Raw genomic sequence first — 56611 nt, forward strand, 5'->3', positions numbered from 1 at the left:
CCACACCGAATCATATAAAATCGCGTCGGATCAATAGGATGGGTACTTCAACAAATTACCCTGAGGAAGCGGTTGATCTGCAGACCGGTTTCGCCAAGTCCTCGATCGAGAAGGCTGTCTCCGAGAGCAACAAGCTGACCGACGCGACCGTGAAGCTGGCCGAGCAGGCGATTGCGCCGCTGACCGCGCGTATCGCCCTCGCTGTCGAGACGTTCAGCAAAGCCAAGTAAGCTATCGCCACACGCCCGACCAGGCGCGTGCCTGGGTCCGGTTTTGGCCATGACTTGAGAAAAAGACCGGACCCGGACAGGGCCGGTCTTTTTTGCTTTTGGCGGTTGATGCGCGGCGGCCGGCTTCACGCAAAAGCAGGATTTTCTGCCCCGGGCGGAAATTCGCCCTTTCATATCGCGTGGGGCATTCGATATGCTCTTACGATATGCTCTTACTTAAGGTTAAGTCTGCTATAATGAAGTTGGGGTGCTTTGCTGTGGAATCAGCCATAGGCAAAGCGGAGCAGATGTTTCAGGATACCGGATATGAGTGACAACGACAAACGCAAAGGCAGCGAGGGGCCGAATACCGGCGTGGTGGTTAAGCCGCGGCCGAAAACACGCAAGCCCACGATGTATAAGGTGCTGATGCTCAACGACGATTACACGCCGATGGAGTTTGTCGTGCATGTGCTGGAGCGTTTTTTCCAGAAATCGCGCGATCAGGCGACGCAGATCATGCTGCATGTGCATCGCCGGGGTGTGGGCGTGTGCGGTGTGTATACATATGAGGTGGCCGAGACCAAGGTGACGCAGGTGATGGATCTGGCGCGCCAGAACCAGCATCCGCTGCAATGCACGATTGAGAAAGAATGACCCTGTATTTTGGCGCGCAATTACTATGTGTAGTGAAACTGGACCGGGCGGGGTTCGCCGGGTTCAGCAAAAGAATGCCGGCCGGGCGGGCATATCAGACGCCCGGATATAAGAGCGCCGGATATCGGCGTGAAGGAACGGTTTAGATCCATGCTCTCTCGCAATCTTGAACAGACATTGCACCGCGCCCTCTCACTCGCGGCTGACCGCAAGCATGAATACGCGACCCTGGAGCATCTGCTGCTCGGGTTGGTGGAGGATGCCGACGCGTTGACCGTGTTGCGCGCCTGCGGCGTGGATATCGAGAAAATCAAGAAGGACCTGACAGAATTCCTGGACAAGGATCTGGCCGGGCTGGCCACTGACCGCGCGGGCGACCCCAAGCCCACCGCCGGTTTTCAGCGCGTGGTGCAGCGCGCCGCCATTCATGTGCAGTCCTCGGGGCGCGATGAGGTGACGGGGGCGAATGTGCTGGTGGCGCTGTTCTCGGAGCGCGAGAGCCATGCCGTGTATTTTTTACAGCTGCAGGATATGACGCGCCTCGACGCGGTGAACTTCATCTCGCATGGCATTGCCAAATCGCCCGGCAAATCCGCCCCGCGCACGCCGACCGGCGCGCAGGACCAGCCCGAGGGCGAGCGTGAGGAGAAAGCGACGCCAAAACGCGGGCAGGATGCGCTCTCCACCTATTGCGTCAACCTGAACAAGAAGGCGCTGGCGGGTAAGATCGACCCGCTGATCGGGCGCGAGCATGAGATTGAGCGCACGATCCAGATTCTCTGCCGCCGCACCAAGAACAACCCGCTGTATGTGGGCGACCCGGGCGTGGGCAAGACCGCCATCGCCGAGGGCCTGGCCAAACGCATCACCGATGGCGATGTGCCCGAGGTGCTGCTCAACTGCACCATTTACGCGCTGGACATGGGCTCGCTGCTGGCGGGGACACGCTACCGCGGTGACTTTGAGGAGCGGCTGAAGGCTGTGGTCACCGAGATGGAAAGCTCACCGGGGGCGATTTTGTTCATCGATGAGATCCATACGGTGATCGGCGCCGGGGCGACCTCGGGCGGGGCGATGGATGCCTCCAACCTGCTGAAGCCCGCCCTGGCCCAGGGCACGCTGCGCTGCATCGGCTCGACCACCTATAAGGAGTTCCGCAACTATTTCGAGAAGGACCGCGCGCTGGTGCGGCGCTTCCAGAAGATCGACGTGAACGAGCCTTCGGTCGAGGATGCGGTGAAAATCCTGCGCGGGTTGAAGACCGCGTATGAGAAGCACCACAAGGTGCGCTACACCGATGACGCGATTCGCGCCGCGGTGGAGCTTTCGGCCAAATACATCAACGACCGTAAGCTGCCTGACAAGGCGATCGACGTGATCGACGAGGCGGGGGCGGCGCGGATGCTTCAGCCGGAGAACAAGCGCCGCAAGACCGTGACGCTGAAGGATGTCGAGGACATGGTCTCGAAAATCGCGCGGATTCCGGCCAAGTCCGTCTCGGCGGACGACAAGGAGGTGCTGCGCACGCTTGAGCGCGACCTGAAGAACATGGTGTTCGGCCAGAATGCCGCCATCGAGGCGCTTTCCGCCGCGATCAAGCTCTCGCGCGCCGGGTTGCGCGACGCGGAGAAGCCGATCGGCAATTATTTGTTCTCCGGCCCGACCGGCGTGGGCAAGACCGAGGTGGCGCGGCAGCTGGCGGCGACGCTGGGGATCGAGATCACGCGGTTCGATATGTCGGAATACATGGAGCGGCATTCAGTCTCGCGGCTGATCGGCGCGCCGCCGGGCTATGTCGGGTTTGACCAGGGCGGGCTGCTGACCGATGCGATCGACCAGCATCCGCATTGCGTGCTGCTGCTCGACGAGATCGAGAAGGCGCACCCGGATCTGTTTAACATCCTGTTGCAGATCATGGATCATGGGAAGCTGACCGACCATAACGGCAAGAAGATCGACTTCCGCAATGTCATCCTGATCATGACCACCAATGCGGGGGCGGCGGATATGGCGAAGGCCGGCATCGGCTTTGGCCGGGCCGTGCGCCAGGGCGAGGATGAGGATGCGATCAAGCGCATGTTCACCCCCGAATTCCGCAACCGGCTGGATGCGGTGATCCCCTTCGCGCCGCTGACGCCAGAGATCGTCGGCCGCGTTGTGGAGAAATTCGTGATGCAGCTGGAAGCGCAGCTGGCGGACCGCAATGTGACCATCGAGCTGTCCTCCGCCGCCAAGGAGTTTTTGGCCGAGCGGGGCTACGAGCCGCTGTATGGCGCAAGGCCGCTGGCCCGGGTCATCCAGGAGCTGATAAAGAAGCCGCTGGCCGAGGAGCTGCTGTTCGGCAAGCTGGTGAAGGGGGGTGCTGTGAAGGTGACGCTGAAGGACGGGAAGCTGGCCTTCGACGTGGCGGAAGCCGCCCTGCCCGCCCTGCCCAAGCCGGAAGCCGATGGCGACGATCCGGCTGGCGAAAAGCAGCCCGAGGAAGTGCATTAAGCAGCCCCTCCCCCACTCCAACGGCGCCTTCGGGCGCCGTTTTTGTTGGTGCTCTGGTAGGACACGTCATTGAAAATGCCGCGTCCTGCCAGAGTCGTATTTCGCGCGCGCCGCCGGCCAACCCGCGCGCAGTGCCCTGCGTCATGAATGACGCAGGGGACTAGAATGCGATCGTTTGAGGTTCGTTCAACCGAGCGAGCCGAAAGCGTGAATCGCCCTCAGAAAAATGGCTAGAGCCTGATCGCACTTAAAGCGATCAGGCTCTAGCCGCCTCGCCGCCTCCTCGTTACACTCCGTTTATGGTTGATTTCACCCCCTGCCCTTGCGGCTCCGGTCTGCGGCGGGTCCGCTGCTGCGGGCTTGATCTCTCCACGCTGAGCCCGCCCGAGGCGGCCAATGCGCTCGTGCCGATGCTCGCCCAGGCGGAAGCCGCGCTGAAGGCCGGGGATGTGACCGCAGCTGAAAACAATGTCCGCCATATGTTGGAGCTCGCCCCGGGGCGCGAGGATGCGCTGCTGTTTCTTTACCGGCTCTCACGCCAGCAAAACCGCTTGGAGGCGGCCGAGGCGCTGATCCGCCGCGTGGTCGCCATCAACCCCAACAATTTTGGGGCGACCAACGAGCTGACCCTGATGCTGCTCGGCAAGGGCGCGCTGGCGGAGGCGGAAATCCACGCCCGCAACGCCATCCGCATCGCGCCGCGAAACGCGCAGGCGCATAATCTCATGGGGCTGGTGTTGACCGAGGCCAACCGGCCGGTGATTGGGGAATATCACTATCGCCGCGTGCTGGAGCTGGCCGAGGGGGAGGAGCCGATCACGCTCGCCAACCTTGCCTGGAACCTTAAGAACCAGGGGCGAATCGACGAGGCCCGGGCGCTGTATAAGCGTTCCATGGAGCTGAAGCCCGATGTGCTGCAGACAGTGCTGGGTTTTGCCAAAATGGAGGAGGCGGACCGCAAGTTCGGCGCGGCGCTGGAGCTGCTCGACGAGGCTGAGCGCCTGTTGCCCGATAACCCCAGCGTGCAGCTCACCCGCGCCACCGTGCTTGCCCGGCAGAAGAAGACCGAGGCGGCGCTGGCGATTTTGCATGAACCGGAGGAGGACGCCGAGGCGGCGCCGAAACTGCGGCTTGGCCCGGCTGAGCTCTCGGAGAAAGGCCGCCTGCTCGACCAGCTGGGCCGCTATGACGAGGCGTTCGCGGCGTTTGACACCGCGAAGAAGCGCGCGCTGGCATTTGGCGCCCGGCCCTATATGGCGGAGGCGGCCAATGACCTGGCCGCCCGGCTGAAAGGGTTTTTCACCGCACGGCGGTTACAGACATTGCCGGTGGCCGAGGTTCGCCGTGATTTCCCGCAGCCGGTGTTCATCGTCGGCTTTCCGCGCTCGGGCACCACGCTCATCGAGCAGACGCTGACCGTGCATCCGCGCATCTCCGCCGGGGACGAGCTGCCCTATATCAACGATATAACGCAGATTATGCCGCGCCTGCTGGCCAGCCCGCTGAACTACCCGGACGCGCTGGCCGAGCTCTGGATGGGCGACCAGCGCGAGGGCCTGAACGAGCTGCGCGACTACTACCTGAACCGCGCCGCCAAGAGCGGGATATTTAAAGAGGGCGCCGATTTTTTCACCGACAAGATGCCTCTGAATGAGATGCATCTCGGCCTCATCGCGCTGCTGTTTCCGCAATCGCCGATTATCCATGTCATCCGCCACCCGCTGGATGTGCTGCTCTCGGTCTATTCCAACCACCTCACCCACGGGTTTTTCTGCGCGGCGGCGATGGAGAGCATCGCCCAGCACTATAATCTGGTCGCCGAGCTGATCGCGCACTACCGCGAGAATGTGAACATGCGCTACCTGCCGGTGCGCTACGAGGATATGGTGGTGGACCAGGAGGCGAATGTGCGCAAAATCCTGGATTTTGCCGACGTGGATTTCGACCCGCGCTGCCTGAGCTTCGAGCAGAACACCCGCTACGCCCGCACCGCGAGTTACGCGCAGGTGACGGAGAAACTATATGACAGGTCGCGCTACCGCTACCGGCCGTATCTGGCGCATCTGGAGCCTGTGCTGGAGACTCTGGCGCCGGTGATAGAGCGGCTTGGTTATGTCATCGACAAGCCGGAATAAGGAGCAAACATGTTCAAGCAACCTTTCACCGTGGCCATTCTCATTACCCTGGCGGGGAGCATCCCGTTTCTGGCGCTCGGCGCCGTCGTGCTGCTGGACCCGCTGGGATCACAAACCGCGATTGAGGTGTTGATCAGCTATGGCGCGGTCATCCTCTCCTTCACCGGCGCGGTGCATTGGGGCTTTGCCCTGCGTGACACCGCCCACCCGGTGAACGGCGAGCCGCTCAGCCCGGCTGTATTGGGCTCTGAGCGGCAGCTGCTCATTTTCGGCATTGTGCCGGCGGTGATCGGCTGGGTTGCGCTCTCGGTGATGCTTCACTTCCAGGCGCCGGCGCTGGCGTTGTTTCTGCTGCTGGTAGGGTTTTTCGTCACCATCGTGGTGGAGACGATCGGCCGCGGGCGCGGGGTGGTTGCCGCCAATTATCTCACGCTGCGCTGGGTGGTCTCGATTATCGTGCTGCTGGTGCTGCTCACCGTGCTGGCGACGGTGCTGACTGGCATGCGCGTGGGCTGATATGCCCGCCGCGCCGGGGGAATATCTCGCAAACCTGGGCCGAATCGCCTATCCTTCGGCTGTGTAATTAAGGCATTGTCATGGGTATCGACCGGTTTTTCAGTATTATCGCGGGCGAGATCGACCAGTATGCGATCCTGCCCGTGCTCTATCATTTCGGCTGGATGGAGTGGGAGGAGCTGTCCTTCGACTGGGCGCTGGTGTGCGTCTATGGCATGTTCGCGGTGATCGTGACCTATGCCATCTGCTGGCCGCTGGAGCATCTGTTCCCCATTGAACACTGGGACAACAAGAAGGCCGTGGCGGTCGATGTGTTCTACACCTTCGTCTCGCGCGTGGGGGTTATTCCCGTCATCAGCTTCCTGCTGTTCTATCAGGTGCAGACCTGGTTCTCCGGCATGCTGGTGAGTGCTGGGTTTATTCCGCCGACGCTGGAGACGATGTTTCCCGCGCTGTTTGGCCACCCGCTGGTCACGTTTTTATGCTATGCGTTGATCCTTGATCTCGCTGACTACTGGCGCCACCGGCTCTCGCACAGCTTCCGCGCCTGGTATGCGCTGCATGCGCTGCATCATGCGCAACGGCAGATGAGCTTCTGGTCGGATGACCGCAACCATCTGTTTGACGATGTGATCTCCTTCTTCTGGTTCTTCGCCATCGGGCTGGCCATCGGCATTCCGCCGCTGCAATTCCCGCTGCTTATTTTGCTGCTGCGCTTCATCGAGAGCTTCTCCCACGCCAACATCAAAATGTCGTTCGGCCCGCTGGAATACATCCTGGTCTCGCCGCGCTTCCACCGCCTGCACCACGCCCTGCGCGCCGCCGGCCGCGGCTCCTTCAACTACGGCGGGGTGTTCACCATCTGGGATATTATTTTCCGCACCGCTGACTTCTCCCCCCTCTGGCTGCCAACTGGCGATGCGCGCGCGCCCGAGGCGCTGGCGACGGGGGGTTATTTGCAGCAGCAGATCACGGGGGCGAAGATGTTCTTCGCGGCCCTGCTTGGCAGACCAGCCCCAACTTAATACAAGACCCCCATGGAACACAAAATCAAAAAAGTCGTCCTCGCCTACTCCGGCGGGCTGGATACCTCGGTTATTCTGCGCTGGCTGCAGAATACCTATAAATGCGAGGTGGTGACCTTCACCGCCGACCTCGGCCAGGGCGAGGAGCTGGAGCCGGCGCGCGCCAAGGCGGAGCTTTTTGGCATCAAGCAGATATTCATCGAGGATTTGCGCGAGACCTTCGTGAAGGATTTCGTCTTCCCGATGTTTCGCGCCAATGCGGTGTATGAGGGCCAGTATCTGCTCGGCACCTCGATCGCCCGCCCGTTGATCGCGCAGCGCCAGATCGAGATCGCCGAAATGGTCGGCGCCGATGCCGTGGCGCATGGCGCGACCGGCAAGGGCAACGATCAGGTGCGCTTTGAGCTTGGGTATCATGCGCTGAACCCGAACATCCGCGTCATCGCCCCCTGGCGGGAATGGGACCTGACCTCACGCACCAAGCTGCTGGAATATGCGGAGCACAACCAGATCCCCATCACCAAGGACAAGCGCGGCGAGGCGCCGTTCTCGGTGGATGCGAATTTGCTGCACTCCTCCTCGGAGGGGAAAATCCTCGAAGACCCCGCGCTGGAGCCGGAAGAGGTTGTGTATCAGCGCACCATCAGCCCGATGGATGCGCCCGATAAGGCCACCGAAATCACCATCGATTTCTCGCATGGCGACGCGGTGGGCATTAACGGCGAGGCGCTCTCGCCCGCGAACCTGCTCACGCGGTTGAATGAATATGGCAAGGCAAACGGCATCGGCCGGCTGGATCTGGTGGAAAACCGCTTTGTCGGCATGAAGTCGCGCGGGGTTTATGAGACGCCGGGCGGGACAATCTTGTTGCAGGCGCACCGGGCCATCGAGTCCATCACGCTCGACCGCGAGGCGGCGCATTTGAAGGACAGCATCATGCCCCGCTATGCGGAGCTGATCTATAACGGCTTCTGGTTCTCCCCCGAACGCCGGATGTTGCAGGCGTTGATCGACACGTCCCAGGCATCGGTTGCCGGTACGGTGCGGTTGAAGCTTTATAAGGGCAATGTCATCGTCATCGGGCGCGAGAGCCCGCATTCGCTGTATTCGACGCGGATGGTGACCTTTGAGGATGACGCCGGTGCCTATAACCAACAGGACGCCGCCGGGTTCATCAAGCTGAATTCGCTACGTTTGCGGCTGGGTGCGGCGATTGGCCGGCGCGGGGGCAGTTTATAATCAGGCAAACTTTGGCCCGTTGGCGCGAATAGATAGACACGTAGATAGACACGGGGGATCGCGCCGCAGGAACAAAAAAAGAACAAATAGTTAATTTTCTTGTTGCTATTTTGTTCTTATCCTGGCAGCGTCGGCACATAACTTCACTCTGGCATTCCAAGGAAAACACGCTATGGTTGCACCCGCGTCAGGACAAAAGCGCCGATTGACGGCTGTCGAGTCGATATCGGACGCTGGGGACACAGCAATGACCAGGAAGCCGGATATGGAGAAAAACAAGGCCTTGGATGCCGCCATGGCGCAGATTGAGCGCGCTTTTGGCAAGGGCTCGATCATGCGCATGGGCGCGAAAGGCACCGGCGAGGCAATCGACGTGATTTCCTCGGGTTCGCTGGGTCTGGATTTGGCGCTGGGCATCGGCGGGCTGCCGCGCGGGCGCGTAATCGAGATTTACGGGCCGGAAAGCTCGGGCAAAACGACCCTGGCGCTGCACGCCATCGCCGAGGCGCAAAAGCGGGGCGGCACTTGCGCCTTTATCGACGCGGAACATGCGCTGGACCCCACCTATGCGCGCAAGCTTGGTGTGGATGTGGATAATCTGCTGATCTCCCAGCCTGATACGGGTGAACAGGGGCTGGAGATCGCCGATACGCTGGTGCGTTCGGGCTCGATCGACGTTTTGGTGATCGACTCGGTGGCGGCATTGGTGCCGCGCGCCGAGCTTGAGGGCGAAATGGGCGATACCCATGTCGGCCTGCATGCCCGGCTGATGAGCCAGGCGTTACGCAAGATCACCGGATCGGTTTCACGCAGCAACACGATGCTGATCTTCCTCAACCAGATCCGCCTGAAGATCGGCGTGATGTTCGGCAACCCGGAGACAACGACAGGTGGCAACGCGTTGAAGTTCTATGCCTCGATTCGCATGGAAATCCGCCGCACCGGCTCGATCAAGGACCGCGAGGAAGTCACCGGCAACCATACCCGCGTGAAGGTGGTGAAAAACAAACTGGCGCCGCCGTTCCGGCAGGTGGAATTCGACATCATGTTCGGCGAGGGCATCAGCAAAATGGGAGAGCTGGTGGATTTGGGCGTTAAGGCCGGGGTGGTGGAGAAATCCGGCGCCTGGTTCAGCTATGACAGCACGCGAATCGGCCAGGGGCGCGAGAACGCCAAGCAGTTTTTGCGGGAAAACCCGAAAATGGCGGATGCGATCGAGAAAAAAATCCGCGAACAATCCGCCACCATCGCCGAGGCGCTGCTGGTGGCCGACACGGGTGACGGCGACAGCGATACGCCGGATTAGCGCGATCGTTTGAGGTTCACGAGCCGGAAAAATTGCGCGCGCTCAGCAAAAATGCTGGAGCGCGCGCAAGATTAAAGCGGCCTCTGGTTTTCCGCCGTTTCGGGTTCGTCGCCAGCCAGGGCTTCGTCCACTTTGGCGTGAAGTTCCAGGTGCAACTGGTGTAGCTCGGCCATTAATATCTGCATGTCCTTCACGGTTTCCATCACCGCGTCGTGTTGTTCCTTGGCCAGTTTGTCCGATGAGCGCGCGGCCAGGATGGTGCCCACCCCCAGCAGCGGCAGGGCCACAAGCTGCAACACGCCGGAACTGGCGTATTGCACGAAGGGCATTGCGGCCGGCCATTTCAACGGTAACAGCGAAAAAACCAGACAGAACCAAAAAAACCCCATGGTGGCGAAAATCTGGTTCGAGCGGATGGCGATCGTATCGTTGATCTTGGAAATTCTATCCAAGGGCAGTTTTTTCACGACTTCGGGGGATTTCAACGGCTGATCCTTTTATGCTTGGCCGCGACCAAACCATAAAACCGCCGATTCGTCGCGCCGAAAATTTATCGCACCGTAACCGGCACGGGCGTGAAGACCATGGCACGGCGTTCCACCGGCGGGGGCGGGCGGCGGCAGCAGATGATCCAGTAGGGCAGCACCACGAGCAGCGTCCAGAGGAAGTTGAGAGCCAATTGTTCGCGCCCCTCAACGGGGAGCTGGAAGGGAAATGCCGCCAGATCAAGCAGCCAGAGGGTGCGCCACAACAGGCCGGTGACACGGGCGGCCGGCATGAATGCCTGATGCTTTGGCTCGCGGGCCTCATGCGCGCGTATTTGTAGAAAAGTGGCGATGACCATGATGCCGAGGCAAAGCGAATCCTGGTAGAAATCCGTGCTGGGGAATGTGTCAAACCGGTGGACCCAGATCACCCCCACGCCCGCGCCCAGCACCGTGCAAACCCGCGCAACCGCATAAAGCGGGACGGCAAATGCCTGCCCCACCCAATTAACGCCGGGTTGCAAGGCACGGTCTATGATAAAATCATCAACCGCCTTGGCAAAGGTGATAAATTTGCTGGCCAATTTTATGCCTCGTCTCCTGCCCTATTCTTCCGCGTTCAGTGCCCGCCGTAAAGAAAATTTTACCGCTTCCAGTTTTTGCGCGGCCGCGTCCGCCGGTAAATCACGCAGCAGCATCAGCACGGCTGTTTTTACATGGTTACGGCACTGCTCCAGCGCAACACGCACGGCGGCTTCATCGGCGCCGGTGATGTCCATGGTCATGCGCAGGGCGCGGCGGCGCAGTTTTTCGTTGGTGGCGCGCATGTCCACCATATAGGGGCCGAAAACCTTGCCCTGGCGCAGCATCACCGTGGAGGAGAGGGTGTTCAGCGCGATTTTTTGCGTGGTGCCGGCGGAGAGCCGGGTTGAACCCGCGATCACCTCCGGCCCGGAGGTGATCTGCACGGAAAATTCGGCCGCTTCGGCCAGGGGGGAACCCGGGTTGTTGACAATCGCCCCGGTCAGCGCGCCAAGGCCGCGCGCATAACGCACCGCCGCCAGGGTAAAGGGCGTGGCCCCGGAGGCGGCGATGCCGACCAGCGCATCGGCGGCGGTGAAATTATGCGCCCGCAGCGCGGCAACAGCGGCGTCCGTGCCGTCCTCCGCCCCTTCCGCGGCCTGGATGAATGCCTCCACGCCGCCGGCCAGCAGCGGCACGATAACCCCCGGCGGCAGGCCGAAGGTCGGCCCGCATTCCACCGCGTCCAGCAGGCCGAGACGCCCGGAGGTGCCAGCCCCGGCATAAAACAGCCGCCCCCCCGCCTGCAGCCTTGCCGCCACCGCATCGGCCAGCGCGGCCAGAGCGGGGGCCACGGCGTTCAGCGCGGATTGCGCCGCCACCTCCTGCGCCAGAAAAAGCCGGATGATTTCCAGCGTTGGCCGCGCGTCGAGATCCGCCAGCTCCGCCCGCGCCGCCTCGGTGCCGCGCGGCATGGCCCGCGTGGGGGCGGCGGCCCCGGCGGTCCACACCCGTTGCACGGAAAAATCATCGCCCCACCAGATGATGTCCGCCCGCTGGCCCGGCGCGAGCCGCCCACGGTCAGCCAGCCCCATCGCCTCGGCGGGGCGGGAGGTGGCGGCGGCCAGCGCGGTCTCGGGCGCTACGCCGTAAGCGATCAACCGGCGCACGCCCTCATCGAGCGTAATCCCCGCCCCGGCGATGGTGCCATCCGCGCGCAGCCCCACGCCCTGCGGGCCGAGCCGGGCTGGCGCGCCGCCAAATTCACGCACGGCACCGGGCTCCAGCCCGGCGATCACGATCGAGTCGGTCACCGCGATGGCGCGCGGACAGGCGGCAAACGCCAATTTCAGCAGCATCGGGTCCACATGCACGCCATCGGCGATCAGGCAGGGGAACAGCCGCGCGTCGCTCAACGCCACCCCTGGCGGGCCAGGGGCGCGGTGGTGCAGCGGCGGCTGCGCGTTGAACACATGTGTGACCATGCGCGCGCCCGCATCCGCCCCGGCGCTCATCTGCGCCGCCGTGGCATCGGTATGCCCCAGCGAGACCGTTACCCCCGCCGCCGCCAGGCGCTTGATCGCCTCCAGCGCGCCGGGCAGTTCGGGCGCCAAGGTGAGCAGGCGCAACACCGCGCGCATTTGCGGCATCGCCAGCAGCTCATCCAGCGCCGCGACGTCCGGCAGGCGAAGATGTTCCAGCGGATGCGCCCCACGCCGCACGGGCGCCAGAAACGGCCCCTCCAGATGCAGCCCGAGAATCGCCCCATGCCGCGCCATGGCCCCGGCCACGTTAACCGCGGCGGCGCGCAGGGCTGCCAGCGGCGCGGTTATCACCGTCGGCAACACCGAGGTAACGCCACATGCCGCCAGTTTCGTGATGTAGTCATCCCACTGCGCCGGGGTTGCCGTTGCGCAATCCACCCCGAAGGCGCCGTTATTATGCAGGTCGATCAGCCCCGGGGTTAGAAACCCATGCGTGAGGCGAATATCAGCCTCCACCTGACCGGAAAAAATTTTTACGATCTGGCCATCGCGGATTTGCACCGCTCCTGGCCCGCTGAACGCACCAGCTAAAACTATGTTCGGCGCGGAGATGATCATATTTGCCTATAAAAGCTGGTGCCGGGTGAGGGATTTGAACCCCCGGCCTTCGGTTTACAAAACCGCTGCACTACCACTGTGCTAACCCGGCGCGGGGAGAGCCTTACCATAATCCTTCGTTCCTTCCACCCCTTGATCCCGGAGCAAACACCGGTCTATACCCCCCTCCAGCGACGGGGCTATAGCTCAATTGGTAGAGCGCCTGCATGGCATGCAGGAGGTCAGCGGTTCGATTCCGCTTAGCTCCACCACCCCCCTTTCATCCCTCCAACGCGGCGCGTAACACCTGCGCAACCTTTGCGTTGAACGCGGCAAAGCCGTTTTCCGTTTCCATCCGCGCCAAAGCCTTTTCGCGCATCGTGTTCCACAACGCCTCATCGCGATAAAGCCGGGCGATCTGCCGGGCAAACGCCGCCGCGTCATCCACCGGGGCGCTCAACATCTCCTCCCCCCAGCCCAACTGCCCGCGCAACAGCGCCGTGCCCACGCAGGGCAGGCCGTAGGAGGCGGCTTCATATATTTTATAGGGCGTTCCCGCAGCGAATCGCGTGGGGGCGATAAACACCCGCGCCGCGTTGTAGAATGGCGCCAATTCCCCCACCGCGCCGTGCAGTTTTATGCGTTCATGCCGGAAGGGGGAGAGGTCGATCCCCGGTGCGGTGTAGCCCACCACATGCAGCACCGGCGCCTCACCCAGCATGGCGGCCAGGGCGGGGAGAATTTCGCGCAGATACCAGTCCAGCGAATCGAGGTTCGGACTATCCGCCTGGTGAATCCCGGCGACGAAGAGCAGCCCGGCGCGCTGGGCGAAGCCGTTGGGCGTTGGTGCCGGCGCGCGCGCCGTGCCGAGCAGGCTGGCCTGTGGCAGGCCAAGCGCATGCAGCTGCGCCACCTCGGAGGCACTCACCGCCAAAATCTCGCGGCAGACCTCCACCCCGGCGAATTCGGCCTGTAACCCAACGCCATGCCCTGCCCGGTTGCTTGCCACCGCCTCGGTATCCAGCACCAGCGGCACGCGCGCGGGGGCCAGCCCGGCCTTGCGCAGATAAGGCAGCACCCGGGCGAAATTATGGGTGCGCGCGATCCACACCAGATCGTAAAAATTCCGCCGTCCGGCGAGGAATTCCGCCAGCATGGTGAAATCACGGTCATGCAGCACCTCAACCTCCTCCGGCAGATCGCCAAAGAGGCTCATGACATCGTAGGCGGCGCCGTTCAGCGGAAACACATGCACATCAAACCCCGCCGCGCTGATGGCATGCACGACATCGTTGGAGCGCACGAAGCCCGAACCGAGGCGGCGCAGCGGCACTGTATCCTCGATGAAGAGCACGCGCGGCTTGCCGCCCCTGCCCCGCGCCGCCACCAGTGTTTTTTCCGATGGGGCAAGCTGGGTTTTTAAAAATTCCATGTGTTTCTTGCGGAAAATGCGCCGCCCCCGGCGCATCAGCGCCATCGAGGCCTCGGTGGTGGCGGCGCTGCCAAACTCCAGATGATGCACCACGACGGCTGGGTCGTAGACAACCCGGTACCCCGCGCCGATGATGCGCACGCATAAATCCACATCCTCGAAATAGGCCGGGGCGAAGGCCTCATCGAAGCCGCCGAGGGCGCGCACCAGTTCAGTGCGGCAGAGCAAAAATACCGCCGAGCAATAATCGACATCGCGGCAGAAATTCGCCTCGGCGGCCAGCGGCGAGGCATCGCGCATATAGCCGGCCGTGGTGCCCTCGTTCCAGATGATTGAGCCGGCCTCCTGCAACAGGCCGTTGGTGCGGATGATCTTGCCGCCCACCGCGCCGATATCGTCCGCCCCGCCCAGGCGCGCCAGCGCCGCCGCCACCGCGCCATGCGCCAGCTCGGTGTCGTTGTTGAGAAACAGCAAGGCCGGTGCGGTGACATGCGCCAGCGCCGCGTTGCAGCCGCGCAGAAAGCCAACATTGCCCGCCATGCGCAAAACCTTCGCGCCGCGCACATAATCGGCAATCCGCCTGGTATCATCGGTGGAATCATTATCCACCACAATCAGCTCCACCGCCCCGGTAAAATTATTCCGCAGCGAGGCGAGCGAGAGCATTGTCAGCTCAAAGCGGTTGAACACCACCACAACAACACTGAGCACCGGCGGCCCCGCCAGCGTGAAATCAAGCCGGTGCCGTGCGAAAATCGCCAGATTTTGCCGGGCTTTTTTTACAAACAGCTCACGGGTCAAGGCTTCGCTCAGGTGCGGCTGTTCCTCCGGCGGGCAATACGGCAGATTTTCCACAAGCCCCACCAGCCGCAGATGCGCGAAGGCATCGCGCACCTCACCGGCGTTCAGATCGTTGCGCACCTGCTCGTTCATGTCGCGGTAGTAGACCAGATCAATTCCCGCGCGGGGCTGGCGCAGCTCGAAGGCGCCAAATTGCACGAACTGCTGATAGGCGCTGCGATAAAACCCCTGCTCAATAGCCGCCGCGATATCAGGGTGGCGGGTGCGGTAAAACGCCTCGGAGAATTGGGGCACCGGATCAAAATTTTCCGCCGCCTCGCACGTCAGGTAATGGGCGATCGCCGAGCTGAACCGCCCGCGCGCGATCTGCGCCTTCGCGCCCGGATGATGCTCAATGTACCAGGCGGGATCAAAATAGACCGACGGTGCCAGCTCCTCCTCAACCCCGCCGAGCCGGTTCAGGAAATGCACAAAAGCCCCGTGCAGATCCACCTGCGCGCCATCCACCCCGGCCTCGATAGCCCGCGCGCGGTAATATTGCGCGTCGAACAGATAATGCCCCATGCGCCGCTCGCGCTGGCCGGAGCGCAAATAATGGTCGTAACGGCCAAAACACTGGTGCTGGTCAAGGTTTTCCAGCGTCATATCCTCGTACAGATCGGCGTACAGCGCATCGTCAAACAGCCAGTGCGGCGAGACGCCCCGGTGCCCGTGCTGGCAGTAATGGTCAAAGCCGGACTGATAATGCCCGCCGCGCACCAGCACGGCGATGTCCGGGTTGCGGGCGAGGTAGAATGCCTCATCAAAGAGCGGGCTCGGAGAATGCCCCAGCCGCGCCCCCACGCGCAGATAATACAGCAACGCCGCCTCGGGGGGTTTATCCTGGCAGAGCACCCGCGCATCGGCATGGCGGCGCAGATACCACTCCCGGTCAAACACCGCCCAGGCTGGTTTTAGCGCGCAGGCGGGGTCGAGCAGCTGATGGGCGGGAAGCGGCATGAAGTCCTTATGCGTGTATTGTCTCCTTGAGGTTGCAACCTCCGGCAGCAATGTCAAGGACGGGTTAAAACCGCGCCGGGCCAGTAGCCGCCTCGAAGCTTATCGCTTAAACCTGCGGGTTATGACGCCAACCCACCCCCCGGCCCCTTCGGAAAAGACACTCCGGCTTGACGCGCAGGCGCTCTCGGCTTTTCTCGACAGCGCCTTCCCCGCCGCCACAAGGCCCACCTTTGGCGATGTCGTGAGCGTGGCGCCGCGGCATGTCCGCATGGTGCTCAACCCTGGCCCGGAAAGCATCCGCCCGGGCAACATCGTCTCCGGCCCCACGCTCATGGGCTTCGCCGATGTCGCGGCCTTTGCGGTGGTGCTGGCGCATATCGGCCCGGTGGGGATGACCGTGACCAACACGTTGACCATCACGTTTCTGCGGGCCTGCCGGCTGGAGCGCGTCATCGCCGATGCGCGGCTGCTCAAGCTTGGGCGCCGGCTGGCCACGGTGGAGGTGCGGATGTGGCAGGAGGCGGAAGACCGGCCGGTGGCGCATGCCACCATCGGCTATGCCATCCCCTGAGACGAGGTGAGCGAGACGCGGTTAAGATAAGACCCTGAAAATCGCCGCGCAGAGATGCGAGAGCTCATCCGGGCTGATGGTGAAGGCCGGGGTGAGGTAGAGGATATTCCTGAACGGACGAATCCACACACCTTGGGCCACCAGCGCCATGCGCAGCGCCGCCGGGTTGGCGATTTCGGCCAGCTCGACCACGCCGATGGCGCCCAGCACCCGCACATCGACAACCCCCGGCAAGGCGCGGCACGGCGCCAGCTCACGCGCCATCTGCGCTGAAATGGCGGCCACCTGCGCCAGCCTGGGCTCGCGCTCGAACAGATCCAGCGATGCATTGGCCGCCGCGCAGCCCAGCGCATTGGCCATATAGGTTGGCCCGTGCATCAGCGCGGTTGATGGGCTGGCGGAGAGAAACGCCTCGAAGAGCGCATCGGTGGCGATGGTCGCGGCCAGCGGCAGGGTGCCGCCGGTCAGCGCCTTGGAGAGGGTGATGATGTCAGGCGCCACGCCCGCCTGCTCGAAGGCGAACATCGTGCCCGTGCGCCCGAAGCCGGTGAAAATTTCATCGAAGATCAGCGTCAGCCCGTAGGCATCCGCGGCGCGGCGCAAATGGCGCAGGACCTGCGGCGGATGCAGCACCATGCCCCCTGCCCCTTGCACCAGCGGCTCGATGATGATCCCCGCCAGCGTATGCGCGTTGGCTTCCAGGAAGGCGTCAAACGCCGCCGTGCTCGCTTCGTCACGCGGCAGGGGGATGACGGGGTGCTCGGGCAGCAGCCCGGTGAACATGGCGTGCATCCCCTCCTCGGGGTCGCAGATCGCCATCGTGCCAAAGGTGTCGCCGTGGTAGCCGCCGGTGAAGGCCAAAATCTTCGTGCGCCCGCGCTCCCCGCGGTTGAGGCGCGACTGCACCGCGATCTTGATTGCCACCTCCACCGCGACGGAGCCTGAATCGGTGAAGAACACGCGGTTCAACGGCTCGGGCAGCAGCGCGGCCAGGCGGGTGGAGAGCCGGTACGCCGGTTCATGCGCCAGCCCGCCGAACATGACATGCGGCACGCGCGCGAGCTGCGCGGACACCGCCTGCGCGATATGCGGATGGTTATAGCCGTGGCAGGCCGTCCACCAGGAGGCGATGCCGTCGATCAGCACCCGCCCATCCTCCAGATGAATCGCGCTGCCCTCAGTGCGCGCCACCGGTAGCGGCAGCGGCGCCGTCTGCATCTGCGCATAAGGCAGCCAGACGTGCCGCCAGCCTTCTTCCAGCCAGTTACTCATTTTTGGCGCGCGGCCGCCCCGCCAGCCCCACGCGCATTATTCAGGCCGTATCCCCAGCTTGGCGAACAGCGCCTCATCATGGTTCACGGTGGCGTTTTTCGTGGTCAGCAGCTTCTCGCCGTGGAAGATCGAATTCGCCCCGGCCAGGAAGCACAATGCCTGCGCCTCGTCGCTCATGGCCTCGCGGCCGGCCGAGAGCCGCACATAGCTCTTGGGCATGGTGATGCGCGCCGCCGCGACGACACGCACGAAGTCGATCGCGTCGATCGGCGCGGCGTTGGCCAGCGGTGTGCCCTCCACCGCCACCAGCGCGTTGATCGGCACCGATTCCGGCGGCACCGGCAGGTTCGCCAGTGTCGCGATCAGCCCGGCGCGGTCGCTCTCATCCTCGCCCATGCCGACAATCCCGCCGCAGCAGACGTTGATGCCCGCATCGCGCACATTGGCCAGCGTATCCAGCCGGTCCTGATAGGTGCGGGTGGTGATCACCTTGCCGTAATACTCGGGCGAGGTGTCCAGATTGTGATTGTAATAATCGAGCCCGGCGTTTTTCAGCCGCGCGGTCTGCGGCGCGGTGAGCATGCCCAGGGTCACGCAGGTTTCCAGCCCGAGCGCCTTCACGCCCTCGATCATATCGCACACATGATCTAGATCATGGTCCTTCGGGCTGCGCCAGGCGGCCCCCATGCAGAACCGTGCCGCGCCTTTCTCCTTGGCGGCCCGCGCCTCGGCCAGAACAGTCTCCACCGCCATCAGCTTGGAAGCCTTGGTCCCCGTATCCGCCCCCGCCGCCTGCGGGCAATAGCCGCAATCCTCCGGGCAGCCGCCGGTCTTGATGGAGAGCAGGGTGGAGATTTGCACCCGCGCCGGATTAAAATGTTCGCGGTGTACGCTCTGCGCGCGGTACATCAACTCCGGAAAAGGCAACGCCAGCAAGGCGGCGACATCCTCCCGGCTCCAGCGTAGATTTGTGACAATATGGCTGTCGGGCAAAAGCGGTCTCCTAACTGATTGCCTTGGAGGTTAAACCGATGCATCAAAGGAGGAAAGAGTGGAACCATGGTCAGTTATTTTGTCACCTCAACCGGCACCGATATAGGCAAGACCTATGTGACGGCTGGTGTTCTCCGGGCGGCGCGCCGCAGCGGGAAACTGGCCAGCGCGGTCAAGCCCCTGCTGACCGGCTATTCTCCTGACCACGCGGCGGCTTCAGACAGCGCCATTTTGCTCGCCGCGATGGGCAAAGCCGTCTCCCGGCAAAATATCGAGACCATTTCCCCCTGGCGGTTCGCCGCTCCGCTCTCGCCTGACATGGCCGCCGCGCGCGAGGGGCGGCGGGTGGATTTTTCGCTGCTCACCAAATTCTGCCAGGTGGCCATCGGCGCCGCGCCCGGCACCTTGTTGATAGAGGGGGTTGGCGGCGTCGCCGTGCCGCTCGATGAAACCCATCTGGTGTCGGACTGGATTTCCGCCCTGCGCATCCCCGCGATCCTGGTGGCGGGAACCTATCTCGGCACCATTAGCCATACCATTAACGCCGTGGATTTTCTGGCCATGCGGGGGATCACGGCCGCCGCCGTGGTGTTGAGCGAAAGCGAGAACCCCGCCGCCAGCCTGGAAGAAACCGCCGCCACGCTGCGCCGCTTCGTGAAACCGCCGATCCACATGATCCCGCGTAACCTGAACGAGCAGCCGTTCCAGGATCTGGCCGGCAGCCTGCTGGAACTTACCTACGCAGGGCCATCTTGATCGGCCCATGCGGGCGGCCGTGGGTGAACTGGTCCACCACCGGGTCGGTGCTGGTCATTAATTCGTCCGCCAGCCCGCTCCAGCATACGCGGCCTTCATAGAGCATCGCCGCCCGGTCGCCGATCCGCTGCGCGCTTGCCATGTCATGCGTGATCGCAATCGAGGTGCTGCCAAGGCGCTTGACGCAATCCACGATCAGCTCATCGATCACCGCGCCCATGATCGGGTCCAGCCCGGTGGTCGGCTCATCGAAGAACATGATCGCCGGTTCGGAGGCGATGGCGCGCGCCAGCGCCACGCGCTTCTGCATGCCGCCCGAAAGCTCCGAGGGCGAGAGTCCGGCCACGTTATCCGCCAGCCCGACCTGCGCCAGCACCTCAATCGCCTTGTCGCGCGCGGCGGAACGGCGGATCTTGTTCTGCGCCAGCAGGCCGAAAGTGACATTTTCCCAGACCGGCAAACTGTCGAACAATGCGCCGTTTTGGAACAGCATGCCGATCTGCGCGCGCAGCTCGCGTGCCCGGCCGCGCGAGGCTTTCAGCACATCCTCGCCGTCAATCTCGATCACCCCGGAATCGGGCGTCACCAGCCCGATGATGGATTTGATCAACACTGATTTACCCGAACCCGAGCCGCCGATGACGACCATGCCGGTCCCCGGCATCACGTCGAGATCTATCCCATCGAGCACTTTTTTGTCGCCAAAAGCCTTTTTCAGCCCCCGGATGCGGATTTTTGGCTGGGTCATTTAACGAACAACACCTGGGTGAGAATATAATCCAGCGCCAGGATGAGGATCGAGGCGGTAACCACGGCCGATGTCGTGGCGGCACCCACGCCCTGCGCGCCGCCCTTGGAGCGATAGCCGTTGAAGCAGCCCATCAGCGAGATGATGAAGCCGAACACCGCGGCCTTGATGAGGCCGGAGACCACATCCTCCGTCTTCAGGTGAGAAAAGGTGCTGACCAGATATGTTCCAGGCGTGAAGCCCAGCTTCTCGGTGGAGACCAGAAACCCGCCCATCACGCCCAGAATATCGGCGATGCACACCAGCAGCGGCATCGCGATGACCCCCGCCAGCAGGCGGGGCGCCACCAGATATTTCATCGGGTCGGTCGACAAGGTGGACAGCGCGTCGATCTGGTCGGTCACCCGCATGGTGCCAAGCTCGGCCGCCATCGCCGCCCCTGCCCGCCCGGAGACCATAAGCCCCGCCAGCACCGGCCCCAGCTCACGCGTGACCGAGAGCACGACGATACTGGCAATGGCGCTCTCCGCGTTGAACCGCGAAAACCCGGTGTAGGACTGCAACGCAAGCACCATGCCGGTGAACAGCGCGGTGAGCGCCACCACGGGCAGCGAGTAGAAGCCGATTTCCATCAGGCTGCGTACGATCAACCGGGGATAATACGGCGGGCGGAAGATATGCGACACGCCCATGGCCGCGAAAAGCCCCAGCTCGCCGAGGAACTCAACCGTACCCAGCGCCAGCGCGCCGATGGCGGCAACAAAGCTAAGAATAAAATTCATGCGCCGATATACCGCCGCCGGTAGCGGCGCCCCAGGGATGTGAGTATCTCATAGCCATTGGTCCCCGCCTCGCGCGCCAGCGCATCCGGCCCATGCTCCGGCCCAAGCAGGCACAGCATGTCACCAGGGGAAGCGCGCAGGCCGGTCACGTCGAATGTCGTCAGGTCCATCGACACCCGGCCTACCAGGGGCACCGGGGTATCGTCAAAGCGCGCTGTCCCCGTGTTGGAGAGCGCGCGCAGATAACCATCGGCATAGCCAACGCCCACGGTGGCAATCCGGCTTGGGCGTTTGGCCACCCAATCGCCGCCATAGCCAACCGTGCCGCCGGTCTCCACCTCGTGAATTTGCAAAATCGGCGCGCTGAGGCGTACCACGGGGCGCATCGGGTTGGCGGCCTCCGGCGTGGGGTTCAACCCATACAGCCCCGCCCCCGGCCGGGCGAGGTCGGAGGCGAAATCAGCCCCCAGGAACATGCCCGAGGTATTGGCGATGCTGGTTTTCACCCCTGGAAACTGCTGCATCACCCCGGCAAACGCCAGCACCTGGCGGTGGTTCACCGGCGCGCGCGGTATCTCGGAGCTGGTGAGATGCGTGAGCACATACTCCACCCGCAGCCCTTGCAGCAGCGTCTGGTCTTCGCGCAGCGCCGCCAGCTCCTTCGCCGAAAGCCCGAGGCGCGCCATGCCGGTGTCTACCTGCAGGATCACCGGCAGCACCTCGCCGCGCAACGCCGCCTCGGCGCGCCACCAGCCCAGCTCATGCAACGAGCCAAGCACGGGCACGATACCCTGTGCATGGCAGTCACCCGTCTCCTCGGGCCGCAATCCGTTGAGCGCCGCCAGCATCACGCCGGGCAGCAGCGGGCGCAGGGCCACCGCCTCGGCCAGATGCGCCAGGAAAAAATGCCGGCACCCCGCCGCCAGCAGCCTTGGCCCCACCTGCGCCGCGCCCAGCCCATAGGCATCGGCCTTGATAACCCCCGCCGTGGCGCCGGCATGCATCGCCGCCAGCTTGCGCCAGTTCGAGACCACCGCGGCGAGGTCGATTTCCAAGAGGGCGGTCAAAACGCGGGCTTACTCATGCCAGGCTTACTCATGCCAAGCCTACTCATGCACAGTGTCAAGATCGGCGAACCGCGTGAACTCGCCCTCGAAGAACAGGTCAATCTTGCCGGTGGGGCCGTGGCGCTGCTTGGCCAAAATCAGCTCGGCCTTCTGGTACACGTTCTGCATATCCGCCTTCCACTTCTCCATCGCCTCCTGGTATTTGTCCTCACGGTCAAAGGCGACGATCTTCGGCTCCTTCTGCTGCAGATAATACTCATCGCGGTAGATGAACATCACCATGTCCGCATCCTGCTCGATCGAGCCCGACTCGCGCAAATCGGAGAGCTGCGGGCGCTTGTCGTCGCGGCTTTCTACCGCGCGCGAGAGCTGCGAGAGCGCGATCACCGGCACCGCCAGCTCCTTGGCGATGGCTTTAAGCCCCTGCGTGATCTGTGAAATCTCGAGCACCCGGCTCTCTGGCCTGGTGCCCGCCGCCGGGCGCATCAGTTGCAGATAATCGACAATCACCAGCCCCAGCCCATTGGTGCGCTGCAAACGGCGGCAGCGCGTGCGCAGCGCGGAGAGGGTAATCGCCGGGGTGTCATCGATGATGAGCGGAATATCCGAAATTTCCCGGCTCACCTTCACGAAATTATCGAAATCGCGCGAGGAGATTTCACCACGGCGGATTTTATCGGCCGAAACCCGCGCCTCCTCGGCGAGCAGACGCGTCGCCAGCTGGTCGGCGCTCATTTCCAGCGAGAAAATCGCCACGCACTGCTTGGCCATGGCGTTGGGGTTGTCTCTGCGCGCATTGGCCAGCAGCGCCTTGGCCGCGCCGAAGGCGATTTTTGTCACCAGCGCGGTCTTGCCCATGCCGGGCCGCCCCGCCAGGATGATCAGATCGGAGGGATGCATGCCGCCGGTCCGCTTGTTCAGATCGCGCAAGCCGGTATCCAGCCCCGAGACCGAGCCCTGGTTCTGGAACGCCTTGGAGGCAACCTCGATCGCCGCGGCCAGGGCCTCCTTGAAGGTCAGCCCCTTGCCTTCGGAGCCACCCTGCGTCGCCAGATTGAACAGCGTCTGCTCCGCCGCCTCGATCTGCATCGCGCCATCCAGCTCCGGCTCGGAACCAAACGCCCGGTTCACCACCACCTCGCCAATGTCGATCAACTGCCGGCGCAGCCAGGCATCGCGGATGAGGCGCCCATAGTCCCCGGCGTTGATGATGCCCACCATCGCCGAGAGCAGCTGCGCCAGATAGGCGGTGCCGCCCACCTCATCCAGCACGCCGCTATGCTCGAACTCACCGCGCAGGGTCACCGGGTCGGCGATCTGCCCCGCCTCGCAGCGCCGCGCGATCGCCTGGAAAATCCGCCCATGCACCGGATCGGCGAAATGCTCGTGGGTTAAAAATTCGGAGACCCGCTCATAGGCCTTGTTGTTGGCCAGCAGCGCGCCGAGCAGCGCCTGTTCGGCCTGGGTATTGCTGGGGGGCAGCCGCTGGGAGAGCCCCAGCAGGGGAGGATCAATCGAATTCATGATCTACATCATAGCCCGAACTCCAGAGTCGGGGCAGTGGATAGCCCTGTGGATGAATGTGTATAAGACGCAGGACAGGGGGCACACTGATGGTGATTGCAGCGATACGGCGTTTTGACCCGGCCCGCGTCTTCCACCCCGGATCGGTCAGCCTGAGCGGTAGCGAAACCCCGCTCGGCCGGCAGGTTCTGGCCAATCTGCGCGCCGCGGCCTTCACCGGCACCATCGCCACCGAGGCCGATGAGCTGCAAACCGCCGATCTCGCCCTGGTGGCCGACGATGCGGCGGATATCCCCGCCGCCCTGGCGCGCCACGCGGCGGCGGGCGTGCGCGGCGCCATTGTGCTCTCGCAAACACCGGGGCTTCCCGCCATGGCCAGGGCCGCGGGCATCCGCGTGCTGGGGCCGCATTCCTTTGGCCTGATCGTGCCTGGCCTCGGCCTCAACGCCTCGCCCTTCACCCTCATGCCGCCACGCGGGCGCGCCGCCTTCGTCGGCCAGTCCTCCTCCATCGCGCGCACTGTCATTGACTGGGCGGTCCCCAACGGTGTCGGCTTCAGCCATTTCGCCGGCATCGGCGGCAATTCGGATGTCGGTTTCGGGCTGGTGCTGGACTATTTGTCCCGCGACCCCTCAACCACCGCGATCATGCTGGAGGTGGACCGCCTGCGCGACCCGCCGCAGTTTTTCTCCGCCGCGCGCGCGGCGGCGCGGCTGCGCCCGGTGGTCGCCATCGCCCCCGGCGTGCGCCTGCCCGGCGGGCAGCAGGAGGCCAGACGCAATTTCCCCGCGGCATTGGAAGCCGCGCTGGCGCGCGCCGGCGTGCTGCTCACCTTCTCGGTGGCCGAGTTCATCGCCGCGGCGGAGACCCTGACCCGCGTTAAACCGGCGCGCGGCGACGCTCTGGCCATCGTCACCAATTCCGTCGCCATCGGCCGCCTCACCGCTGATGCCGCCACCAGCGCCGGGCTCACCCTGGCCGAACTCAGCCCGCAAACCTCCCAGGTTCTCGCCCTGCGCCTGGGCAAACCGCCGCCGCCGGGGCCGGTATTCTCCGGCAAGGCCCCCATTCGCCTGGCCGAGATCGCCGCCCTGCTCTCCACCGCGCCGGAGGTCGGGGGCATTCTGGTGATCCATGCCCCCTCGGGCAGCGAGGACGACACCGCCATCGAGGCGTTGATCGCCTGCGCCAAGACCATCAACGTGCCGCTGCTCATCGCCGCCCTGGGCGAAGCGCACGGGCTGGAACACCGCCACCGGCTCAGCGCCGCCCGCCTCGCCTGTTTCGACACGCCCGAAGCCGCCATCGCGGGCTTCCGCCACCTGCTGCGCAACCGCCGCAACCGCGCGGCGGCGCGCGAGCTCCCCGGCTCCGCGGTGTTGAAAATCGCCCCTGACAAAGCCGCCGTCGCCATGCGGATCGGCGCCGCGCGCGCGGCTGGCCATGAGGTGATCGTCCAGGACGAAGCCCTGGCCATTACCGCCGCCTATAAAATCCCCGTCATCGCCAGCCGCCACGCCATGACCCCCGATGAGGCCGCTGCCGCCGCCGCCAAGCTGGGCTTCCCCGCCGTGGTCAAGCTCTCCCACCCTGACATCCCCACCAACCAGTTCGCGGGCTCCGTGGTGCTGGACCTGCCCGACGCCACGGCGGTGCATGATGCCGCGCGGGCGATTCTGCTCCGCCTCGCGCAGCAGGGCGCCGATGCCACTCAGGCCGGCTTTGTGGTGCAGCAACAGGCGCCGCGCGGCACGCAACTGCGCATCCGGGTGAGCGACCACCCCGTTCTCGGCCCGGTTATCGGCTTTGGCCCCGGCGGCGGCGACCCGGATGATGTCGCCAGCCTCGCCGCCGACCTGCCCCCGCTCAACCTCACCCTGGCGCACGCGCTCATCCGCCGCGCCGCCGTCGCCCCGGCTCTGGCGGCACATCGCGGCGCCCCGGCGGCGGATGAAGACGCCATCGCCGCCACGCTGGTGCGCGTCAGCCAGCTCGTCATCGACACGCCGGAAATCCTGCTTCTCGATCTCGACCCCATCTTCGCGCACGAGCATGGCGCCATCGCCGCCAGCGCGCGCATCCTGCTCCGCCCGCCCGGCTCCCCTCGCCCGCCGCTGCTTATCTCCCCCTACCCGAGCGAGCTGATCACCCATTACACCGCCAAGGGCCAGAATTTCCTGCTCCGCCCGATCCGCCCGGAGGACGCCGACGCCCACACCGCGATGCTCTCCCGTTTTTCGGCCGAGGACATGCGCTACCGCTTCTTCTCCGCCATGCGCACCCTGCCTGTGGAACAGGTCACCCGCATGACGGATGTGGACTATAAACGCGAAATGGCCATCATCGCCGTGCGCGAAACCACAGGGGAGACCGCCGGCGTCGCCCGCCTCGTCTGCGATGATACCGACGGCACATCCGCCGAATTCGCCGTTGTGGTGGAGCCCGCCGTGAAAGGCCTCGGCCTGGGCACCGCGCTGATGAGCGCCATCATCGCCTGGGGCCGCACCCGCGGCGTCGGCGAGATCACCGGCCAGATTTTGGCCGACAACGCGCCGATGCTGGCTTTCATAAAACGCCTCGGCTTTTCTATTCATCATGTCCCCGGCGAGAGCGACGTGGTGGAGGCCCGGTTGCTTCTCGAACCACAAGAGCTATAGCCGGGCAATCACCCCTGATAAGGACCGCGCATGCGCCTGTTTCTCGCGATTTTTCTGCCCTGGCTGCAGTTTTTCACCATCGGCCGCCCGTTTGCCGGCATCCTGTGTCTGTTGCTGCAGCTCACCCTCATCGGCTGGATCCCCGCTGCTTTGTGGTCGGTCTATGCCCTTAGCCAATATAAGACCGGCGAACAGATCAAACAGGCGATGCGAGCGCCCTGATACCGCGCCAACCCCACTTGTTCTCAGCGGCGAAACATGCCAAACGCTGCCCTCCCCTGCTGGGTGCGTGGCATCGCGCCCGGCTAATGCTCGCCCCGATTTTGGGTGGTCCAGACCCGGACCGGAGCTGAAACCAGCCGAAGGGAGTCACAATGCCGTTATATGAAACCGTGATCATTGCACGGAGCGAAATCACGCAGGCACAGGCCGACGCCGTTGCCGACGCCGTGACCGCCCAGCTCGAAACCGATGGCGGCGCTGTTAAAAAGCGCGAATACTGGGGCCTTCGCGGCCTCGCCTACCGGATCAAGAAAAATCGCAAGGGCCATTACATCCTGCTCGGGCTCGACGCACCTTCCCCCGCCGTGAAGGAGCTGGAGCGCCAGCTGACCCTCAACGAGGACGTGCTGCGCTTCATGACCGTGCGCATCGAGGAAATCACCGAGGAACCCTCCGTGATCCTTTCGCGCAAGTCTGACGATCGCGAACGCGGCTTCCGCGGGCCCAAGCCCGCCGGCCGTTTCGAGACCGGCCGCAAGCGCGGCTTCGAGGAAGGCCGTGAAGAATTCCGCGCGCGTGACGAATTCCGCGCCGACCGTGATGATTACGGCGCTGAGGAGGAAATCTGATGTCTGAAGCAACCACCCCCGATGCCGGCCTGCGCCGCACCGCCGTTGGCGCCCGCAAGCCCTTCTTCCGCCGGAAGAAATCCTGCCCGTTCTCGGGTGCAGGCGCCCCGGTCATCGACTATAAGGACGTGCGCCTGCTTTCGCGCTTCCTCTCCGAGCGCGGCAAGATCGTGCCTTCGCGTATCACCGCGGTGTCCGGCAAGAAGCAGCGTGAACTGGCCAAAGCCATCAAGCGCGCCCGCTTCCTTGCCCTTCTCCCCTATGTTCTGAGCTAAGAGGAGCAAGAAACATGGCACAAGTAGAACTGATCCTGCTCCAGCGCGTCGAGAAACTCGGCCAGATGGGCGAAATCGTTAAAGTCAAACCCGGCTATGCGCGCAACTTCCTGCTGCCGCAGTCCAAGGCCGTGCGTGCGACCAAAGCCAACCGTGAGCGCTTTGAGCGTGAGCGCGTGCAGCTTGAGGCGCAGAACATCAAACGCCGCGACGAGGCCGAGCGTGTGGCCGAGCGCGTGCAGGGCCTGAGCATCACCCTGATCCGTCAGGCCTCCGATGCCGGTGCCCTCTACGGCTCCGTTTCCAGCCGCGACATCTCCGACGGCTGCACCGCTGCCGGTCTTGGCATCGAGCGCGCGCAGGTGCTGCTGGTCCACCCGATCAAGTCGCTCGGCATCTCCTCCGTGCGCGTCGCTCTGCACCCTGAAGTCGTCATCGACGTTAAGGTGAATGTGGCCCGCTCGGTCGAGGAAGCCGAGAAGCAAGCCCGTGGCGAAGCCATCGCCGCCGAGCCGGATGAAAAACCGGAACTCGGCCCGCTGTTTGGCGAGGAAGAGACCGCCGCGTAAGCCTCCAGCGCTTTCCCAGCGCTCTCAAGGCCCAAAAAAACGGCTCCCGTGGCAACACGGGGGCCGTTTTTTATGCGTTCGCCGCCCACACACGAATTATTTTGCTGAATTGACTCAAATCATGCGATAAATAGGCGGTTCTGCTGCATCTTTTTTGCATCTTGCTTCCTGCCAACCGTTAAAAGCAACGGAGAAGGACGTGACATCGCTGTTCAAAAAGTTGTTGGATCGCATTCTAGCCGGCTCAGTCCGTGAAGGCCGTTTCAGGGTTATCTGGCCTGACGGGTCGGAAACTCTCTATGGTGACGGCAGCTCGCCCGCCGCCGGTATAAAAATCCTCAACGCCGCCACATTGCGCCGGCTGGTTCTCAATCCGGGGCTGGCTCTTGGCGAGGGGTATATGGAGGAGTGCATTCTTCCGCTGGATTGCTCCATTCACGATGTTCTGGCGCTGCTGCTCGACAACATGACCCGCCACCCGATGCCCATCCTGAATTGGAACGAGCGGATCAGCCGGTGGCTGCGCCCCATATCGCAGGCCAATAACGCCCGCCGCGCCAAGCGCAACGTTGCCCACCACTACGACCTCAATGGCCGGTTGTATTCGCTGTTCCTTGACCGTGACCGGCAATACTCCTGCGCCTATTTTCCCCGTGGCGACGAGACCCTGGAAGAAGCCCAGGCCGCGAAAAAGCGCCACATCGCGGCCAAGCTGCTGCTCAACCGCCCTGGCCTCACCGTGTTGGATATCGGCTGCGGCTGGGGCGGCATGGCGCTCACCCTGGCGCGCGATTTTGGCGCCCGCGTCACCGGCATCACCCTCTCTGAGGAGCAACTGGCCGAGGCCCGCGCCCGCGCCCGCGCCGCAGGGCTTGAGGAGCGCGTCAAATTCGAGCTGATGGATTACCGCGCGATGGATCGCCCCTTTGACCGCATCGTCTCGGTGGGCATGTTCGAGCATGTCGGCGTGCCGAATTTCGCCAGCTTCTTCGCCACCATCAGCCGCTGCCTGAAACCCGACGGCGTGGCGCTGCTGCACTCCATTGGCCGGTTTGAGGGGCCAGGCGCCACCAACCGCTGGATCGCGAAATATATCTTCCCCGGCGGCTACTCGCCAGCCCTCTCCGAAGCGCTGGTGCCGCTCGAGAAATCCGGCCTCATCACCACCGATATCGAGATCCTGCGTCTCCACTATGCAAAAACCATCGCCCACTGGCGGAGCCGTTTCGCCGCCCATCGCAACACCATCGCGGCGCTGTATGATGAGCGTTTCTGCCGCATGTTCGAATTCTATCTCTCCGGCTCGGAGCTGTCCTTCCGCCTGTCCGACCATATGAATTTCCAGATCCAGATCGCGCATGCCCGCGCCGCGGTGCCGCTCACGCGCGATTACATGTTCGACCAGGAACGCCAGATCGCGCTGCCCAGGGCGGCTGAATAAGCGCGGCCGAATAGACTTCAGCCTGCAGTGCGCTAAGCTGCCCGCATGCAACTCCCCTGGCAGAAACCCAAAATCCCCGTGCTCGCCCTGCGCGGCATTATCGCCCCGCGCCCCGGCACCATCAACCTCGAGGCCTACACCGCGCCGATTGAGCGCGCGTTCGTGCTGGCGAAAAAGAGCAAAAACCTGGTGCTGGCCATCGAGAGCCCTGGCGGCTCGGCGGTGCAATCCGACCTCATCGGCCAGTTCCTGCTCCGCCGCGCCAAGGAAACCGGTGTTGCCATCACCGCCGTCATCGGCGACGTCGGGGCTTCCGGCGGCTACTGGCTGGCCTGCGCGGGCGCCAAAATCTACGCCAACCGGCTCTCTATCGTCGGCTCCATCGGCGTTGTCACCGGCGGCTTCGGGCTGGATAAGTTCATCGCCCGCCATGGCATCGAGCGCCGTGTTTTCACCGCTGGCGCGCATAAACGCCGCCTGGACATGTTCGCCCCGCTTCAACCCGAAGACGAAGCTTTCACCCGCGAGCTGCTCGATGACGCACATGGCATGTTCAAGGCCTGGGTCACCGAACGGCGCGGCACGCGCATCACCACGGACCACGATAAAATTTTCGATGGCGGCTATATGCTGGGCGAACGCGCGCTCAGCCTCGGCCTCATCGACGGTTTTGGCGATGTCGATACCATCGTGAAACAAATCGGCGGTAAAAACGCCAAACCCATCTGGCTGCGCCCCAAGCCGCCGCGCGGCATCATGCGCTTCCTCACGAATGGCATTGCCGAATCCGCGCTGGATATCGCCGAGGAGCGCCTGAGCGCCCCAACCCTCCGATGAGCCTGACCGCACGCCGCACCCAACCGGCGGACGCCCCCTTGCTGCTGGCCCTGTCGCGGGATTTTCATAATGAGGATGGCTCCTCTCTGGACGCGGCAGCCGAAGCCACAATCGCCCATGTCGCGGCGGGCGAACCCCTGGCCCCAGCCTATCTGCTGGAGGAAAACGGCGCCGCCATCGGCTTTTTCATCCTCACGCTGGGCTACAGCGTGGAGAACGGCGGCACGGACGGGTTTATCGACGATCTCTACCTCATCCCCAAGGCGCGGGGGCGCGGCCTGGGGAAACAAGCCGTCGCCCTGGCGATGGAGCAGGCCCGGGCCATCGGCATCCGCGCGCTGCTGCTGGAGGTGGAGGCACACAACACCCGCGCCTATAATCTCTACCTCAACATGGGCTTTGCCGACACAAAACGCCGCCTGCTGCGCATGCCCCTCGCGGATGGCGCCTGAACGGCTATATATCTAACGCCAGACCGTCAGCGCCCCGATGAGCAGTAGCACCAGCGCCGCCGCGATGGTGTTGAAGGTGAGGAATTTGGTGAAAAATTCCCAGCCCTTTTTGGAGGCCGCGTCAAATTCCTGATCGGCCTGCGCATCGTGCTGGTGGGTTGTATCGGATGTCATGTCTTAGTCTACCTTCCAGGAGCAATTTCAAAAACCAAATTTCTGGCCGAGCTTTACGGTTATGCCCCAGGCTCTGGCAAGCGGATTTTGCGCGCCAGCGCCGCCAGCGCCGCCGGATAGAGCCGATGCTCCTGCGCCAGCACCCGCGCCGCCAGCGTCTCCTCACTGTCGCCGGGCAACACCTCCACCCTTGCCTGCGCCAGCACCGGCCCCGCATCCATCTCCTCGGTCACCAGATGCACCGTGCAGCCATGCGCCGCCTCGCCCGCCGCCAACACCCGCGCGTGGGTATCCACCCCCGGATAGGCGGGCAGCAGACTCGGGTGGATGTTCAGCATCCGCCCCGCCCAGCGGTTCACCAGATAAGGGGTGAGCAGCCGCATATATCCGGCCAGGCACACAATCTCGATTTTTCGCGCCACCAATACGGCATCAATTGCCCGCTCATGCGCCTCGCGGTCGCGGCCGAACGGCCTGGCCGGAATCGCCAGCGCCTCCACCCCCAGGCCGCGCGCAATCTCCAGGCCCGCCGCGTTCTCGTTGTTGGAGATCACCAGCACGACCCGCGCCGGAAACGCCTCCGCCTGCGCGGCTTTTATCAGGGCCTCCATATTCGAGCCGCGCCCCGAGATCAGCACGGCAACGCGCGGTTCAGGCAAACAGGCTCTCCTGCCCCGCGATCACGACGCCTGGCTGGTCCGTCACATGCCCGAGCAAAAACGGCGCCTCCCCGGCCTCGCGCAGCAGCGCCATCGCCGCATCGGCATCGCTCACGATCAGCGTCATGCCGACGCCGCAGTTGAACACCCGCAGCATCTCCTCAGGAGCCACGTTGCCGGTTTTCGCCAGCCATGGGAAAATCGCCGGCATGTTCCACGGCCCGTTCAACACCGCGCCGCAGGTCTCGGGCAGCGCGCGTGGAAGATTCCCCGGCAGCCCGCCGCCGGTGATATGCGCGGCCCCCTTCAGCAAGCCCGCCTTATGCAGCGCCAGAATCGGCTTCACATAAATCCGCGTTGGCTGCATCAGCACCTCGGCAAGCGGCCGCCCATCGCCAAACGGCGACTCCCAGCCAAGCCCGGCATTGGCGATAATCCGCCGCACCAGCGAGAAACCGTTGGAATGCACGCCCGAGGACGGCAACGCCAGAATCGCATCGCCAGCCGCCACGCCCGCGGGCAGCAATGTGCCGCGCTCGGCCGCCCCCACCGAGAAGCCCGCGAGGTCATAATCCCCGGCCGCATACATCCCTGGCATTTCCGCCGTCTCGCCGCCCACCAGAGCGCAGCCTGAAATCGTGCAACCCTGGGCAATCCCCGCGATCACCCGCTTCGCCGCATCCACATCCAGCGCCCCGGTCGCGAAATAATCCAGGAAGAAGAGCGGCGCCGCTCCCTGCACGATCAGATCGTTCACGCACATCGCCACCAGATCGATGCCGACATAGTCATGAATCCCGGTCTCGATGGCGATTTTCAGCTTGGTTCCCACGCCATCGGTGGTGGAAACCAGAATCGGGTCCACAAACCCAGCCGCCTTCAGATCAAACAGCGCGCCAAAACCGCCCAGCCCGCCCAGCACCCCGGCGCGCGAGGTCGCTTTCGCCAGGGGTTTGATCGCCTCAACCAGCGCGTCGCCGGCTTCGATATCCACACCGGCATCCCGGTACGTTACGCTGGTCATGTCAGCCTCCAATGCGCTAAGTCTCCGGCATGGTTTTGCGAGTCCACGCCAATAAAATTCTGCCGCGTTTCAACACAGGCTTTTGCCGCGCGCAATCGCTGGCCGGCCAACAATGAGCAATTCACTCCCCGAACCGGTGGCCAGAAACAAACTGCTTTTGCAGCGCCTGGCCCTCGGAGCCACGATGCTGCTGCTTTCATGGGAGTTTCTTCGCCTGTTCTCGGCCATCCTCACGCCCTTCGTGGTGGCGGCCGGGCTCGCTTATTTTCTTGATCCCGCGGTGAGCCGCCTTGCCGTGCTCGGCGTTCGCCGCTCGGTGGGCACCCTGCTCATTCTCTCCGCCGCCGGCATTTTCGTGGTTTTGTTCATTTTGCTGCTCTACCCGGTCATCGCCGCCCAGGCCAGCGCCTTCGCGATCAACCTGCCCGGCTATATCCAGACGGCGCAAAAGGATTTCGGCTATCTCATCCTGGATTTGCAGCGCCGGCTTGGCCCCGGCGCCATGAGCCAGAAGCTGCGCGACCTCGCCGCCAACCAGGCCGGCACCGTCGTCACCTTCGCTGGCACCGCCGCGCGCAACATCATCGGCAGCGGCTTCGCCGTGGTCAACGTCCTCACCCTGCTCATCATCACCCCTATCGTCACCTTCTACTTCCTGCGGGACTGGCCCGCGATCATCCGCCATGTCGACAGCTGGCTGCCCCGCCCCTATGAGGCGGTGATCCGTGCCCAGGCGCTCGAGGTGGACCGCATCCTCGCGGCCTGGATACGCGGCCAGGCGATCTGCTGCATTCTGCTGGCCCTGGTCTACGCGGTGGGGCTGACCGCCATCGGGCTCGACCTCGGGCTCATCGTCGGGCTGGCTGCGGGCATCCTCTCGTTCATTCCTTATGTCGGCACCATCCTGGGCGGCGTCACCGCAATTCTGCTCTCACTCACCCAAAACCCCGGCTGGCATGGCGTTCTGCTGGTGGCCCTGGTGTTCGGCTTTGGCCAGGCGCTTAACGACTATGTCATCCAGCCCCGCTTCCTGGGGGACCGTGTGGGCCTGCCCGCGGTCTGGGTCATCTTCTCGTTGTTCGCTGGCGGCGCCGCCTTTGGGTTTCTTGGCATCATGCTGGCCGTGCCGGTTACCGCCACGCTGGGCGTGCTCGCCCGCTTCTGGCTGCGCCGCTACCTGCAAAGCCCGCTGTATCTCGATACGCCAACCACCCCATGAAGCAGCTCACGCTCCCCTTCGCCGAATCAGAGAATTTCTCCGCCGAGGATTTCTGCACCGCGCCCTCCAACGCCCCGGCGCGGGACTGGCTGGCCCGGCCCGACACCTGGAGCAACGGCCGCCTTGTGCTCTGGGGCGAGCCTGGCTGCGGCAAATCCCACCTGCTGCATATCTGGGCGGCGGCCAACGGCGCCGCTGTCGTCAACGGCGCCACGCTGCACGGCCTGCTCCGCCCCTCCGGGCCGGTGGCGGTGGATGATGCCGATATCGCGCTCGAACCCCAGGCGCTGCTGCATCTGCTCAACGCCGCCGCAGAAGCCGATTTCCCGGTCCTCATGGCCGCTCGCCTGCCGCCCGCCCGCCAGTCCTACCGTCTGGCTGACCTCACCAGCCGCCTGCGCGCCGCCGAGGCCGTGGAAATCCGCGCCCCCGAGGACGAGCTGCTGGAACGCCTGCTCACCCGCCTCTGCGCCGACCGGCAACTTTCCTTGAGCTTTCCCGTGCGCAACTTCCTGCTTCTGCATTTGCCGCGCACCGCCGCCGCCCTGCGCGAGGCCGTGGCCCGGCTCGACCGCGCCACCCTCGGCGAGGGTAAAAAAATCACCCGCCAGCTCGCCGCTGAAATCCTCTCCCCGCTGTTCGAATTGGCATGAGGGGAATCCGATAAATTTTCGTTACAAACTCGTCATCCCCAGGCAGAATGGTTTGGTATAGGAGAGGATATGAACCAGATCACGACAGCGCCGGCGCCGGAACTCAGCCTGAACGACCCCGCCCGTTTCATCAACCGCGAACTTTCCTGGCTGGATTTCAATTTCCGCGTGGTCTCGGAGGCCGAAAACCCCCGCCATCCGCTGCTCGAACGGCTCCGGTTCGTCTCCATCAGCGCCTCCAACCTTGATGAATTCTACTCCGTCCGCGTCGCCGGCCTCATCGGCCAGGCCCGCGCGGGTGTGCTTGAACATTCCGCGGATGGCGCCACCCCCGCCCAGCAACTGCAACAGATCAACGCGCGCGCCCGTGAGCTCATCGCCGCCCAGCAGGCTGCCTTCTCCCAGGTGCGCGCCCTGCTCGGCCCCGCCGGGATGGTCATCTGCACCGCCGTGCAACTAACCTCGGACGACGCGCATTTCCTCGACACCTATTTCATGGAGCGCGTCTTCCCCGTGCTCACCCCGCTGGCGGTGGACCCGGCGCATCCCTTCCCCTTCATCCCCAACATGGGCCTCGTGATGGCCCTCACCCTGGCCCGAAATGACGATCATGGCCACATGTCCGCCCTCATCCCCTTGCCCAGCCAGATTGACCGTTTCGTCCGCCTGCCCTCCGCCCCCGGCGGGCCGATCCGCTTCGTCATGCTCGAAGAGCTGGTCGGCATGTTCCTCTCGCGCCTCTTCCCCGGCTTCCAGCTCCAGGGCTCCGGCCTCTTCCGCCTGATCCGCGACACTGATGTGGAATTCGAGGAAGAAGCCGAAGACCTTGTGCAATCCTACGAGACCGCGCTGAAGCGCCGCCGCCGCGGCGTCGCCATCCAGCTTACCATCCAGGCGGACATGCCCGTTGACCTGCGCGAGCTGGTGATAGACGCCATCGAGGCCCCGGTGGGCGAGATCTACAGCGAGACCGGCATCATCGGCCTGGTTGATGTCAAGCAGCTCATCGTCGATGATCGCCCGGATCTGCTCTTCCCCCCCTATACCGCCCGCTTCCCCGAGCGCATCCGCGATTTCGCGGGTGACTGCTTCGCCGCCATCCGCGCGAAGGACATTCTGGTTCACCACCCCTTTGAGAGTTTTGACGTCGTGGTGCAGTTCCTGCGCCAGGCCGCGCTCGACCCCGCGGTTGTCGCCGTCAAACAAACCCTCTACCGCACCAGCCGCGACTCCCCCATTGTCAAAGCCCTGATCGAGGCCGCCGAGGCTGGTAAATCGGTTACCGCCATGGTGGAGCTGCGCGCCCGTTTCGACGAGGAAGCCAACATCCGCCTCTCACGCACGCTGGAGGCCGCGGGTGTCCAGGTTGTGTTCGGCTTCGTCGGCCTCAAGACCCATGCCAAAATGTCCTATGTGGTGCGGCGCGAAGGCGGCTCCCTGCGCGCCTATGCGCATTTCGGCACCGGCAACTATCACCCCATCACCGCGCGCATCTATACCGACCTCTCCTTCTTCACCTGCGACCCGGCCCTGACGCGCGACGCCGCCCGGCTGTTCAACTACATGACCGGCTACGCCCGCCCCGAAACGATGGAGCAGCTCGCCTTCTCGCCGCTCACCACGCGCAAAACCATCGTCACCCTCATCGACACCGAAATCGCCAACGCCAAGGCGGGCAAGCCCTCGGGCATCTGGTTGAAGATGAACTCCCTGGTCGACGACCGGCTGATCGACCATCTCTACGAGGCCTCGCGCGCGGGTGTGCCTATCCAGATCGTCGTGCGCGGCATTTGCTGCCTGCGTCCTGGCGTTCCCGGCCTGTCGGAGCATATCAAGGTCAAATCCATCGTCGGCCGCTTCCTCGAGCACGCGCGCATCTGCGCCTTTGCCAACGGCCACCCGCTGCCCTCACGCGAGGCGAAAGTCTTCATGTCCAGCGCCGACTGGATGGCCCGCAACATGGAAGGCCGGGTGGAAACCTTCGTGCCCATCCACAACCCGACCGTTCACGCCCAGGTGCTCGACCAGATCATGGTGGTAAACCTGCGCGATGACGCGCAAAGCTCTGAACTGCTGGCCGACGGCACCTGGCGCCGCGTCACCCCCGGCGACCCGCCCGCCTCGGCGCATGAATACTTCATGACCAACCCCTCGCTCTCCGGCCGCGGCTCGGCCCTGCACGGCGGGCTGCACGCGGACCGCCCGAAAGCGAAATACAAGCGCCGTGTTGATTAGTTTGAGGAGGCTGCGGCGGTTTTATTGATTTAGGTCAACGACGAACCCGCCCCCGCGCGCCACAAATCATCCGAGAGATTTTAGTGTACGCGCCCGCGTTGTTATGGAATATCCTTAACAAGTCCAAGCTGCACCAAAATAAACAAGGCGATCGCATGAGCGGTCAGGGAGTTATTATGAACACAGATGTTCTCATCGTAGGTGCCGGCCCCGTCGGCCTCGTCGCGGCCGCCGAACTCGCCCGCTACGGCATCAAGGTCAGGATCGTGGAGAAAACCACCCATGGCACCGACCAGCCCAAGGCGCTGTTTTTATGGAGCCGTACGCTGGAACTCCTCGATCGTTCCGGTTGCGGCGCCCCGCTGGTGGCCGCCGGCCATAAAATAACCGCCGGCAGCATCATCGCCGGCAACAAGCCGATGGGCCGCGTGGATTTCTCTCAGGTGAACAGCCCGCATCCCTACGCGCTGACCCAGCCGCAAGCCGAAACGGAACATCTGCTGGAGGCGCATCTGGCCAGCTTCGGCGTAAAGGTTGAACATGGGGTTGAGCTGGTCTCCTTCACCTCCTCCGCCACCAATGTCAGCACCCATCTGCGCCATGCCGACGGCACCGAGGAAACCGTGGAGAGCCAATGGCTCATCGGCTGCGACGGCGGCAACAGCAAAGTACGCGATATATTGGGCGTGCCCTTTACCGGCCATGAACAAAAAAGCGGCTGGCTGCTGGCCGATGTTCACCTCTCCGGCCTGAACTTTCCTGCCACCGAACTGGTTTCATTTTGGCACGAAGATGGTTTTCTCGGCTTTTTCCCCCGCGCCGAGGGGCTTTACCGGATCATCGCCGACCTGCCGGTGAGCAGCGACCAATCGCCCGAACACCCCTCGCTGGAGGATATCCAGCGCATCGTCGATACGCGCGGCCCGGGCAATGTCACGGTTTCGGACCCGATCGCCCTTTCGGCCTTCCACATCAATGAGCGCAATGTCCGCGAATACCGCAAGGACCGGATCTTCCTGGCCGGGGACGCCGCCCATCTGCATAATCCGGCCGGCGGCCAGGGTATGAACATGGGTATCCACGATGCTGTCAACCTGGCCTGGAAGCTCGCACTGGTCACCCGCGGCACCTGCGGCCCGCAGCGCCTGCTGGAGAGCTACAACGCCGAACGCCATGCCGCGACAGATCAGGTGTTCGTGAATGTCGGCCGGCTCACCGCGATTTCCGTGCTGAAAAATCCGGTGGTGCAAGTCACCCGTAACGCCTTCGGCAGCGTGCTGTTCGGCCTGGCCCCGGCGCGGCGGGCGATTGCCGACACGCTGACGGAAGTTTCCATGGGCTATGAGCACAGCCCGCTTAACGGCTCGGACGACCGCTCATTCCCCGGCCCCGGCCCCGGTGAGCGCATGCCCCCGCGCGAGGGTGAGCTTCCCTACGGCGCCGGCACCACCCCGCGCTTCGCCCTCTGCGCCGACCCCGGCGCCGAGGTCAACGAATTGCTGGAAACCTACCCTGACCTGCTGGAGCCCACGCTGCGCCCGCCCATCGGCCGCCGCTGCATCTGGCTGGTCCGGCCCGACGGCTATGTCGCCGTCGTCGCGCTCGACCCCGACGCCAAGATCATCGCCGCCTATCTGGAGAGCCTGAGCCGGAACGCCGCATAATCTTCCCGCATGAAAAAAGGGCTGAAACCGCGAGGTTTCAGCCCTTTTTTATGACCTGCAAACGAGCAGCCTACTGCTGGGTGATCAGCGCGCGGTGGTGCAGCACATCAAGCAATTGCTGGGATTCCAGCTCGACCCGGTGCTCCACGATCATCTGCGCAATCGCGTCATCGGAGGGCAGGCTGGCGGCCTGGCTCTGCCGGCTGCAAACCATCACGACGGAGACGCCATCAGCGGCCACCAGCGGCTCGCTGATCTGCCCGGCGGCCAGGTTGCCCAAGATTGCCTGAAACGCCGGCGGCGTGACGGTCGCGAGGTTCACCGGGCCGGGGTCGGCCGGGCGCACATTGCCAAACGCCGCGTTCACCGCCTCCATATCCGCGCAGGAATGCGCGGCATGGGCAGCCTGCATCACCTTGTTGATCACCGCGGCCTGGGCCGGGCCCACCTGACCGTTGGTGATCGGCTGCGGATAGGGTGCGAAAACCTGGCGGATGGAGAGGATCGTCTGCATCTCGGTGCCCACGTTATGGGTCGCCTGCAACTGCACGATATCATAACCGCCCGGCACCCGAATCGGGTTGCTGATGGCGCCAACCGGCATGGTGGACACAACCTGCGCCACCGCCGGGTCCAGCGACCCCAGGGCGACGAAGCCCATATCGCCCCCCTGCAGCGCGGTCTGCGCCTGGCTGAACTGCGCCGCGATCACCGGGAACGGCGCGCCGGTGCGCAGTTGCGCGATGACGGTATTCGCGAAATTGCGCGCCGCCGCATCGCCCTCCGGGCCGGACACGGGCACGAAGATTTCCGCGATATGATATTGGGTGCTGCCGATCTCCGCCTTCAACGCGGCTTTCTGCGCATTCAGGTCGCCCGGCGTGGGTTGCAGCCCTGGCCCAAGCACCTGGTGCAGCACAGCCTGCCAGCCCAGCTCGGTGCGGATTTGCTCAACCAGAGTATCAAAGGGCACCCCCGCGGCCGTCAGCTTCATCCGCAAGCCGCCGGGCGGCAGGCCGTTACCCTGCTCAATCCGGCTGATCGCGCCGGTGACATCGCTCAGCGGCACGGTAACGCCCAGCTTGTTGATCTCCTGCATCTTCAGAGTTTCGTCGATCAGCAGCGAGGTCACCTGCGGCTCAAGCCTGGCAAGCGCCTGAGGCGTTGGCTGCATGCCGGTGGAGATCGCCAGCAGACGCGCCCGCGCGGCCACATCCTGGTTGGTGATCACCTGCCCGTTCACCACGGCGGCGATGCTGGCGTTATAGTCGCTGGCGGTCTGCGCCAGGGCGGGCGCCGCGCTGAGCACGGCAACAAGAGCGGCGGCACGGAGAAGATGCTTCATAGGGCGCTGAATCCAACATTACCGAGAGTTTTAAAAGTGAACTGGAGCAGCACGATCGTATTGCCTTTATCCAGGTTGAATGACGTAAAGCGCTGGTAGTACACGAGGTTGACGCCGAAGCAATCGTTTTGCCAGCCGGCGTTGAAATTGGCCGAGTCGAACTTGCCGGTCTGCAGGTTCCGCTCTGTTCCCGCGCCCAGCGACCACGGGCCGATATTGGTGTTGAAACTCGCCGTCACCTCATGCCGCGGCGTAAAATATGCTCCTGGCGGCGCCAGCGTGGGCGAGACAAGGCTGGCACTGTCGTAGAGCACATAAGGGTCGGTATTGGTATACAGATACCCGGCCGAGGCGGAGAACACATGCGAGGTGTAATTGGCCGTCGTGTCGATCATCCGCGCGCCCAGGTCCTTGTGGCTCAGGCGCGTGCGGTAGGTGATGTTGAAATCGGGCACCGGCGCGATGATGACATGGCCGACGATATCGGAGACGTTATCGGTCAGCCCGGAACCCGGCAGGTAATTGTTATCCTTATGCACCCGGTATGACTGCCCGATCAGCCCATCCAGCATCGCCCCTTGCGGCAGATACCAGGCGCCGTGCAACGCATAATCCACTCGCGAGCCGCCCTCCAGCCGGTCAATTCCCGGATAGCGGTTGAAGCTGAACAGATTGGCATCGGAATATTCGAGATCGAGACTGTCCTCGTTGGGGATGCGTATGTTCTGCGAAATCCCGACGTTCGGCGAGGCGACGAGCTGCACCTCCGGCTCGATGATCTGGCTGCCCAGCGCGCCCGCCTGGCGGATCAGCGGCCAGTGCAGATAAACCGCGCCATAAGGCTGCGCGCGCGCGGTGCTGGCGCCATCCAGCGGAGAATAATTCGGCTGGTCATAAAGCCGCGTGGCCATATACGTGGCCGCCACAAGCTCCACCCTGGCCGTGCCCAATACGCCATAGGGCAGCATGAAGGGCACCGAATAGGCCGGCACCGCCGCCACGCGCTGGCTGTTGGTGCCCAGCTTGCGCAACACGTTGAACACATCCGCATGCAGAGCGAACTGCCCGCCCAGCGCATCCTGCCCCGAGACAAAATCATACTGCCCATGCGGCATGACAATCGGCAGCTCGCTCTGGTTGACGCTGGCCACCAGGCCCTGGAAGGTCTGCGCGTCCACCCTCGCATAGGAGCCCGAAGAGAACCCTTCGAGATAGACGTTGCTAGTAAGGAACGAAGCGTTCGGCAGAACATTGAAATCATTGAGATATGCCGGGTTTGAGGCCCGGTTGTAGTTGAACCCGGCGCGCCAGTCCTGGTTCAGGTCGAACGTGCCGTTAGCAAACACGGCATCGCCCAGCTTCCCGCTCACCTGCCCGCCGGAGACATTGACGTTCAACGCGCCGTTATTGAAATCCCGGCGATACCCGGCCTTTAGCGCCGGTCCCTCCTTCACCGCGAAAATCGGCGTCAGCGTCAGGTCGGATTCCTTGTCGATCACGAAATAATAGGGCGTGGTGACGAAAAACCCGAGCTTCGAGGTCGCGCCGAAGCCCGGCATCAAGAACCCGCTCTGGCGTTTCACCGAGGGGTCGGGTTGCGTGAAATACGGCATATAGAGCACCGGAACCCCGTAGAACTCCATCTCCGCGCCGCGATACTCGATCATTTTATGCTGCAGATCGCGGGTCGCGCTCTTTGCGCGGATCTGCCAGAGCGGCGGCGCGGTCGGGTCGGTTTTGCACAGGTCGCAGGCGGAATAAACCACCTTCACCATCTCATCGATGTTGTCGTCGTAACGCCGCGCCCCATTGGCGATCATCCGGCCATTATCAGCGAGCCGCGCCGCCACACCGTGCATCACGGCGTCCTTCATCCCCTTGCTCAATACCGCCCGCCTGGCAAACACGGTATCGCCCGAAGGCTGGGTGAGAATCACATGGCCGCTCGCCGTCACCACATCGCTATTGCGGTCGAGCACCACCTTGTCGGCATAGAGCGTCTGCCCGTTCTGCACGGCGCGCACATGGCCGGACGCGGTAACGATATTGCCGGTTTTGTCATACGAAATACTGTCCGCCGTGAAGCTGACCGGCGCCTTGGGCGGCGTGGCGGGTTGCGCGCGGGTCTGCCCGGCAAGGCAGGTGCTGGCGATGAGAGCGAAAAACAGGCCGGATCGTTTCATGCCTCAGCCATCTTCCAGATGCAGCAACAACGCAAGCGCCAAAAACAATCCCGCCACCGCGGGCGCCCACGCGGCGAGGATAACCGGCAAGGCCCCGGAGGTGCCGAACTGGTTGGCAACCTCCGATACCATGAACAGCGCAAAGCCGCAGCCCACGCCGCTGGCGAGCATCCGCGCCGCGCCGCCGCGCCGCGAGGGGCGCATGGAGAACCCCGCCGCCACCAGCGCCATGGTGGCACAAAGCAGAGGCAATGCCAGCAGCGCCTGAAACGCCAGCTCATGCTGAATGGGTGAAAAGCCGGAGCGTTTGAGCAGCGCGATGAACCCCGGCAGCGCCCAGAACGAGAGCGAATCGGGCGAGGCGAAACTCTCCTCGACGCGGTGCACGGTCAGGTCGGTTGGAAAATCCAACTGGTCGATATGCTCCGGGGCGGCGCCTGGCATCAACACACTCACCCCGTTCAAATCCCACGCGCCCTTGCTCAGCGTGGCGTTGGCGGCCTCCATGCGTTGCAGCAGCGTCGCCTGGCCATCCAGCCGCAGCACGCTCACCTGGTCGGCGCGCAGAATATTATGCTCCAGATGCACCCCCGCCGCATGCAGCACGGCAACCCCGCCCGGCACCAGCCCGGCATCCGCCTGCCGCACCCAAAGCTCCCCGCCGTTGAGCGAGAGCGGCCCGCCGCCCGGCCGCAGATACACATTGTAGAGCGTCTCCGCGCGGCTATACATCACCGCCGAAAGCGGGCTGAGCCCGCCTGTGCCAAAGGCCCCCAGCAGGGTTGCCAGCAACACCGGCAGCGCCAGAAACTGCCAGGCGGAAATCCCCGCCGCGCGCGCCACTACCAGCTCCGAGGAGCGCGAGAGCCGCCAGAACGCGAAAATCCCACCGAGCAAAATGGCGAAGGGCAATATCTGCAACAGCGTCCAGGGCTGGCGCATAAACTCTATCTCGGCGATGATCCCGAAGCTGGCCGCCGGCTTGGCCGCCGCCTCACGCAGCAGCTCCAAAAAGTCAAACAGCGAAACCAGCGCCGAGAGCGCCGCCAGCATCACCACCACGGCAAACAAAAACTGCCGGCCGAAATAAAGCGAGAGCGTAATCGGGACATTCTTCATAGCGGGGCCCGCCGGCTGAACAGCAGCACGCCCGAAACCAGCCCCGGCAGCACCGCCACAACCCAGATCAGCGGCAGCAGCGCCGTATTACGCGCGGCGAGGTTGCTCACCCCCAGGCTGAGCGCCACCAGCAGCGTTACCGCCACCACCGCGCCAACGGGGCGCACCAGGCCGCCATTGCGGCGGAACATCCCCCGCAGCGCGGCCAGCAGGCCAATCAACGTGAAACTGAGCGTGCTCAACGGCGCCGTGAGGCGGCGATGCGCCTCCACCAGCCATTTGCCGCGGTCGCCCGGAGGGAGCGATGCCGGGGGATTCAACAGGTCCGCCAGATGAGCCTCGGCGGAATCCACCATATCGGGTATCGCCGCCTTCGCGGTCTGCGCCAGCGAGACCACGTTGCGCTGAAATGTCAGCACATCCAGCCGCCCCGTTTTCGCGTCGATCTGCTCGCGCGAGCCGTTCTCCAGCACCACCACCGGCCCTTGCGGGCTCACCAGCAACTGCCCGGATGTGGCCAGAATCGTCGCCGGCGCGGCTGGATCGCGCCCATCCTCGATCAATATGCCGCCCAGGGAGTCATCCGCTCCGCGCGACTGCACATAAACCGTGATATGGTCGGCCACCGGGGTAAACACCCCCGGCTCCAGCAAAAACGCGGCAATCTGGTTGCGTATCTCGTATTGATAGGTGCGGAAGCTGCCCAGGCTGGCGGGCACCACGATCAGGTTAAGCGCATAGCCGGCCAGCGTGGCGGCCATCGCCAGACCCAGCGCCGGGCGGGCCAGCGTGAAATCCGAAAGTCCGCAGGCGCGCATCACCGTAATTTCGCGATCGCTGCCCAGGCGCGCGTAGATAAACAGCACCACGATAAAACAGGTGATCGGCAAAATCGTGGCGACAAAACTGGGCACCAGCAGCGAGGTCAGCTTGATGAACACCACCGGCGAGAGCCCGTGATTGACGATGATCTGGATAAACCGCAGCGACTGCGTGAGCCAGATCAGCGCCACCAGCCCAACAGTGACCAGCACCAGGGCAATCAACAATTGCCCGAAAATATAGCGGTCGATTCTGGTCAGGTGCGGGCGGCGATCCATGGCCCGAGGTTCTGGCCGGGAGCGCCGGGAATGGCAAGACCACCTGCCAAAATTGCTCCGCCATCAGCTTGCCGCCCTCGCCACCGATCAAGTATGTTTTAGTACCATGCGCTTGCAAACAACATGAGGAATTGCCATCATGGCCCGCACCCAGTCCAAGCTCTGGGTGCAGTACCCGCTACCCAACCCCATTACCCAGCCAAGGAGGCCTCCGTGCTCTCGACCCGTTCTCAGACCATCATCATCTGGTGGGGCCTGGCGTTCATTCTTATCTATGGCCTCTCGCTGGGCTTTTTGCTCAAAATGGTGCCACTGCCCTCCGCGCATCTGAGCGCCGCCGCGGTTGCCGCCTTCTATACCGCCAACGCCTTTCAGGTCCGCCTTGGCGCGGTCATCTGCTCTTACAGCAGCGCCTTCATGGTCCCGCTCTCGGTTGTCATCTACGTCCAGATGGCGCGGCTGGAAAAAGGGGTTCCCATCTGGTCGATCCTGCAACTTGCCGGCGGCTGCATGATGTCGATCTTCCTGGTGCTGCCGCCGCTCTTCTGGGGCGTCGCCGCCTTTACGCCAAGCCGCCCGCCCGAGATAACGCTCATCATGCACGAGCTGGCCAATCTGACCCTCACCACCACCGATCAATATTACATCTTCCAGATGGTCGCGATCGCCGTCGTCAGCCTGACCCAGAAGTCAGACCCCCATTCGGCCTTCCCCCGCTGGATGGGCTATTTCACCATCTGGGCCGCCATCATGTTCGAGGCCGGTGCCATCGCCTTCCTGTTTAAATCCGGCCCCTTCGCCTGGAACGGGCTTTTTGTGTTCTGGAGCCCCTTCAGCATTTTCGGCGCATGGTTCTTCGCGCTGGGGTTCACCGTGTTGCGGGCGCTCAAACATCAGGCGGGTCTGCAGCCCGCATAGGCCACTCCGGCCCGCTACCAAATCTCTCCGTATAAAACATGATATGTCACCTCAAACCCGCCCTGTAGCGACTCCAGCACCCGCCGGAACGCGCCGGGCGGCAGCGGCCGATACCCCGGCGCAGGCTCCCCCGCGCCCAGCTCCTTCAGGCTGCGCGCGAATTCAGCGCCGCTCGCATAGGGCTGAACGATAAATTCCTCATCAACCGCATGCGCGACCCCCTCCGGCCAGGGCAGCGCCTCAAGCGCCGGATAGGCCGGCGTGCCGCACACCAGCCCGAGCGCGGCATGCGCGGCCACCCATTCGGCGAAATTCCCGGCCCCCAGTGTTGCGAACACCATCCGCCCGCCCGGCGCCAGGCGCACACTCAACCGCGCCAGCCCGCCTCGCAGGTCACCGAACCATTGCATCGCCAGGCTGGAGACAATCAGATCAAACCTTCCCGCCGCCGCCGCCGGGTGCTCCCCATCCAGCACCATGTATTCATATCCTTCCCCCAGCCGCGCCCGGCAACGCGCCAGCATCGCGGGGGAAATATCCGTAAGCAGCATTTGCGCCTCGGGAAACGCCGCCGCCAGCGCCGCGCTTAGCATCCCGGTCCCGCAGCCGATCTCCAGAATACGCCGGGGCGCCACGCCACGCGCCACAATCCGCGCCGCCAGCCGCGCCGCCACGAGCCGCTGCACTGGCGCCACCGCATCATAGCGCGCCGCCCCCGATGAAAACGCCCGTGCAATCCGCGCCTTGCGCGCGCTCACCCCAGAAGCTCCAGAAACGTCCGTAACCGCGCGGCGCACCAGCCGGGGTCTTCCACCGGCAACAAATGCCCGCCCGGATGCCACTGCGTCACATCCGCCGGAAAACTCGCCTCGCTCATCGCCTCGGGCACCAGCGGGTCCGTCCGGCCGCACAAGGCCAGCTCAACCACAGCCGGGCGCGCATCCCATTGCGCCAGCCCCCGCAACCCATCAGCCAGCGCCACCGCATTCAACGCCCCCGGCACCGACTCCGCACAGCCGCACCTGGCCCTGAACGCCGCCACCACCTCTCCCGGCGCCGCGCCAAACTGCGCGATCATCCGCTGCAACGGCCGCGCCGCATTGCCCTGCGGAAAATCCTCCCGCCGCGTGAAACAGCCAAACCCGTTCACCGCAACCAGCGCCCGCCACGCCACCGGCCTATGGTGCAGCAGCCACAACGCCCCAAACGAATGCCCCACCGCCACAACATCACGCCCCACCGGCAAATCCGGCCGCGCGCCCGCGCCAAAAAATCCCAAATCCCAGGCCACGGTCTCGTAGCCGTCCAGCGCCGCGCGCAACGGCGCCCAGAACCCGGCATCAAACCCCCAGCCATGCACCAGCAACAGAACCGGCTTCATAGCCGCTTCGCCAGCCGCACCACCGCCTCGGTCAGCGCCTCCACCTGCTCCTCGCTATGCGCCGCCGAAAACGTGAACCGAATCCGGCTTGTTCCCACCGGCACCGTGGGCGGACGGATCGCCACGGCCAGAAACCCTTCCGCCTCCAGCGTCCGCGCCATGCCCATCGCGCGTTCCTCCGCGCCCAAAATCAGCGGCACGATCTGTGTGGTGGAGCCCCCCGTATCCAGCCCCGCCGCCGCCAATGCTGCCCGAAACCTTGCGCCATGCCGCGCCACCATGTCGCGCGCCGCGCCCAGCTCCGGGATCAGATCCAGCGCCGCATCCATCGCCCCCAAAACCGCCGGCGGCAGCGCGGTTGCGTAAATCACCCCGCCGCAGCGGTTCACCAGATATTCCCGGAGCGCGCCCGAACACGCCGCATAAGCGCCAAAACCGCCCAGCCCCTTGCTGAAAGTGCCCATCACCAACGCATTGCGCAGCCCATGGGCCAGGCCAAAGCCGCCCTGGCCCATCACCCCGGTCGCGTGCGCCTCGTCCAGATATAAAAACGCCCCGTATTTTTCCGCCAGCGCCGCCAGCGCCGCCACATCGGCGCAATCGCCATCCATGCTGAACACGCTCTCGGTGATAATCACCCGCGGCCGCGCCAACGCCTCATCGCGCGCCAAAAGCTCCTCCAGATGCCCCAGATCATTATGCCGGAAGCGTATCTGGCGCACCCCCGCCGCCGCGCAGCCCTGAATCAGGCTCGCGTGGTTCAGCCGGTCGGCATACACCAGCGGCTCGCCCCCCAGCACTTTCGCATCCAGCAGCGCTGGCAGCAGCGTTATATTCGCCTGCACGCCTGAGACAAACACCAGCGCGGCTTCAGCCCCCTTGCCGCGCGCGAGCTTCGCCTCGATCTCTCCAAACGGCAGCAAATTCCCAGAGACCAGCCGCGACGCCCCGGCACCCGCCCCCCAGCGCCGCGCATACTCGCAGGCGCGCTCGATCAACACCGGATGGTGCGAGAGCCCCAGATAATCATTGGAGGAAAAATCCAGCACCGGCCCGGCGCCGCAATCCACCCGGCCATCGCCTAGCCGGTCGATATCACGCAAACGCCGCCGCCGGCCGATCTTTTCCAGATCCTCCAGGCAGCGGCGCCAAGCCTCATCAAAATTGCTCATCAGACCTTCTCATGACAGCCTGATCAGGCGTCGAAGAGTCCAGGCTTATTTAAAGCTGATCAGTTCCACGTCAAAAATCAACGTCGCGCCGGGGGGGATCAACCCGCCCGCGCCGCGCTGGCCATAGCCGTGCTCGGCGGGAAGAATGAGCGTGCGCTGCCCGCCCACCTGCATGGTGGAAACCCCGATATCCCAACCGGAAATCACCTGGCCGACGCCAAGCTTGAAGCTGAAAGGCTGCCCGCGGTCACGCGAGGAATCGAATTTTTTGCCTTTGGCGCCGCCCTCATCGAGCCAGCCGGTGTAATGCACAGTCACCATCTGGCCCTTGGCCGGGCTCTCGCCGGTGCCCACCACATGGTCCTGGATTTTAATGCCGGACGGCAGGGTAACGATATTGGATTCTGACATGGTTTGCTCCTCAAGCGGTCATTTGCGCCGCCTGGGTAGTCAAAAAACCGTCACGCCGCAAATCAGGGGGGCCGCAGCCCCCCTGGCCCGCAAAAACGTCTTAGTTCTTGGCGAGGTGGTAACCGGCGGCTTCGGCGGTCTTCTCGCAGACATACGCGCCGTGCTTGGTCTTGCCGTAATACTTCGAACCCGAAGCATGCAGCACCTTGCTCTTGGTCATGGTGCTCCACACCACGGTGTCACCCGGGCAGCTCGCCTTTGCGGCGGCTTCGGTCTTAAACTTGTCAGCCTTGGTCAGCTTGGCGGCGGACGCCGGAGCAGCCATCGGAGCGGCCATCGGCGCGGCCGGGGCAGCCATCGGCGTGGCGGCGGGAGCGGCCATCGGCGTGGCGGCGGGAGCCATGGTGCCAGCAGGAGCGGCAGCGGTCTGCGCCATCGCGAGCGGGGCCGCGCCCATGGCGCAGGCAAACGTCAGCGCTGGCAGCAGACGACGGGAAATCTGGGTAATCTTCATGTGAATTCTCCTGAGTGGGCCGCCAAAAAGCGGTCCCGGTATTTAGCAATTGAGGCCGCCACCCGCCGGTTTCCCGCACGGATAACGTATCAGCGCCCTATGCCGTTCCACCCCGCGCCGCAAGGCGAACAGAGCGTTACATAGAGTAACGGCGGCCCGGCATTTGCGTGTCCAGGGGCGCAGGTTTAGTGTCCCGCCGCCCATCAACAGCAGAGATTTTGAGCATGCCCCTTATCGCCGACCGCCTGAACCGCATCAGCCCGAGCCAGACCATCGCCATCTCTTCCAAGGCCCGCGCGCTGAAGGCCGAGGGCCGCGACATCATCAGCCTCTCCGCAGGCGAACCTGATTTTGATACGCCAGATCACATCAAGCAGGCCGCCATCGCCGCCATCAACGCGGGCGACACCAAATATACCGACGTCTCCGGCACCCCGGCGCTGCGCCAGGCCGTCGCCGCAAAATTCAAACGTGACAGCGGGTTAGACTACAAGCCGGAGGAAATCATCGTATCCACCGGCGGCAAGCAGGTCATCTTCAACGCCATGCTGGCCACTGTGCAGGCGGGCGATGAGGTTATCATCCCCACCCCCTGCTGGGTCTCCTACCCTGACATCGTGGCCCTCGCCGAAGGCACCCCGGTGTTCGTGCCATGCAGCCAGAACCACGGCTTCAAGCTGCGCGCGCAAGACCTGGAAGCCGCCATCACGCCCAAAACCAAATGGTTCTTCCTCAACTCGCCGAGCAACCCGACCGGCGCCGCCTATTCGGCCGAGGATTTGCGGCCCATCTGCGATGTTCTCCTCAAGCACCCCAATGTCTGGGTTTTCACCGACGACATTTACGAAAAATTAACCTACGACGGCTTCAAACCAGCCACCATCGTCGAGGTTGAGCCGCGTTTGCGTGAGCGCACCGTCACGATGAACGGCTGCTCGAAAGCCTACGCGATGACCGGCTGGCGAATCGGCTTTGCCGGCGCGCCGCTCGCGCTCATCAAGGCCATGGACAAATTGCAGAGCCAATCGACCTCCAACACCTCCTCCATCAGCCAGGCCGCCGCCGTGGCCGCGCTCAATGGCCCGGAGGATGCTCTGCACGAGATGGTAAAGGTCTACAAAACCCGGCGCGACCTGGTGGTCGACATGCTCAACGCCGCCACCGGCCTCACCTGCGCCAAGCCGGAAGGCGCGTTCTACGTCTTCCCCGGCATGCATGGCTGCCTCGGCAAAACCACCCCCAAAGGTGCAAAGATCAACAACGACGAAGATTTCGTCATCGCCCTGCTGGACGAAGAAGGTGTTGCCGCCGTTCACGGCTCTGCCTTCATCTACCCCAGCCACTTCCGCATCAGCTACGCCACCTCCACCGAGGCCCTGACAGAAGCCTGCACACGCATCCAGCGATTCTGCGCGGCGCTGGTGTAATCTCCGCGATCGCCGTTGCTCGCCGCATCATGCGAATTCGCGTGATGCGGCTGCTCGCAATCAGATGCCAGGCGCCAATAATCTTGACTTCCATCCGCCCTCCCCTTAGAAGGCTGGCACTCTCCATAGGGGAGTGCTAGCAACCGCGGTGCCGCGTGCCGGGCCGGGCAGGTTGTTAAGCTTTTAAGACTTATTAGTTTAGGAGCGATCCCGATGGCGAAATTCCGCCCATTGCACGACCGCGTTGTGGTCCGCCGGCTTAACGCCGAAGAGAAGACCGCAGGCGGCATCATCATCCCCGACACCGCCAAGGAAAAGCCGATGGAAGGCGAAGTCGTCGCCGCCGGTGCTGGCGCGCGTAACGAAGCCGGCGCCATCGTGGCCCTGGACGTCAAGGCGGGTGACCGCGTTCTGTTCGGCAAATGGTCCGGCACCGAAGTCAAGATCGACGGTGAAGACCTGCTGATCATGAAGGAATCCGACATTCTCGGCATCATCGAGGCGCCTGCCGCCCCGAAGAAAAAAGCCTGATCCCCGCGTCCCGATGACATTGCGGCAACGCCGCGAAGTCTGAATCGGGGCGCTCAGTATTTAATCAATAATTTAGGAGCACCCATATGGCTGCCAAAGACGTACGTTTTGGGCCCGATGCCCGCGACCGCATGCTGCGCGGCGTCGACATCCTCGCCAATGCCGTTAAAGTCACGCTCGGCCCCAAGGGCCGCAACGTGGTCATCGAAAAATCCTTCGGCGCCCCGCGCATCACCAAGGACGGCGTGACCGTCGCCAAGGAAATCGAGCTGGCTGACCGCTTCGAGAACCTGGGCGCGCAGCTTATCCGTGAAGTCGCCTCGAAAACCAACGACATCGCCGGCGACGGCACCACCACCGCCACCGTGCTCGCCCAGGCGATCGTGCGTGAAGGTGTCAAGGCTGTGGCCGCTGGCCTCAACCCGATGGACCTGCGCCGCGGCATCGACAAGGCGGTTATCGCTGTCGTCGAAGAGCTGAAGAAGCGCACCAAGAAGATCACGACCCCCTCCGAGACCGCCCAGGTCGGCACCATTTCCGCCAACGGCGAAGTCGAAATCGGCGAGATGATCTCCAAGGCGATGCAGAAGGTCGGCAACGAGGGCGTTATCACGGTTGAGGAAGCCAAGGGCATCCAGACCGAGCTGGACGTTGTCGAGGGCATGCAGTTCGACCGTGGCTATGTCTCCCCGTATTTCATCACCAACCCGGAAAAGATGATCGCGGACCTGGATAGCCCCTACATCCTGATCTTCGAGAAGAAGCTCTCCGGCCTGCAGCCGATGCTGCCGCTGCTTGAAGCCATCGTGCAGACCGGCAAACCGCTGCTGATCATCGCCGAGGATGTCGAGGGCGAAGCCCTGGCCACCCTGGTTGTGAACAAGCTGCGTGGCGGCCTGAAGATCGCCGCTGTGAAGGCGCCGGGCTTTGGCGATCGCCGCAAGGCCATCCTGGAAGACATCGCCATCCTCACCGGTGGCCAGGTCATCTCCGAGGACCTCGGTATCAAGCTTGAGACCGTGACCCTTGCCATGCTCGGCAAGGCGAAGAAGATCCTGATCGAGAAAGAAAACACCACGATCATCGAAGGCGCTGGCAAGAAGGCCGATATTTCCGGCCGCGTCACCCAGATCCGCGCGCAGATCGAGGAGACCACCTCCGACTACGACCGTGAGAAGCTGCAGGAACGTCTGGCCAAGCTGGCCGGCGGCGTTGCGGTCATCCGCGTCGGCGGCGCTTCCGAGGTTGAAGTGAAGGAGCGCAAGGACCGCGTTGACGACGCCCTGCACGCAACCCGTGCGGCCGTTGAAGAAGGCATCGTGCCCGGTGGCGGCGTCGCCCTGGCCCGCGCCTCGCTGATCCTCGCCAAGCTGAAGGGCGACAACGAAGACCAGCGCGTTGGTATCGAGATCGTCCGCAAGGCGATCCAGGTGCCGCTGCGCCAGATCTCCGAGAACGCTGGTGAAGATGGTGCGGTCATTGCCGGCAAGGTGCTGGACAAGGACGAGTATTCCTATGGTTTCGACGCCCAGTCCGGTGAGTTCAAGGACATGGTCAAGGCCGGCATTATCGACCCGACCAAGGTTGTGCGTACCGCCCTGCAGGACGCCGCTTCCGTGGCCTCGCTGATCATCACCACCGAAGCCGGTGTGGTTGAGCGCCCTGAGAAGAAAGCTGCCGGCGGTATGCCCGGCGGCGGCATGGGCGGCATGGGCGGCATGGGCGATATGGATTTCTAAAGCCTGATCGTTTGAGGCTGCCGCGTGCAAGCGTGGCAGCCGAAAGCGTAAATCAGCCTTTTAGAGTGTCTTTCATCCGATGAAAAACACTCTAACTTTTTTTGAGCGAGCAATTTCAATCATCTGATATGAACCGGCCGGTTCATATCAGATGATTATTGCTCTAGTCAGCCTGTAACGTTTGGACCAAAAAGAAAGCCCCGGAGGAAACTCCGGGGCTTTTTTTATCACCGCGCCCGCGGGCGGCGCGCTCAGGCCGCGCAGCTCTCGAACCCGCGCCGCAGTTGCGGCCGGTTCAAATCCCGCCCGATGAAGACAATCCGGCTGGTACGTTTCTCGCCCGCTTTCCATGGGCTGATAAAATCACCATCCGCGATCATATGCACCGCCTGAAACGCAAACCGCCGGTCCTCGTTCTTATACGCCAAAATCCCCTTGGTCCGCAGCAAATTGGCCCCTTGCGTCTGCAATATATGCCCGATCCAGGTCTGGAATTTCTCCGCATCCAGCGGTGCGGCGCATTCCAGCGAGATACTCGTCAGATGTTCGTTATGCGTATGCTCTGACTCCTCATCCAGAAAATCCGGCACGCTTTCCAGCACGCGTTGCAGATCAAACGCATTCAGCCCGAGCAGTTTATCAATCGCCACATCCCCGCGCGTCGCATGATGAATTTCGGCGAACCGGTTGATGCTCCTGATCCGCGCCTCAACCTTCGCCAGCTCCTCCGGGCTCACCAGATCGAGCTTGTTCAGCACGATCACATCGGCAAACGCCACCTGGTCGGCCGCTTCCGGCGAATCCTCAAGCCGGGCCAGAAAATGCCTGGCATCCACCACGGTCACAATCGCATCCAGCCGTGTCTTCGCCTTCACATCCTCATCGACGAAAAACGTCTGCGCCACAGGCGCGGGGTTCGCCAGGCCCGTGGTCTCCACGATGATGCCGTCAAATTTGTCCGTCCGCTTCATCAGCCCGTTGACGATGCGGATCAGATCGCCGCGCACCGTGCAGCAGATGCAGCCGTTGTTCATCTCGAACACTTCTTCATCCGTATCGACCACGAGGTCGTTATCCACCCCCAGCTCACCAAATTCATTGATGATCACGGCGTATTTTTTGCCATGCTGCTCGGTCAGAATCCGGTTCAGCAGCGTCGTCTTGCCCGCCCCCAGATAGCCGGTGAGCACGGTCACGGGAATCAAATCAGCCATATTCAAAAATCCACCCTCATTGCGTTGGACCACTATATAGGTGTTTTTAGCGCAAAACATCCGGCCAGGGATAATCACCCGGCGCGACACGGCCAAAGGCCGCCTCCACCACATATTCGGCAACCCGCCGCTCGTTGAACAGCTCGATATATTTCGCCCGCCCCGCCGCCGCCGCCGCCATGCGCGCAACCGGCGCCGCCGCGTAGAATTTCAGCTTTCCGGCCAATTCCTCCATCGAGGAGAAAAAGATCATCTCATCGTCTGAGAACAATTGGTCATACCCGGTCTGCCGTTCGATCGCGGCAAGCAGCCCGTTGCCCATCAGATGCGCCAGCCGGTCCGAGCTGTAGAGAAAATAATCGCTGCGGCGGCTGATGTTCAGCCCAATCCCCGCCTGCTCCAGCCCATCCTGATACGCCGCGCCAAACAGCAGTTTCTGGCCGAACATCCCCGGCGTCAAAATGCTCACCCCCGGCGCTTGCGCGCGCAGCGCTTGCGTAAACGCTTCCATATCCCAGGACTGGCCGCACACCACCCGCAGCGGCCGGTGCGGGTTGCCGCAGGCGTAAATCACATCAAACGCCGGCGCCGCCACCTGGTCCATCCGCGCGCGCTCAACGGATACATCCACCGGATTCGGCAAAAACCCGGCCAGCCGGCCCGGCCTGCGGAATTGCTCCAGCGCCGGCCCGGCGGTGGAAATCAGCGTTGCGTCCACCACATCGATCGTATTCAGAATCCGCGCCACATTCCCCGGCTCGAACAACGGGTCCACATTCCACTGCACCACCCGCAGTTGCGGCAAATCCGCCCGAATCGCGGCAATCGTCTCCGCCCAGATCATATCCGCATGGCCCAGCACCAGCAGGTCCGGCCGGTGCTCGCGGCAGAACTCGCGCAACACCTGGTTGGCCGTGCGCCGCCCCAGCCGGTAATGCCCAAAGCCCGCCGCCCGGGCGATATCGCGGTCAGAAAGGTTGAACACCGCATGGCCATTACGGGTGAAGCCATTGGAAAGCTTGATCTCCACTGAATGCTGATTGCGCCGGCTCAGCGAGACTGGGAAATACGCAACATGAACAATCCGCAGCATCGCGCCTATTCCCGCCTCAAATTAGCGGGAAACTCCAAAAAAATGCACTCATGCGGTGGAAATCTGACCATTTAGCCGAGGTGCCGTAGCGGCTTGGATGTGTCAACCGGCAAACGCCTCCCCCAGCTGGTCACCGCCTCTTCCCTTGCCGCCAGCGCCAGCCCGAACACAAAAAACAGCCAGCCGGACATATATAAAATCGGAAACTCGTCGGCCGAGCCAAACGGCCACACGAAGGTGACAACCGCAATCAGCAGCCCCACCCGCAACGGCTCCGGCCTGCCCCAGAGTCCGCGGGCCAGCGTGGCCAGCCATACCGCAATCATGCCAACAAACAGGCCCACCCCGGGAATCCCCGCATCCACGAACGCCTGGAAGTAGAAATTATGCGGATGCAGATTGCACGCCCCCAGCCCAAGCGCGGTCGGCGCAATGCCCAGCGCCGGCAACCCGCCGCCAAAGCGCGCCAGTGGGCACAACACGCGGAAACCATTATACCCCCAGCCATGCCAGGGCGACTGCAACCCCATCACGCTCGCGCGGGTGAACAATTCGCCATAAGGGCTGAGCGTGAAATGGCGCAGATTAACATATGTCTCGCCGACCAGCTTGGCGTAGGTCGGCGGCGAGATCACCGGCGTCGCCAGCAGCACCGCCCCCGCCACCAGCACCAGCACCAGCACCACCCGGCGCAGTTGCGGCACCAGCAACGCCGTCCCCGCCAAGCCAACCGCGCTCAACACCACGCCCATGCGCTGGCCGATCAACACGGCGGTCACCACCCCCAGCGCCGCGAGCCCAACCGCCCCCGCGCGCCAGCCCACCCCGCGCCACCCGGCCCCCCGCCTGCCCAGCATCGCCAAAACCGGCGGCAGCATGGTGGCAAACAGCAGATGCGCATAAAGCGCTCCGGCGCGGGGCCGGCGGAACGGCCCGGTCAGCGAGCCGTCGCTCCAGCGATGATCGCCAAACAGATTGCTGCCGGTGAGATATTGCTGCCAGGCCTCCAGGCCAATCCATACCGATGATGCCGCCAGCATCCACCAGGCCGCCCGCCGCGCGCCCGGCGTGCTCAGCACCCAGCCCTGCAACGCCGCCGTTAACACAAAAAACCGTGGAATCACCAGCGCCTGCATAAAGCCCATGCGCCAGCCCGCCCCGCCGGTCCCCAGCAAGGGCAGCGGCAGCGAGCACAGCAGCAGCCAGCCCCACCACAGCATCGCGGCCAAGAACCAGGGCTGACGCGCCCAGGCAAAGCCCCGCCCCCGCGCGGATTCGAGCAGAAACAAAACATCCACCAGGCCGATGCAGATTTCCGCCAGCACCCAGGCATGCAACAGGCCCAACGGAACAATCAGCGCCGCGCCCAGCGCAGCCTTGCGCATCCGCTCAGAGCGCACGCGCGGCCGCTCCGCCGGTTTCGCGGGCCGCCATCAACCCCTGATAATAATCGATCCATTGGCGCGTCACCGCCTCGCGGGTGAACCCGGCCAGATATTCCGCATGGCCCTGCGCCGCGATTTTCTCGCGCAACGCCTTGTCATCCAGCACCTCGCGGATCGCCACGGCCAGCGCCGCGCTGTCATTCACCGGCACCAGCATGCCGTTTTCGCCATTGCGGATATAGGCGCGGGGCCCGTCGCTGTCGCAGGCGACAAAGGGCGTCCCCGCCTGCCACGCATCCAGAATCACGGTCCCGAACGGCTCATAGCGTGAGGGCAGGACACATACATCGGCGGCGCGCAGCAAGGCCCCGCGGTCAGTCCGCCAGCCCAAAAACCGCACCTGACCCGCCACGTTGAGGGTTTCCGCCAAAGCCTGCAGCTCAGCCAAAATCGGCCCGTCGCCCGCGACCCACAACACGCAGTCCGGCAAAAACGGCAGGGCATGCAGCATGGTGTCCAGCCCCTTCACCGGATGCAGCCGCGAGAGCGTGAGCAGCACCCGCGCCTCCGGCCGGGTCACCAGCGCCGCGCGGTCAATCGCCGGGGCGTCATCCACCGTGGGAAACGTCGGGATATAGGCGGCCTGTTCCGGCGCCACGCCGTTTTCGCGCATGTGGCGCACCAGATCGCGCGTCACGCCCACAAAACGGGTGCAATGCCCAAAATACCGCAGCTCCTCATAATCGCCGAACCAGC

General features: G+C 63.7%; 52 protein-coding genes and 2 tRNA genes (1 of these 54 cut by a window edge). 27 read left to right on the plus strand and 27 right to left on the minus strand.

The window, feature by feature from the left end; genetic code table 11:
• Nucleotides 1–38 precede the first annotated feature (38 nt).
• The 8 genes from QQJ84_RS14225 to recA all read left to right on the plus strand — a co-directional run bounded on the left by QQJ84_RS14225 (nucleotide 39) and on the right by recA (nucleotide 9580).
• A complete protein-coding gene (locus QQJ84_RS14225) occupies nucleotides 39–230 on the plus strand; it encodes a phasin family protein (protein WP_284258966.1) in 192 nt (63 codons plus the stop codon).
• A gap of 306 nt (nucleotides 231–536) precedes the next feature.
• The gene (gene clpS / locus QQJ84_RS14230) at nucleotides 537–866 is read left to right on the plus strand and encodes an ATP-dependent Clp protease adapter ClpS (RefSeq protein WP_284258967.1); all 330 of its coding nucleotides are present in this window, start codon (nucleotides 537–539) and stop codon (nucleotides 864–866) included.
• Nucleotides 867–1016: 150 nt separating this feature from the next.
• Nucleotides 1017–3359, plus strand: coding sequence for an ATP-dependent Clp protease ATP-binding subunit ClpA (gene clpA, locus QQJ84_RS14235; RefSeq protein ID WP_284258968.1), 2343 nt, complete (start codon nucleotides 1017–1019; stop codon nucleotides 3357–3359).
• Between the two features lie 299 nt (nucleotides 3360–3658).
• Entirely contained in the window at nucleotides 3659–5494 is a 1836-nt protein-coding gene (locus QQJ84_RS14240) for a tetratricopeptide repeat-containing sulfotransferase family protein (RefSeq protein WP_284258969.1), read from the plus strand.
• 9 nt (nucleotides 5495–5503) lie between these two features.
• On the plus strand, nucleotides 5504–6010 hold the full coding sequence (locus QQJ84_RS14245) for a DUF3429 domain-containing protein (RefSeq protein WP_284258970.1): 507 nt from the start codon (nucleotides 5504–5506) through the stop codon (nucleotides 6008–6010).
• An 80-nt stretch (nucleotides 6011–6090) separates the two neighbouring features.
• Nucleotides 6091–7035 carry a sterol desaturase family protein gene (locus QQJ84_RS14250; protein ID WP_284258971.1) on the plus strand — a complete coding sequence of 315 codons (945 nt, stop codon included), beginning with the start codon at nucleotides 6091–6093 and terminating at the stop codon, nucleotides 7033–7035.
• Nucleotides 7036–7047: 12 nt separating this feature from the next.
• Nucleotides 7048–8274, plus strand: coding sequence for an argininosuccinate synthase (locus QQJ84_RS14255; protein ID WP_284258972.1), 1227 nt, complete (start codon nucleotides 7048–7050; stop codon nucleotides 8272–8274).
• A 265-nt stretch (nucleotides 8275–8539) separates the two neighbouring features.
• Nucleotides 8540–9580, plus strand: coding sequence for a recombinase RecA (gene recA / locus QQJ84_RS14260; RefSeq protein ID WP_284258973.1), 1041 nt, complete (start codon nucleotides 8540–8542; stop codon nucleotides 9578–9580).
• A gap of 71 nt (nucleotides 9581–9651) precedes the next feature.
• On the opposite strand, the gene QQJ84_RS14265 is transcribed toward recA, so the two are convergent.
• From QQJ84_RS14265 to QQJ84_RS14280, 4 genes are all read right to left on the minus strand, one after another.
• Nucleotides 9652–10065, minus strand: a complete 414-nt coding sequence (locus QQJ84_RS14265; protein ID WP_284258974.1) for a hypothetical protein — start codon at nucleotides 10063–10065, stop codon at nucleotides 9652–9654.
• 65 nt (nucleotides 10066–10130) lie between these two features.
• Entirely contained in the window at nucleotides 10131–10649 is a 519-nt protein-coding gene (locus tag QQJ84_RS14270; RefSeq protein ID WP_284258975.1) for a hypothetical protein, read from the minus strand.
• A gap of 21 nt (nucleotides 10650–10670) precedes the next feature.
• Nucleotides 10671–12689 (minus strand): N-acetylmuramic acid 6-phosphate etherase, encoded by a 2019-nt coding sequence (murQ, locus tag QQJ84_RS14275; protein ID WP_284258976.1) that lies wholly within the window; start codon nucleotides 12687–12689, stop codon nucleotides 10671–10673.
• A gap of 16 nt (nucleotides 12690–12705) precedes the next feature.
• A tRNA-Thr gene (locus tag QQJ84_RS14280) sits at nucleotides 12706–12780 on the minus strand.
• 84 nt (nucleotides 12781–12864) lie between these two features.
• On the opposite strand from QQJ84_RS14280, the gene QQJ84_RS14285 reads away from it, so the two are divergent.
• Nucleotides 12865–12940 (plus strand) — tRNA-Ala (locus tag QQJ84_RS14285).
• Between the two features lie 8 nt (nucleotides 12941–12948).
• Here QQJ84_RS14285 and QQJ84_RS14290 read toward each other — a convergent pair.
• On the minus strand, nucleotides 12949–15900 hold the full coding sequence (locus QQJ84_RS14290; RefSeq protein WP_284258977.1) for a glycosyltransferase: 2952 nt from the start codon (nucleotides 15898–15900) through the stop codon (nucleotides 12949–12951).
• On the opposite strand from QQJ84_RS14290, the gene QQJ84_RS14295 reads away from it, so the two are divergent.
• Complete coding sequence (locus tag QQJ84_RS14295; protein ID WP_284258978.1) at nucleotides 15899–16471, plus strand: PaaI family thioesterase; 573 nt, start codon at nucleotides 15899–15901, stop codon at nucleotides 16469–16471. The two genes, QQJ84_RS14290 and QQJ84_RS14295, sit on opposite strands and share 2 nt — an antisense overlap.
• Before the next feature lie 21 nt (nucleotides 16472–16492).
• Here the strand turns inward: QQJ84_RS14295 and QQJ84_RS14300 are convergent, their stop codons facing one another.
• Both QQJ84_RS14300 and bioB read right to left on the minus strand, forming a co-directional pair.
• Nucleotides 16493–17743 carry an adenosylmethionine--8-amino-7-oxononanoate transaminase gene (locus tag QQJ84_RS14300; protein WP_284258979.1) on the minus strand — a complete coding sequence of 417 codons (1251 nt, stop codon included), beginning with the start codon at nucleotides 17741–17743 and terminating at the stop codon, nucleotides 16493–16495.
• Between the two features lie 36 nt (nucleotides 17744–17779).
• Complete coding sequence (bioB, locus tag QQJ84_RS14305) at nucleotides 17780–18736, minus strand: biotin synthase BioB (protein WP_284258980.1); 957 nt, start codon at nucleotides 18734–18736, stop codon at nucleotides 17780–17782.
• Between the two features lie 66 nt (nucleotides 18737–18802).
• Between bioB and bioD the strand changes: the two genes are divergently transcribed.
• Nucleotides 18803–19492 carry a dethiobiotin synthase gene (bioD, locus tag QQJ84_RS14310; RefSeq protein WP_284258981.1) on the plus strand — a complete coding sequence of 230 codons (690 nt, stop codon included), beginning with the start codon at nucleotides 18803–18805 and terminating at the stop codon, nucleotides 19490–19492.
• On the opposite strand, the gene QQJ84_RS14315 is transcribed toward bioD, so the two are convergent.
• From QQJ84_RS14315 to QQJ84_RS14330, 4 genes are read right to left on the minus strand one after another with little or no spacing between them, the layout of a single operon-like run.
• Nucleotides 19470–20240 (minus strand): ABC transporter ATP-binding protein, encoded by a 771-nt coding sequence (locus QQJ84_RS14315; protein ID WP_284258982.1) that lies wholly within the window; start codon nucleotides 20238–20240, stop codon nucleotides 19470–19472. The genes bioD and QQJ84_RS14315 overlap by 23 nt on opposite strands.
• A complete protein-coding gene (locus tag QQJ84_RS14320) occupies nucleotides 20237–21022 on the minus strand; it encodes an MlaE family ABC transporter permease (RefSeq protein ID WP_284258983.1) in 786 nt (261 codons plus the stop codon). Before QQJ84_RS14320 ends, QQJ84_RS14315 begins: the two co-directional genes overlap by 4 nt.
• Nucleotides 21019–22089: an alanine racemase gene (gene alr / locus QQJ84_RS14325; RefSeq protein ID WP_284258984.1), complete on the minus strand. Its 1071-nt coding sequence runs from the start codon at nucleotides 22087–22089 to the stop codon at nucleotides 21019–21021. Before alr ends, QQJ84_RS14320 begins: the two co-directional genes overlap by 4 nt.
• A 39-nt stretch (nucleotides 22090–22128) precedes the next feature.
• On the minus strand, nucleotides 22129–23613 hold the full coding sequence (locus tag QQJ84_RS14330; RefSeq protein ID WP_284258985.1) for a replicative DNA helicase: 1485 nt from the start codon (nucleotides 23611–23613) through the stop codon (nucleotides 22129–22131).
• 89 nt (nucleotides 23614–23702) lie between these two features.
• On the opposite strand from QQJ84_RS14330, the gene QQJ84_RS14335 reads away from it, so the two are divergent.
• The 8 genes from QQJ84_RS14335 (at nucleotide 23703) to QQJ84_RS14370 (ending at nucleotide 30695) form a co-directional block, all read left to right on the plus strand.
• Nucleotides 23703–26270 (plus strand): bifunctional acetate--CoA ligase family protein/GNAT family N-acetyltransferase, encoded by a 2568-nt coding sequence (locus tag QQJ84_RS14335; RefSeq protein WP_284258986.1) that lies wholly within the window; start codon nucleotides 23703–23705, stop codon nucleotides 26268–26270.
• Nucleotides 26271–26300: 30 nt separating this feature from the next.
• The gene (locus tag QQJ84_RS14340) at nucleotides 26301–26492 is read left to right on the plus strand and encodes a YqaE/Pmp3 family membrane protein (protein ID WP_284258987.1); all 192 of its coding nucleotides are present in this window, start codon (nucleotides 26301–26303) and stop codon (nucleotides 26490–26492) included.
• Between the two features lie 152 nt (nucleotides 26493–26644).
• Nucleotides 26645–27121, plus strand: coding sequence for a 30S ribosomal protein S6 (gene rpsF, locus QQJ84_RS14345; RefSeq protein ID WP_284258988.1), 477 nt, complete (start codon nucleotides 26645–26647; stop codon nucleotides 27119–27121).
• Nucleotides 27121–27396, plus strand: coding sequence for a 30S ribosomal protein S18 (rpsR, locus tag QQJ84_RS14350; RefSeq protein ID WP_284258989.1), 276 nt, complete (start codon nucleotides 27121–27123; stop codon nucleotides 27394–27396). The genes rpsF and rpsR overlap by 1 nt, the downstream gene beginning before the upstream one ends.
• A gap of 14 nt (nucleotides 27397–27410) precedes the next feature.
• Nucleotides 27411–27965 (plus strand): 50S ribosomal protein L9, encoded by a 555-nt coding sequence (rplI, locus tag QQJ84_RS14355; RefSeq protein WP_284258990.1) that lies wholly within the window; start codon nucleotides 27411–27413, stop codon nucleotides 27963–27965.
• Between the two features lie 199 nt (nucleotides 27966–28164).
• A complete protein-coding gene (locus QQJ84_RS14360) occupies nucleotides 28165–29406 on the plus strand; it encodes an SAM-dependent methyltransferase (protein WP_284258991.1) in 1242 nt (413 codons plus the stop codon).
• Between the two features lie 45 nt (nucleotides 29407–29451).
• Complete coding sequence (locus QQJ84_RS14365; protein WP_284258992.1) at nucleotides 29452–30243, plus strand: S49 family peptidase; 792 nt, start codon at nucleotides 29452–29454, stop codon at nucleotides 30241–30243.
• Complete coding sequence (locus tag QQJ84_RS14370) at nucleotides 30240–30695, plus strand: GNAT family N-acetyltransferase (protein ID WP_284258993.1); 456 nt, start codon at nucleotides 30240–30242, stop codon at nucleotides 30693–30695. The genes QQJ84_RS14365 and QQJ84_RS14370 overlap by 4 nt, the downstream gene beginning before the upstream one ends.
• A 12-nt stretch (nucleotides 30696–30707) precedes the next feature.
• Here the strand turns inward: QQJ84_RS14370 and QQJ84_RS14375 are convergent, their stop codons facing one another.
• The 3 genes from QQJ84_RS14375 to purM are packed head-to-tail and all read right to left on the minus strand — an operon-like array spanning nucleotide 30708 to nucleotide 32552.
• Nucleotides 30708–30869, minus strand: coding sequence for a hypothetical protein (locus QQJ84_RS14375; protein WP_284258994.1), 162 nt, complete (start codon nucleotides 30867–30869; stop codon nucleotides 30708–30710).
• A 59-nt stretch (nucleotides 30870–30928) separates the two neighbouring features.
• Nucleotides 30929–31528: a phosphoribosylglycinamide formyltransferase gene (purN, locus tag QQJ84_RS14380; RefSeq protein WP_284258995.1), complete on the minus strand. Its 600-nt coding sequence runs from the start codon at nucleotides 31526–31528 to the stop codon at nucleotides 30929–30931.
• Nucleotides 31521–32552 (minus strand): phosphoribosylformylglycinamidine cyclo-ligase, encoded by a 1032-nt coding sequence (gene purM, locus QQJ84_RS14385; RefSeq protein WP_284258996.1) that lies wholly within the window; start codon nucleotides 32550–32552, stop codon nucleotides 31521–31523. The genes purN and purM overlap by 8 nt, the downstream gene beginning before the upstream one ends.
• A gap of 184 nt (nucleotides 32553–32736) precedes the next feature.
• On the opposite strand from purM, the gene QQJ84_RS14390 reads away from it, so the two are divergent.
• From QQJ84_RS14390 to QQJ84_RS14405, 4 genes are all read left to right on the plus strand, one after another.
• Nucleotides 32737–33771 carry an AI-2E family transporter gene (locus QQJ84_RS14390; RefSeq protein ID WP_284258997.1) on the plus strand — a complete coding sequence of 345 codons (1035 nt, stop codon included), beginning with the start codon at nucleotides 32737–32739 and terminating at the stop codon, nucleotides 33769–33771.
• Nucleotides 33768–34424, plus strand: a complete 657-nt coding sequence (locus QQJ84_RS14395) for an HdaA/DnaA family protein (RefSeq protein WP_284258998.1) — start codon at nucleotides 33768–33770, stop codon at nucleotides 34422–34424. Before QQJ84_RS14390 ends, QQJ84_RS14395 begins: the two co-directional genes overlap by 4 nt.
• A 69-nt stretch (nucleotides 34425–34493) precedes the next feature.
• On the plus strand, nucleotides 34494–36659 hold the full coding sequence (locus tag QQJ84_RS14400; protein ID WP_284258999.1) for an RNA degradosome polyphosphate kinase: 2166 nt from the start codon (nucleotides 34494–34496) through the stop codon (nucleotides 36657–36659).
• 176 nt (nucleotides 36660–36835) lie between these two features.
• Entirely contained in the window at nucleotides 36836–38323 is a 1488-nt protein-coding gene (locus QQJ84_RS14405; RefSeq protein WP_284259000.1) for an FAD-dependent monooxygenase, read from the plus strand.
• Nucleotides 38324–38393: 70 nt separating this feature from the next.
• Here the strand turns inward: QQJ84_RS14405 and QQJ84_RS14410 are convergent, their stop codons facing one another.
• Genes QQJ84_RS14410 through lptF form a run of 4 tightly spaced genes read right to left on the minus strand, consistent with a single transcriptional unit; the run spans nucleotide 38394 to nucleotide 44070 of the window.
• Nucleotides 38394–39668, minus strand: a complete 1275-nt coding sequence (locus QQJ84_RS14410; protein ID WP_284259001.1) for a peptidylprolyl isomerase — start codon at nucleotides 39666–39668, stop codon at nucleotides 38394–38396.
• Complete coding sequence (locus QQJ84_RS14415; protein ID WP_284259002.1) at nucleotides 39665–41851, minus strand: LPS-assembly protein LptD; 2187 nt, start codon at nucleotides 41849–41851, stop codon at nucleotides 39665–39667. The genes QQJ84_RS14410 and QQJ84_RS14415 overlap by 4 nt, the downstream gene beginning before the upstream one ends.
• Before the next feature lie 3 nt (nucleotides 41852–41854).
• The gene (gene lptG / locus QQJ84_RS14420) at nucleotides 41855–42970 is read right to left on the minus strand and encodes an LPS export ABC transporter permease LptG (protein WP_284259003.1); all 1116 of its coding nucleotides are present in this window, start codon (nucleotides 42968–42970) and stop codon (nucleotides 41855–41857) included.
• The gene (gene lptF / locus QQJ84_RS14425) at nucleotides 42967–44070 is read right to left on the minus strand and encodes an LPS export ABC transporter permease LptF (protein ID WP_284259004.1); all 1104 of its coding nucleotides are present in this window, start codon (nucleotides 44068–44070) and stop codon (nucleotides 42967–42969) included. The genes lptG and lptF overlap by 4 nt, the downstream gene beginning before the upstream one ends.
• Before the next feature lie 213 nt (nucleotides 44071–44283).
• On the opposite strand from lptF, the gene QQJ84_RS14430 reads away from it, so the two are divergent.
• On the plus strand, nucleotides 44284–44988 hold the full coding sequence (locus QQJ84_RS14430) for a hypothetical protein (protein ID WP_284259005.1): 705 nt from the start codon (nucleotides 44284–44286) through the stop codon (nucleotides 44986–44988).
• A gap of 14 nt (nucleotides 44989–45002) precedes the next feature.
• Here QQJ84_RS14430 and QQJ84_RS14435 read toward each other — a convergent pair whose 3' ends face one another.
• From QQJ84_RS14435 to QQJ84_RS14455, 5 genes are all read right to left on the minus strand, one after another.
• A complete protein-coding gene (locus QQJ84_RS14435) occupies nucleotides 45003–45746 on the minus strand; it encodes a methyltransferase (RefSeq protein ID WP_284259006.1) in 744 nt (247 codons plus the stop codon).
• Nucleotides 45743–46369, minus strand: coding sequence for an alpha/beta fold hydrolase (locus QQJ84_RS14440; protein ID WP_284259007.1), 627 nt, complete (start codon nucleotides 46367–46369; stop codon nucleotides 45743–45745). The genes QQJ84_RS14435 and QQJ84_RS14440 overlap by 4 nt, the downstream gene beginning before the upstream one ends.
• Nucleotides 46366–47541: an aminotransferase class I/II-fold pyridoxal phosphate-dependent enzyme gene (locus QQJ84_RS14445; protein ID WP_284259008.1), complete on the minus strand. Its 1176-nt coding sequence runs from the start codon at nucleotides 47539–47541 to the stop codon at nucleotides 46366–46368. The genes QQJ84_RS14440 and QQJ84_RS14445 overlap by 4 nt, the downstream gene beginning before the upstream one ends.
• Nucleotides 47542–47586: 45 nt before the next feature.
• Nucleotides 47587–47952, minus strand: a complete 366-nt coding sequence (locus tag QQJ84_RS14450) for an FKBP-type peptidyl-prolyl cis-trans isomerase (RefSeq protein WP_284259009.1) — start codon at nucleotides 47950–47952, stop codon at nucleotides 47587–47589.
• A gap of 100 nt (nucleotides 47953–48052) precedes the next feature.
• Nucleotides 48053–48466 (minus strand): hypothetical protein, encoded by a 414-nt coding sequence (locus QQJ84_RS14455; RefSeq protein ID WP_284259010.1) that lies wholly within the window; start codon nucleotides 48464–48466, stop codon nucleotides 48053–48055.
• A gap of 224 nt (nucleotides 48467–48690) precedes the next feature.
• Here QQJ84_RS14455 and QQJ84_RS14460 point away from each other — a divergent pair, with 224 nt between their 5' ends.
• The 3 genes from QQJ84_RS14460 (at nucleotide 48691) to groL (ending at nucleotide 52163) form a co-directional block, all read left to right on the plus strand.
• Nucleotides 48691–49893, plus strand: coding sequence for a pyridoxal phosphate-dependent aminotransferase (locus QQJ84_RS14460; protein ID WP_284259011.1), 1203 nt, complete (start codon nucleotides 48691–48693; stop codon nucleotides 49891–49893).
• Between the two features lie 213 nt (nucleotides 49894–50106).
• Nucleotides 50107–50424 (plus strand): co-chaperone GroES, encoded by a 318-nt coding sequence (groES, locus tag QQJ84_RS14465; protein ID WP_284259012.1) that lies wholly within the window; start codon nucleotides 50107–50109, stop codon nucleotides 50422–50424.
• Nucleotides 50425–50510: 86 nt separating this feature from the next.
• Entirely contained in the window at nucleotides 50511–52163 is a 1653-nt protein-coding gene (gene groL, locus QQJ84_RS14470) for a chaperonin GroEL (protein WP_284259013.1), read from the plus strand.
• Between the two features lie 251 nt (nucleotides 52164–52414).
• Here the strand turns inward: groL and QQJ84_RS14475 are convergent, their stop codons facing one another.
• The 4 genes from QQJ84_RS14475 to QQJ84_RS14490 form a co-directional block, all read right to left on the minus strand.
• Entirely contained in the window at nucleotides 52415–53377 is a 963-nt protein-coding gene (locus QQJ84_RS14475; RefSeq protein ID WP_284259014.1) for a CobW family GTP-binding protein, read from the minus strand.
• Nucleotides 53378–53423: 46 nt separating this feature from the next.
• Nucleotides 53424–54470: a glycosyltransferase family protein gene (locus QQJ84_RS14480; protein ID WP_284259015.1), complete on the minus strand. Its 1047-nt coding sequence runs from the start codon at nucleotides 54468–54470 to the stop codon at nucleotides 53424–53426.
• A 71-nt stretch (nucleotides 54471–54541) separates the two neighbouring features.
• Nucleotides 54542–55870, minus strand: a complete 1329-nt coding sequence (locus QQJ84_RS14485) for an O-antigen ligase family protein (protein ID WP_284259016.1) — start codon at nucleotides 55868–55870, stop codon at nucleotides 54542–54544.
• Nucleotides 55860–56611: the 3' portion of a glycosyltransferase gene (locus QQJ84_RS14490; RefSeq protein WP_284259017.1), read on the minus strand. 316 nt of this gene lie beyond the right edge of the window; 752 of the gene's 1068 nt are visible here — the last part of the coding sequence; its start codon lies beyond the right edge, outside the window — the gene reads right to left on this strand; it ends in the stop codon at nucleotides 55860–55862. The genes QQJ84_RS14485 and QQJ84_RS14490 overlap by 11 nt, the downstream gene beginning before the upstream one ends.

The organism is Acidocella aquatica (genome assembly GCF_030160635.1).
GTDB lineage: Bacteria > Pseudomonadota > Alphaproteobacteria > Acetobacterales > Acetobacteraceae > Acidocella > Acidocella aquatica.

What these genes read in the sequence shown, in the direction of transcription:
- QQJ84_RS14225 (WP_284258966.1), top strand. Translation starts at nt 39, where the DNA reads ATGGGTACTTCAACAAATTACCCTGAGGAAGCGGTTGATCTGCAGACC.
- clpS (WP_284258967.1), top strand. Translation starts at nt 537, where the DNA reads ATGAGTGACAACGACAAACGCAAAGGCAGCGAGGGGCCGAATACCGGC.
- clpA (WP_284258968.1), top strand. Translation starts at nt 1,017, where the DNA reads ATGCTCTCTCGCAATCTTGAACAGACATTGCACCGCGCCCTCTCACTC.
- QQJ84_RS14240 (WP_284258969.1), top strand. Translation starts at nt 3,659, where the DNA reads ATGGTTGATTTCACCCCCTGCCCTTGCGGCTCCGGTCTGCGGCGGGTC.
- QQJ84_RS14245 (WP_284258970.1), top strand. Translation starts at nt 5,504, where the DNA reads ATGTTCAAGCAACCTTTCACCGTGGCCATTCTCATTACCCTGGCGGGG.
- QQJ84_RS14250 (WP_284258971.1), top strand. Translation starts at nt 6,091, where the DNA reads ATGGGTATCGACCGGTTTTTCAGTATTATCGCGGGCGAGATCGACCAG.
- QQJ84_RS14255 (WP_284258972.1), top strand. Translation starts at nt 7,048, where the DNA reads ATGGAACACAAAATCAAAAAAGTCGTCCTCGCCTACTCCGGCGGGCTG.
- recA (WP_284258973.1), top strand. Translation starts at nt 8,540, where the DNA reads ATGGAGAAAAACAAGGCCTTGGATGCCGCCATGGCGCAGATTGAGCGC.
- murQ (WP_284258976.1), bottom strand. Translation starts at nt 12,689, where the DNA reads ATGATCATCTCCGCGCCGAACATAGTTTTAGCTGGTGCGTTCAGCGGG.
- QQJ84_RS14295 (WP_284258978.1), top strand. Translation starts at nt 15,899, where the DNA reads ATGAAGTCCTTATGCGTGTATTGTCTCCTTGAGGTTGCAACCTCCGGC.
- QQJ84_RS14290 (WP_284258977.1), bottom strand. Translation starts at nt 15,900, where the DNA reads ATGCCGCTTCCCGCCCATCAGCTGCTCGACCCCGCCTGCGCGCTAAAA.
- QQJ84_RS14300 (WP_284258979.1), bottom strand. Translation starts at nt 17,743, where the DNA reads ATGAGTAACTGGCTGGAAGAAGGCTGGCGGCACGTCTGGCTGCCTTAT.
- bioD (WP_284258981.1), top strand. Translation starts at nt 18,803, where the DNA reads ATGGTCAGTTATTTTGTCACCTCAACCGGCACCGATATAGGCAAGACC.
- QQJ84_RS14315 (WP_284258982.1), bottom strand. Translation starts at nt 20,240, where the DNA reads ATGACCCAGCCAAAAATCCGCATCCGGGGGCTGAAAAAGGCTTTTGGC.
- QQJ84_RS14320 (WP_284258983.1), bottom strand. Translation starts at nt 21,022, where the DNA reads ATGAATTTTATTCTTAGCTTTGTTGCCGCCATCGGCGCGCTGGCGCTG.
- QQJ84_RS14330 (WP_284258985.1), bottom strand. Translation starts at nt 23,613, where the DNA reads ATGAATTCGATTGATCCTCCCCTGCTGGGGCTCTCCCAGCGGCTGCCC.
- QQJ84_RS14335 (WP_284258986.1), top strand. Translation starts at nt 23,703, where the DNA reads ATGGTGATTGCAGCGATACGGCGTTTTGACCCGGCCCGCGTCTTCCAC.
- QQJ84_RS14340 (WP_284258987.1), top strand. Translation starts at nt 26,301, where the DNA reads ATGCGCCTGTTTCTCGCGATTTTTCTGCCCTGGCTGCAGTTTTTCACC.
- rpsF (WP_284258988.1), top strand. Translation starts at nt 26,645, where the DNA reads ATGCCGTTATATGAAACCGTGATCATTGCACGGAGCGAAATCACGCAG.
- rpsR (WP_284258989.1), top strand. Translation starts at nt 27,121, where the DNA reads ATGTCTGAAGCAACCACCCCCGATGCCGGCCTGCGCCGCACCGCCGTT.
- rplI (WP_284258990.1), top strand. Translation starts at nt 27,411, where the DNA reads ATGGCACAAGTAGAACTGATCCTGCTCCAGCGCGTCGAGAAACTCGGC.
- QQJ84_RS14365 (WP_284258992.1), top strand. Translation starts at nt 29,452, where the DNA reads ATGCAACTCCCCTGGCAGAAACCCAAAATCCCCGTGCTCGCCCTGCGC.
- QQJ84_RS14370 (WP_284258993.1), top strand. Translation starts at nt 30,240, where the DNA reads ATGAGCCTGACCGCACGCCGCACCCAACCGGCGGACGCCCCCTTGCTG.
- QQJ84_RS14375 (WP_284258994.1), bottom strand. Translation starts at nt 30,869, where the DNA reads ATGACATCCGATACAACCCACCAGCACGATGCGCAGGCCGATCAGGAA.
- purM (WP_284258996.1), bottom strand. Translation starts at nt 32,552, where the DNA reads ATGACCAGCGTAACGTACCGGGATGCCGGTGTGGATATCGAAGCCGGC.
- QQJ84_RS14390 (WP_284258997.1), top strand. Translation starts at nt 32,737, where the DNA reads ATGCTGCTGCTTTCATGGGAGTTTCTTCGCCTGTTCTCGGCCATCCTC.
- QQJ84_RS14395 (WP_284258998.1), top strand. Translation starts at nt 33,768, where the DNA reads ATGAAGCAGCTCACGCTCCCCTTCGCCGAATCAGAGAATTTCTCCGCC.
- QQJ84_RS14400 (WP_284258999.1), top strand. Translation starts at nt 34,494, where the DNA reads ATGAACCAGATCACGACAGCGCCGGCGCCGGAACTCAGCCTGAACGAC.
- QQJ84_RS14405 (WP_284259000.1), top strand. Translation starts at nt 36,836, where the DNA reads ATGAACACAGATGTTCTCATCGTAGGTGCCGGCCCCGTCGGCCTCGTC.
- QQJ84_RS14410 (WP_284259001.1), bottom strand. Translation starts at nt 39,668, where the DNA reads ATGAAGCATCTTCTCCGTGCCGCCGCTCTTGTTGCCGTGCTCAGCGCG.
- QQJ84_RS14415 (WP_284259002.1), bottom strand. Translation starts at nt 41,851, where the DNA reads ATGAAACGATCCGGCCTGTTTTTCGCTCTCATCGCCAGCACCTGCCTT.
- lptG (WP_284259003.1), bottom strand. Translation starts at nt 42,970, where the DNA reads ATGAAGAATGTCCCGATTACGCTCTCGCTTTATTTCGGCCGGCAGTTT.
- lptF (WP_284259004.1), bottom strand. Translation starts at nt 44,070, where the DNA reads ATGGATCGCCGCCCGCACCTGACCAGAATCGACCGCTATATTTTCGGG.
- QQJ84_RS14440 (WP_284259007.1), bottom strand. Translation starts at nt 46,369, where the DNA reads ATGAAGCCGGTTCTGTTGCTGGTGCATGGCTGGGGGTTTGATGCCGGG.
- QQJ84_RS14445 (WP_284259008.1), bottom strand. Translation starts at nt 47,541, where the DNA reads ATGAGCAATTTTGATGAGGCTTGGCGCCGCTGCCTGGAGGATCTGGAA.
- QQJ84_RS14450 (WP_284259009.1), bottom strand. Translation starts at nt 47,952, where the DNA reads ATGTCAGAATCCAATATCGTTACCCTGCCGTCCGGCATTAAAATCCAG.
- QQJ84_RS14455 (WP_284259010.1), bottom strand. Translation starts at nt 48,466, where the DNA reads ATGAAGATTACCCAGATTTCCCGTCGTCTGCTGCCAGCGCTGACGTTT.
- QQJ84_RS14460 (WP_284259011.1), top strand. Translation starts at nt 48,691, where the DNA reads ATGCCCCTTATCGCCGACCGCCTGAACCGCATCAGCCCGAGCCAGACC.
- groES (WP_284259012.1), top strand. Translation starts at nt 50,107, where the DNA reads ATGGCGAAATTCCGCCCATTGCACGACCGCGTTGTGGTCCGCCGGCTT.
- groL (WP_284259013.1), top strand. Translation starts at nt 50,511, where the DNA reads ATGGCTGCCAAAGACGTACGTTTTGGGCCCGATGCCCGCGACCGCATG.
- QQJ84_RS14475 (WP_284259014.1), bottom strand. Translation starts at nt 53,377, where the DNA reads ATGGCTGATTTGATTCCCGTGACCGTGCTCACCGGCTATCTGGGGGCG.
- QQJ84_RS14480 (WP_284259015.1), bottom strand. Translation starts at nt 54,470, where the DNA reads ATGCTGCGGATTGTTCATGTTGCGTATTTCCCAGTCTCGCTGAGCCGG.